Consider the following 57,192-nt stretch of genomic DNA (forward strand, 5'->3'; position numbering starts at 1 on the left):
CCCGGCGATAGTGATGGATCAGCAGGATGCGCGCGGTAAAGGCGTCGGCATCGGTCAGCTTCTCGCCTCTGACGATCCAGCCGTGCAGCGGCTCGAACGTCTTCATGAACTTCAGATAGGCGTCCGCGGTGCGATCGAGCGGCCAGCTCTCGCTGAGCAACCTGCGCCCGCTGTCATCTTCCGCCGACACTTCGAGACGGATCGCGCGCGACGCCTCGCCCGGGATCGGCGCACCCGACGGCGCAAGCCATACGCCGGGCAGCGGGCTGCCGAAGCCGGCATTCTTCAACGCCTCGCGCGCAGCGTCGCGGTCCTCGGCATTGCCGATCAACAGCAGCTCGAAGCGGCCGGTCCAGTCCGACGGCGGCGGATCGTAGATGTGCCTGGTCGCGGTGTCGAAGGTCTGCCGGCCCTTCGCATTCAAGCGATAAAAGCTGTTGCGGCCGACCTTGCTGCGCTCGAGCCAGCCGTCGGCGGCGAGCCGCGACATCGCGGTGCGCACCACATTGCCGTCGATGTCGAGCGACTTGAAAAATTCCAGCAGCGTGCCGAGCCACACCGAGCCGCCGCGCGGCACGATGGAATCGCCGAACACGGTGATGATGATCGAGCCCGTGCGCGACGGTTCGCGCTTCAGCTGATCGACGATGCGGGCAAGCGGCTGTGGCATGCCCAACGCATAGCGCGTTTTGTCGATTCACGACAATGACACCGCAAACGTAGCCCGGATGGAGCGCAGCGAAATCCGGGGTGTTTCGTGCCGAGGTCCGTCCCGGATTGCGCTACGCTCCATCCGGGCTACGCGAATGCCGTGAGAAACGACTCGTGGAGACTCCCCCTCACCCGGATCGCATTACGCTTCGCTCATGCGCTCCGGCCTCTCCCCGCAAGCGGGACGAGGCAAGAAAGAAGCGCTACCTATTGGGATTCGGATAGACGAGGCTGCGCCAGCCGCTGCGATCGAACGGCGCCCACTCGCCATCCTTCTGCGCGAGGCGATCGGCGACCGCATACACGACGGCCGGATGATGACCCATGCCGCAATGGCTGCTCTCGACCTCGATGCTGTCGGTCATCGATGAGGCCTGCTCGCGGCAACCCTGCCAGGCGCAGACGCCGTCGGTGCGGCTGAAGATCGCGGTGGTCGGCACCGGCGGTGCGCTGGCGAGCGAGCCGCCGAAACGCTGGTCCTCTTCGTCGGCCCGGCGGCCGCTGGCCATCTCGTAGACGCGCCAGGCGTTGGTCGATCTCGGGCCCGCGGCAAACGGGCTGCCGAGGGTGATCACCTGGCGCACGCGCTCAGGCATCATCTTCGCGAGCTGGCGCGCATAGAGGCCGCCGAGACTCCAGCCGATCACCGAGACCTTGCGGCCGCTGGTCTCATTCATCTCCTGCAGCAGATCGACCATCCCGTCCTGCACGCCGGCGCGAAGCCCGAGGTTGCGGCCCTGGCGCCAGCCGCTGACGGCGTAGCCCTTGCTCTTTAGGAAGTCGCGCAGCGGGCGCGTGGACATGTCGGATGCAATCAGCCCGGGCAGCACCAGCACCGGATGCCCATCACCGCGCGGCGCGAGGCTCAGCAGCGGCAATGCACCAAGAAAGGCACCGAGCTCGTGAATGGCGCGGCCTTCCAGGAACATCAGCGTCCTGGACGGCGGGCGTAGCGTCTGCGCAGCAAGGGACATTTCAACTCCTCTTCCGGCACGACGTTTCGGCGGCCGGCATTGGGATCAACAGGATGGGTCAACAGGATTGACGCAAACCCGGCGGAATCGTTCCGCAACGCAACAATCAACCTTGAAAAGCTAGGGAACCGATCACTTTGGTGCAAGCGGCCCAGGTCACACTTGCCACAACTAAAGTGACCTCCGTGCCCAATCGGTCACAGCAGCCGCAGCACGTATTCCAGCGTGTAAAGCGCCAAACCGGCAAGCCCGCCGATCAGCGAGCCGTTGAAGCGGATGTATTGCAGGTCCTTGCCGACATTGACCTCGATCAAGGAGATCAGCTGCTCCATGTCCCAGCTCTTCATCTGGTCGGCGATGAAGGTCGAGACGCCGCTCTTCTGCTCGGCAACGACCGTGCGCAGAACCGCGACCAGGCCCTGGTTGATTTCGGCGCGCAGCTCGGCGTCGCCGTCGAGCGCATCGCCGGCCTCGACGAACATTCGTGCCAGCTGATGCTGCAGCACCTGCGACTCGCCCGAGGCACTGCGTTCGATGAAATCCTTGACGTTGGCCCAGATCGTGCGCCCGAGATTGGCGAGCTCCGGCCGCGCCATCAAATCGCGCTTGAGACCGTCGATGCGATCGGCGAACGCCTTGTCGTTGCCGAGCCGGTCGACGAACGACAGCAGCATGCGGTCGAACTCGCCGCGGAACGGATGCTGCGGATCGTTGCGCACCTCCTCGAAGAATTTCGTGGCCGAGGCGATGATCCGGTTCACCACGAACTTGTCGGCACGATAGAGCCTCAACAGCGTCGGCATCTCCGCGCGAACCTTGTCGCGGATCACGGCCATGGTCTCCTGCTGCGTCAGCGTCTGGTGCAGCACGCGCAGGATGTCGTCGAGCAGGCCGCCATGCTTGCCCTCCTGCACGAATCCGCGGAGCGCGCCGGCCGCAAGCGGCGCAAGGTCGATCGAGAGCACCTGCGTCGTGACGCGGCGGCTGATGAACTGCATCAGGCCCGAGCTCTCGGTCGCCGCAAACGCTTCGGGCAGCATCCGCAGCACGAAGCGGGCGAGATCCTCCGAACGTTTGCGGTCGCGCAGCCAGTCGGCAATGAAGCTGCCGAAATCGATCTCGCGCAGCTTGGCCTCTACGGGGCCGGATTCCAGGAAATTGTTCTCGATGAACTCGCCGAGCTTCTCGGCGATGCGCTCCTGGTTGCTCTGGATGATCGCGGTGTGCGGGATCGGCAGCCCCAGCGGCCGCTTGAACAGGGCGACAACGGCATACCAGTCGGCGAGCCCGCCGATGGTCGCGGCCTCGGCAAAGGCCGCGATGAAGCCGAACACGGGATGCACTCCCAGCAGCGCCTTCGAGGCGATGAAGATGATGAGGGTGGCCGCCAGCACGCCGGTCGCCAGCCACTTCACGCGCCGCAGCTCGGCCGCGCGTTCGGCATCGACAGGCGTTGCAATGAGGGCGGCGGGAAGGGTCATGGCGGCTTTCGAACGACGCGAGCTTACATAGATGCCGCACGCACAGGCGTCATCCTGAGGTGCGCGCACTTTGCGCGCCTCGAAGGATGGCCACAAGCACCGTCGCTCGCGGCCATCCTTCGAGGCTCGCCGAAGACGGCTCGCACCTCCAGCGACAACGGCAGAGCCGTTGCGCAGGGATGACGACCGTGAGGCAAAAAAGAAGGCCCGCAAAATGGCGGGCCTTCGAAAAGGGCAGTTGGTCAGTGCAGGCGCGATCAGGCGGTCTTGCTGTAGACCTTCGAGAAGTTGTCCTGCGCGGTCTTCGCACCGTCGGTGACGAGCTTGCCGAGATATTCGGTGGTGGCCTTCGCCCGCGAGACGAACAGTTCGCCGCGCGCACGGACCAGGTCCGACTGGATCTGGGCGGCTTCGCTCAGCGACTTGGCGGAAGCGAGCTTGTCGATGCCGGCGAAGAACGCCTCGGCGTCCTGGTAGAGCGCCTGCTGGATGTTGCGGCTGATCTTGGCGGCTTCGGTCACCGAACCGGCAACAGCGGTCTCGATCACGTTGGTCACCTTCTCGGAGCCGGCATACGCATCGGCGGCGCGGGTCTTGGCGGCCTCGGCCTGCTTCTTCACGAACTCACGAGCGGCTTCCGGAACTTCCATGTTCTGGAGCTTGGTGAACGCCTCGGTGACGGGCGCGAAGGCTTCCTTGACGCTGTTCAGCACGGAATTGGTTTCGGTGGTCATTGGGGTCTCTCCATCCTCAGGTTTGAGCTATGGGCTCACCCCGTCCGGTTTGGCCCGGGGCAGGACTGTTGTGTCACAATCCATGGTGCATCGCAACATCAATGTTGCGATGCGATATCACGAACACGTGAACAGGATAAAGATCCAGCAGATTGCCCAGGGAACCGGCAGTTTACGGTTTCTAATTACCACCAACCGCTTCGGACACCCCGTATGCCTCCATCTGCGCCCGGACTTGCGCCACGTTGTGCCCGAGCACGACGATGTCGTGGGTCTTGCCTTCGACGTCGCGGACATGATCGCGCAGCAGGGCCTCCGCCTTGAAGCCGAGGCTTTCGAACAGCGCGATCGCCGCCCGCTGGTCGACTGTCATCTGCACAGAGAACTTCTCCAACCCGGCACTGAGCGCGATGGCGAAGGTCTCCTGCGACAGTGCCCTGCCGACGCCCTGACCGCGCACGTCAAGCGAGACCACCATCCGGATCTCGCCGACATGCGGCGACCAGGAATGCGGATCGCGCACCAGGGTGCCGCAGCCGACCACCTTGCCGTCCTTGATCGCGAGCAGGCTCGTGATGTCGCCGCGCTCGATCTCGTTGATCCAGGCCGACAGCACCTTCGGCTGGCTGATGTTGCGCGGCAGGAACAGCAGATCATGTGTCGGCAGTTCTTGCGCGAAGGCCAGCACGGCGGCCTCGTCGGCCCGCTTCATCAGGCGAAACTCGATGTCGCCCGCCTCGGTCTTGACGTGGCGCGGATAGGAACGTTGTTCGGTCATGTCGATCTCTCTCAAGTCGACCCTTCTTAGGTCGATCTTTTGCCCAACCAGGAGTCCAGTTTCGGCCACAGCCGCTTGATTGCATTGGCGCCGGCGACCAGCGAGACGTGACCGCCTTTCAGCATCACCTCTTCCTTGTCCTCGGAGCCGATCTTGGTGATGAGGTGCTTTGCCGCATCATACGGCACGATGTGGTCGTGCTCGGCGACCGCGTGCAGGATCGGCACCTTGATGTCGGCGAGCCTGGCGGCGCGGCCGCCGACCGTCATGGTGTCGTTGTAGAGCTTGTTGTCCCACATCAGGTCCTTGGTGATGGCGCGGAAATATTCGCCCGCGAGCGGCAGCGTGTCGGTCGCCCAGCGATCGAACATCCGGTACGACTTGACGAACTCGTCGTTCCAGATGTTGTCCCAGAGCTGGATCTGGCCGACGACGCGCGCGGCCGGCCGCAGCATGTCGAACGATTGCAGGATCAGTTCGGGCGGCATGTTGCCGGTGCTGTCGATCAGGCGGTCGACGTCGAAGTAGCGGCGGTCGGCGAAATTCGAGAACAGCTTCATCTCGCGGAAATCGATCGGCGTGGTGAAGCAGATCAAATTCTTCATCGGCCCGTCGTTGAAGATCGAGCCATAGAGCAGCGACAATACGCCGCCGAAGCAATAGCCGATCACGGAGACGTCCTTTTCACCGGAGTCCTGCTGCACGCGGCGGACCGATTCCGGGATGAAGTCGAGGACGTAGTCCTCCATGCGCAGCGATTTCTCTTCGGGCTTGGGCGCGGTCCAGTCCAGCATGTAGACGTCGAAGCCGCGCTTCAGCAGGAATTCGATGAAGCTCTGCCCCGGCACCAGATCGAGGATATAGCCGCGGTTGGTGGTCGCCATCACGATCAGGACCGGCACGCGATAGACTTCGTCGGCCTGCGGCCGGTAATGATAGAGGTTCATGGTGCCGCGCGAATACAGCACGTCCTTCGGCGTCGAACCGAGCTCGGGGCCGGAGTTCGAGAAGTACTCGACGCCCTTGATGCTGCGCTGGATCGCGCGCTGCACCTCGGACTGTACCCGCTCGGAGATCGAGGCGAAATCAAATCCGGTGGGAGCATTCATTTGCCGCCTCCCTCCGACGGCGGGCGCCTGGTGCGCGGCGGCCGCGGCGCTGCGCCGTGGCCGTCGTCCGGCGCCAGCGAATTGTGATGCACCTGCTGCAGCAGCGTCTTGATCTCGTTGAGCTGGTTCTCCATCGACTGCAGACGCTCGGCCATGCCGACGAGCTGCGCACGGCTCGGCAGGTTCATCGCCAGCAGATACTTCTCCATCAGCTCGCCGAGTTGCTTTTGCGCACCCGCCGCTGCGCTGCCGGCCTGATTCATCACCTTCGAAAATTCAGGCGAGGCCATCAACTGGTTGCCGAAGGAGTTGAACCCCTTCTCCATCTCGCCAATCATCGCCTGCCAGATCACGGCAGGGTCGTTGCCCTTGTCGGCCATGCGGCCCTCCTCCATACCAATCTCGAGCGCTTGTCGCGCTTCCACTTGTTTGTGCCATACGACACTGTTGCCGTTGATCGGTCAACTGCGCGGCGCGCCCAGCGCCGTCGAAGCTCTTCTGCGCTGCGTCAATCCATGGCAGCATGCAGCTTCCTGACCGCGAATCCAGGAGAGGACGCCCGTGACCACACTCGCCCATCAGTTGCCGCAACTAACCCGCGCCAACGGCATAGACATCTGCTACGAGACATTTGGCGATGCGAGTGCGGAGCCGCTGCTTCTGATCATGGGCCTCGGCGCCCAGATGATCCATTGGGACGACGAATTTTGTCGCCGGCTTGCCGCGCGCGGCTTTCGCGTGATCCGGTTCGACAACAGGGATATCGGCAAGTCCTCCCGGATGAGCGGCGGCAAGCGGCTGACCGCGCTCGAGCTGCTCAAGCTGCGCTTCCTGAAGATTCCGGTCGCAGCGCCCTACCGGCTTGCCGACATGGCGCGCGACACGATCGGATTGATGGATGCGCTCGGCATCCGCAAAGCGCATCTGGTCGGCGCCTCGATGGGCGGCATGATCGCGCAGGAGGTTGCCATCACCTTTCCGGAACGCGTGCTCTCGCTGACCTCGATCATGTCGACCACGGGCAATCCGAAGATACCGGGTCCGACCCGCGAGGCCACCGCGGTGCTGATGGCGCCGCCGCCGAAGAGCAAGGAGGAGTACTTCGTGCGTTTCGGCCAGACCTGGAAGGTGTTGCGCAACGGTTCGTTCCCGGAGGATGAGGCGCTGGACCCGGAACGCGCGCGGCGCACCTTTGAGCGCGGTCTCAATCCGGAGGGCGTCGGCCGCCAGCTCCGCGCCATCCTCGCCTCAGGCAGCCGCAAGGAGCGCCTGCGCAGCGTCAAGGCGCCGACACTGGTGATCCATGGCACCGTCGATCCGCTGGTGCATCCCGAAGGCGGCAAGGACACCGCGGCCTCGATCCCCGGCGCAAAGCTCCTGATGGTCGAGGGCATGGGCCATGCGCTACCGATCCCGATGTGGCCGCAGATCATCGACGCGATCGACAAGCACGCGCATGGGGCGGCAGTGAAGGCGGCGTGAGGCCCGAGCGTTTTCGAGCGAAGTGGATACCGGTTCGCGTCAAGAAAACGCGTCAAAACAAGAATCCAGAGCCCGTTCCGGTGAACGGGGCTCTAGTATCTCCCGGTAACCATGTGAGCCGGGGGTGCGTTCTTTCGGGCCCGGCATGGAGGCTGTAGAGAGCGCCATGCAGCGCGCGGGTCGCGCGCCATCAGCCTCGGGAGTCACCAGATGAAGACCATCCTCCGGCCGCGGACAGCCGTTGCCGCCTTCTTCCTCGCGCTCGCGTCCTCCGCCGCGATGGCCGCGACCAGCGAAGCGCAGCAGGAAGCCAACCGCAAGGCGGTGCTGGCCTTCTACGAGATGGGGCTGAACCAGAAGGACGCCGACGCGGCGCTCGCCTATGTCGGCAACCGCTATGTGCAGCACAATCCCGGCGCGGCCGACGGCCCCGAAGGCTTCCGCAAGTTCATCGGCTTCCTGCGCGAGAAGTTTCCGAACTCGCACAGCGAGATCAAGCGCTCGTTCGTCGACGGCGACTACGTGATCCTGCACGTCCATGCGGTGCGCGAACCCGGCACCCGCGGCAACGCGATCGTCGACATCTTCAAGCTCGAGGACGGCAAGATCGTCGAGCATTGGGACGTGGTGCAGCCCGTTCCGGAAAATCCGGCGAACAACAACACGATGTTCTGAGGCTCCAAGAGCACGGGCGATGGCGAGACAAAAGTCCGACGTCGCCCTTGCGAAATCCAAAACGACGCGTCGTCGTTAGTCCCGTCATCCTGAGGAGCGCGAAGCGCGTCTCGAAGGATCGACGGCCCGGCTGGTGGCCGTCGACCCTTCGAGACGCGCGCAAGGGCGCGCTCCTCAGGGTGACGGGTTGAGGACGTGGGTCACGTGGCCGGACCTACCGGCTGCGGCCGAGCCAGCGCTGTGTCGGGAACAGTTGCACCTGCCAGCGCCGCGCCGCCGCGCCCCACACGCCCCTCGGCATGAACAGCATGATCAGGATGGCGAGCGTGCCGAGCACGACCAGATACAGGCTGCCATACTGGGCGAGCCAGGTGACGAGCCCCCACAGCAGGAGCACGCCGACCATCGGGCCTTCGATGGTGCGCACACCGCCGATCACGACGATGAAGATGACATAGGCGGTCCAGTCGGTGACGCTGAAGGCAGCGTCCGGCGAGATGCGCGCCTTCTGCAGATAAACCACCGCGCCGACCATGCCGGTGGCGAAGGCGACCGCAATCCAAAGCAGATGGCGAATCCGCGCGGTGCGGACGCCGACGCTGCGCGCCGCCGCCGCGTTGTCGCGGCTTGCCGCCAGCGCGAGGCCATGGCGCGAACGGATGAACGCGTAGATGCCGAGCGTGACCAGCACGGCGAGCAGCAGCGCCAGCCAGTAGACCAGCACGTCGCGCGCGGCCGCCGGACGCAGGCCGAGCAGCGCCTGCACCGCCTTCAGCCCGACCATCTGCGACAATTCGCTCGGCGAGATCGACATCCCGGTGCCGCCGCCGAGCGACTTGAACTGGGCGCAGATCAGCCGCAGCGCTTCGGCAGCAACCCAGCTGCCGATCGCGAAATAAGGCCCCTCCAGCCGGAACAGCAGCGGGCCGAGCACCGCCGCGATCAGCGCCGCGAACAGCCCGGCCAGCGGGATCGCCGCAACGGGATCGAGCCCGGCCATCACGATGCCGGCGAACAGCGCATAGGCGCCGAGCCCGACAAACGCCTGCTGCCCGACCGACACCAACCCGCCCCACCCGGCCAGCACGTTCCAGAGCTGCGCCAGCGTCAGCATGGTGAAGACGAAGATCAGATCCTGAATCAGGTTACGTGATGCGATCGCCGGCAGCGCGGCGAGCACCACGACCAGCGCGATGCCGGCCACGGCCGCAACGCGCGACAACCGCGTGCCGACCCGAACTTGCCACACCGGCGCCTCTACCGCGCGCTCCTCCCGGCTTGCCGGGATATTGATGCTCTCGACGCTCATGTCCGCCTCGCCGGGAAAAGACCGCGCGGCCGCACCATCAGCACGGCAAGGAAGGTGAGATGGCCGGCCAGGATCTGCCACTCCGGATTGATCCGCCCGCCGATCGCCTGTGCGAGCCCGAGCACGATGCCGCCTGCCAGCGTCCCCCACAGGCTGCCGAGGCCGCCGATGATCACGGCCTCGAACGCATAGAGCAGCCGCGCCGGGCCGATCGACGGATCGAAGCTGGCGCGGATGCCGAACACGATAGCCGCAATCACCGACACCGCGAGCGAGAGCCCGACCGCGATCGCATAGACATTGCGCTCGTTGACGCCCATCAACTGCGCGATCGCGGGATTGTCGGCGGTGGCGCGGAAGGCGCGGCCAAGCGAGGTGCGATAGAAAATGAGCTGCAGCAGCGCGACGGCGGCGATCGCCGTCACCAGCGCGGTCAGCGGCGCCAGCCCGACGCTCAGGCCAGGAGCCAGCGTCACCGACGAGGATTCGAAGGCGCCTGCCTGCAGCCGGCGGCTATCCGCGCCGTAGCCGAGCAGCAGTCCGTTCTGGATCACGATCGACAGACCGAAGGTGACGAGCAGCGGCGGCAGGATGTCGTCGCCGAGCACCCGCTCCAGCACCAGCCGCTGCAGCACGAAGCCGAGTACGAACATCGTCACGACGACCAGCAAGGATGCAGCCGCAAGCGGCAGGCCGAGCGCCGTGGTGGCGCTGAGCACCAGATAGGCCGCGAGCAGGATCAGATCGCCATGCGCCAGATTGACGAGGCGCATGATGCCGAAGATCAGCGACAGGCCGAGCGCGAACAGCGCATAGACGCCGCCGAGCAGTACGCCCTCGATGATGGTATCGAACCCGCTCATGGCTCCCTCATGCTCCGAAATAGGCTGCGCGGATCGTGTCCTGATCCACATCCTTGGGCCGCCCGCTCAGCGTGACCCGACCTTCCTGCAGGCAATAGAACCGGTCGGCGGCCCGCAGCGCGCGGGCGATGTCCTGCTCGACCAGCACGACCGCGGTGCCGCCCGAACGGATCTGCGGCAGCATGCGGTAGATGTCCTCCACCACGATCGGCGCGAGGCCGAGGCTGATCTCGTCGCACAGCAAAACCGACGGATTGGACATCAGCGCGCGGCCGATCGCGACCATCTGCTGCTGACCGCCCGACAGCGCCGTGACGGCGCCGCGCCGCCGCTCCTTCAGCACCGGGAACATGCGATAGACCGCCGCGAGATCCCACGGCGCGCTGCGTTCGCCGCCATAAGCGCCGATCAAGAGGTTCTCCTCGACGCTGAGCGAGGGAAACAGCTGGCGGCCCTCGGGGACCAGCGCAAGCCCGAGCCGCACGATGCTGGCGGCGGATGCATTGCCGATCGCCCGCCCGCCGAGGCGGATGGCGTCGGGACGGTTCTTCACGAGCCCGGCCAGCGACTTCAGCATGGTCGATTTGCCGGCGCCGTTGGCACCGATCACCGCGACCGCCTCGCCCTCGGCCAATTCGAAATCGATGCCGAACAGCGCCTGGAAGTCGCCATAGAATGCATCGAGCGCCGTAACGTTGAGCAGCGCAGTCATGCCGGCACTCCCATGTAGATGGTCTCGACCTCGCGCGAGCGCATCACCTCGGCCGGCACGCCTTGCGCCACCACCTTGCCGAAGTTCAGCACGACCAGCCGCTGCACCACCGCGAGCAGCGCGTGCACCACATGCTCGATCCAGATGATGCCGACACCTTCGGCATGGATGATGCGGATGGTCTCGACCAGCTCATGACATTCGGCATCGGTGAGACCGCCTGCGATCTCGTCGAGCAGCAGCGTGCGCGGCCTGGTGGCCAGCGCCCGCGCCAGCTCGAGCCGCTTGCGATCGAGCAGCGGCAGGCTGCCGGCGAGCCGATTGGCCTTGGCCTCGAGGCCGGTCAGATCAAGCATGCGGCCGCAATGCTGGACCGCATCAGCCTCCGAGAGGCCGCCGCCGAATTGGGCGGCGACCGCGAGGTTCTCGAACACCGAGAGGTGATCGAACGGCTGCGGAATCTGGAACGAGCGCCCGATGCCCGCCCGGCAGCGTGCCTCAGGGGCGAGAGCCGTGACGTCGACGCCATCGAGAACGATGCGGCCGGCATCCGGCCGCAGCAGCCCGGTGATCAGGTTGAACAGCGTCGATTTGCCGGCGCCGTTCGGCCCGATCACGCCCAGCGCCTCGCCGGACGCAAGCGTCAGGTCAATCGCATCGGCAACGACTATGGCGCCGAACCTCTTCGAGACGGCATGGAGTTCGAGCATGGTCGCTCACCGCATCCATTTGCTTCGAGGAGATGCGCGCGTGGCCCGCGCATCTCCGATGAACAATTCGTCCGGAACGCGCTTGCTAGCTCAACGCCTGCATGTCGCCGCCGAGCGGAATCTGCGGCGCCAGCTTGTTGTCCGTGATCACCATGTCGTATTTGTCGCCGTTGAGCCGCCATTGGCCGCCGACCAGCGGCGTCTTGGCGATGTTCTTCGCGGCAAACGGCGGCACTGCGCTGGAGCCGAACGCGACCTGGCCCACGATCGTATCGAGCTTGGTTGCTCCGATCGCCTTCGCCAGCGCCGCACCGTCGCTCGGGTCGCTGGAGCGCTTGATGGCGTCGATCGCGACCTCGAACAGCGAATGCACGAAGCCGATCGGTTGGGTCCATTGCTTGCCGGAGGCCTGCTCATATCCCTTGGCAAGATCGGCCGCGCTGACGCCGCTGAGGCTCGACTTGTAGGGATGCGTCGGCGTCCACCAGACCTCGGTGGAGATGTTGTTGCCACCCTTGCCCAGCGCCTGCACCGACGCCGGGAACAGCAACGCCTTGGCGACCGACACGACCTTCGGCTTCAGCCCCTTCTGCCGCGCCTGGTTCCAGAACGTGGTGAAGTCGGGCGGGATGATCACGCCGGTGACGATCTCGGCATCGGCGCCGCGGAAGGCGGCGATCTGCGAGCTGAAATCGTCGGTAAGATTCTGGAAGCGGCCGGGATCGGTGAGCTTGAAACCCTGCTTGGCCATGACAGGCGGAAAGCCGATCGTCGCGTCACCCCAGGCGTTGCCATCGGCATCGTTCGGAAACAGCGCGCCGACCGATTTGTTGGTCGCGACCTGGCTCCACATGCTGGTGAAGACGCCGATCACGTCCTCTAGGCCCCAGAAATAGTGGAAGGTGTAGTCGAACGGCTTCCAGCTCTTGGGATCGCCGGGGTTGGCCTGCCGGCCGATGAAATTGGTCTGCCACGGCGCGACGGTCGAGATGCACGGCACCTGCTCGAGCTCGCATTGCGTCGCCACCGGATTGTTGGTCTCGGGCGTGGCGCCGACCACGATCAGGCTGACATTGTCGCGGGTGATCAGTTCCTTGGCGACTTCGGCGGCGCGGTTCGGATTCGACTGGCTGTCCTTGGTCACCACTTCGACCGGATAGGTCTGCGATCCGACCTTGACGCCGTCCTTGATGAATTTTCGGAATTCGCCGAGCACGAAATCGTCGGCTTCGGCGAAGGCAGCCAATGGTCCGCTCTTCGGCGAGACATAGCCGATCTTGATCGGCTTGTTGGCCGCGCGCACGGCCGGCGCGAACAATGTGGTCGTTCCCGCGGCGGCGAACCCACCGGCGATGCCCTGCAGCACGCGGCGGCGATCGAAAGACATGACGTTCAAATGGTGCTTGGTCATTTTTCCCTCCCTTGAGGCAAGCCGGTTTTCAGGCCGGCTGCCGTTTATCTGTTCTGAAAAATTACCGGCGTCGCGCCGCATCACGCCGCGGCGACGGACTTCGCCTGCGCCTTGGCGCTGCGGCCGAGGATCTGGCCAAACACATCGAGCAGCACATCGGTGGCGTCAGCCGCCGCCTCTTTGGCGCGCCAGGCGACATACATGTCGGGCCGCACCAGCACGCAGCCGTCCTCGTCGACCTCGCTCTGGCGGTACCAGTCCGCATAAATATCCAGCGCATCGCAGCCCTGCGGGCCGATGGTCACGACGTCGACCGGCAGGCCGTAGGCGTTCTCGACCGCGGCTGCGGCCGCCTTCCAGCCGTCGCCGCCGATCCCGGTGAGCAGCGTGAAGCGGCCCTTGCCGGTGAGATCGAGCGTCGACTTCCGCTCGCCCTGATGCTCGACCCAGACATGCGGCAGGTGCGCGCCGGGCCAGGTGGTGGCCTGATAGTAAAGCTCGTGATCTCGGGTGAACGCCGGCATCGGCGTGCCATCGGACACCACGGCGGTCGACCCGTAGCGCTGGTTCATCTCGACGCCGTGGCAGTTGAACTCGTAGCTCTTGTTGGCGATGGCCTCATAGAGTTTCTTGCGGCGCGCCTTGCCCTCGGCGGTCGGCGCCTTGCGCGCGGCGATCGCCTTGCGCGCCTCAGCCGGGTCGGTCGAAGCCACGAGTCCCACCGCCTCGAAGATCGGCGGGAAGTCGCCGATGCTCTTGTTGGCGCGGGTCACGATCTGCTTGCCGACCGGCTGGCGTTCGGCCGAATAGGTCTCGAGCAGCGACGGCGCTGCGTGGCCCTCGAGCACCAGCTTCAGCTTCCAGCACAGATTGAAGGAATCCTGGATCGAGGTATTGGAACCGAGGCCGTTGGTCGGCGGATGGCGGTGCACGGCGTCGCCGACGCAGAACACGCGGCCCGACGAATAGTGGCCGGCATACATCTCGTTCACGGTCCAGGTCGAGGTGGAGCGCACCTTGACCTCGAGCGTCTCGTCTCCGACGAGATTGCGCACGATCGAGATCGCTTCATCATTGGTGAGCTTGCGCTCGCCCTGCTCGATGTCGTAGCCCCAGATGATCAGCCACTCGTTCCATGGCCGCACCATGCGGATCAGGCCGGCACCAATGCCGCCGATCTCAGCGCCGGGCTGCAGCACCCAGTACAGCACGCTCGGCCGGTGCGCGACGTACTTGCTCAAATCCGCCTGCACGATGATGTTCATGCTGCCGGCGCGGCCCATCTGGCCTTCCATCGGCAGTCCGATCACTTCGGCGACCCGGCTGCGGCCGCCGTCGGCGCCGATCAGATATTTGGCGCGGATCTGATAGGTCTCGCCGGACAGGCGATCCTTCACCGTCGCCGTGACGCCGTCGGCATCCTGCACCAGGTCGACGAACTCGGTGTTGAAGCGCAGCGAGGTGCCGCGCTGGCCCGCGGCCTCGATCAGGATCGGCTCGAGGAAATTCTGCGGCAGGTCGCAGATGCGCGCGGGACTGGCGAGATCGTAGTCCGCCTTGCGCGAGGGATGATTGCCCCAGGAGTAGAGCCGGCCGAACTCCTCGCCGGCGAGGCTCTCGCAGAACACGTTGTTGGCCATCAGGTGCTGCGGCACGGCCTGCGCCACGGCTTTCTCCTCGAGGCCAAGATCGCGCAGCACCTCCATCGCACGCTGGTTGCTGATGTGGGCCCGCGGCGTGTCGGCCAGCCAGCCATATTTGGTCACCAGGATGTGCTTGATGCCGTACGTGCCGAGCAGCGCCGCCGCCGTCGCGCCGGCCGGGCCACTGCCGACGATAAGGACGTCGGTCTCGATCGGTTTGCTGGTCATGGTCCTCTCCCTGATCGTGTTGTTGGCTTTGATCGCTATTCCGCGGCCATCATCGGCTGCGGCACCAGGCCTGCGCCCGGCTTCATCTGGAAGTCGTAGGTCATCAGGTGCCATTGGCCGGAGACCGGCTCGCCGTTCGGCAGCGCGGGCTCATTGCGCGGCTCGACGCGCGCAATCAGCTCGTCCTTGACGCCGAACACCACGTCGCTGCGCAGATATTCGTCGCCATCGAGGAAGACGTGGGTGATCAGCGGCTCATAGCCCTCGGCCTTGACCAGGAAATGCACATGCGCCGGCCGCATCGGATGGCGCTGCGTGGCGGTGATGAGATCACCGACCGGACCATCGGTCGGGATCGGATAGCTGCACGGCAGGATGGTGCGGAAGGAGAAACGGCCGTCGGCATCGGTGACGAAGCGCGCGCGCAGCGATGGGCCGTGCGTCGCATAGTCCGCCTTCTGCGAATCGTAGAAGCCGTCGTCGTCGGCGTGCCAGACGTCGATCTCGGCACCGGCGAGCGGTTGACCGGCCAGGTCGGTGACGCGGCTCTGCACGAACATCACTTCACCGTCGATCCCCTCCGAGATGTTGGCGCCGTGCGGCGTGACGCGGTGCTCACCGACATAGAACGGGCCGAGCACCGTGGTCTCGGTCGCGCCCTCGCGCTCGCGGTGATTGACGGCATCGACCAGCATCGAGACGCCGAGCACGTCGGAGAGCAGGATGAACTCCTGGCGCAGCGGCGTGCAGGTCTGGCCGGTGCGGGTCAGGAATTCGATCGCCTGATTCCATTCCTCGAAGGTGAGCTCGGTGCGGCGCACCAGATCGTGCAGCGACTTGACCGTCTCCTCGATGAGGAACTTCAGCCGCTCGTTCGGCGTGTTGGCGAAGCTGCGAAGTACCTCGTCGGTGAGGTCATGCTCGTTGAAATTGGCCATCGTGTTGTCCTTTGATCTTGAGATGTCAGTGCTGCACGGGCGCATCGCCGCGCCAGGCTGCCACGATCAATTGCTCGATCGGGGCGCGGTCGATCGGTCTGGGGTTGGCATAGGGATTGCGCACCGCCATCTCCGCGGCGCGTGCGATGCCGTCCTCGGGCATTCCGATGTCGGAAAGCGCGCGCGGCAGTCCGAGTTGCCGGGCAAGATCAAACAGGCCCTGCGGTGCATTGGCGCTGTGCAACGCGCGCGCCACGCGGGTCATGGCCTCCGCCGCCGCGGCGGCGTTGTAGGCAGCGGCATGGGGCAGCACGATCGCGTGGGTTTCCGCATGCGGCAGGTTGAACATCCCGCCCAACACGTGGCAGAGCTTGTGGTGCAGCGACATCCCGACCGCGCCGAGACAGACACCGCACAGCCAGGCGCCATAGAGCGCGTCGCGGCGGGCACCGGGATCGGCCGGCGCCGCCATGATGCGCGGCAATGCGCGGGCGAGCGCGGCGATGCCCTCCTCCGCCATCAGCGACGTCAGCGGATTGGCCTCAGGCGCATAAAGCGCCTCGACGGCGTGGGCGATCGCATTCATGCCGCTGGCGGCAGAGATATGCGGCGGCAGGCTGACGGTGAGATCGACGTCGTAGATGACGGTGTCCGGCACCAGATCCTGGGAATGCTGCGTGGTCTTGATGCCGTTGCTGGTTTCGCCAAGGATCGGCGTCATCTCGGAGCCGGCATAGGTGGTCGGGACAGCGATATGCGGCAGCCCGGTGCGCAGCGACAGCGCCTTGCCGAGCCCGACGGTCGAGCCGCCGCCGATCGCGACCAGCCCGTCGATGTCGCGGGACTCGACGATGCGAAGCGCCTCGTTGGTCACCTCGACCGGCGTATGCATGCGCGCGCCGGCAAACAGCCCCGCGAGCCGGTCGCCGAGGCCGGCGCCGAGCCGGCGCCCGAGATCCTGCTGCTCGCTTGTGGTCAGCACCAGCGCCCGCTTGATGCCAAGGCGCTCGCTCTCCTCGCCAAGCCGCGCCGAGGTGCCGGCGCCGAACACCACGCGATATTGCTGCGAGCAGTATGCAAATGTGCCGCTGCCGGCATCTCCGGCCGCCACGACGGGCGGGCGTACGGCATCAGGCACTGCGATGCTCATGGCATTTCTCCCAAGCCGGCGAACCGGCAATCTCGTCTTGTTGGGAGAAAGCTAGCGGCGGGCGGCCACGGCGGGCCTGCACGAAACCGGAGAAAATCTGCACGAAACCGGAAAAATCATCCGCGGGCTCGGGCTGGCGCCGTCGGCAGCTAGTGGCTGCGCCGGTAACGCCCCGGCGTCACGCCGGTGAAGCGGCGGAACATGCGCGTAAAATGCTCCTGATGGGAGAACCCGCAGGCCAGCGCGATGTCCGCCAGGCTTTGCGTCTCGTCGGCGAGCAGCGCCCTGGCGCGCTCGATGCGCAGATTGAGCACGTATTGGTAGGGCGAGATGCCGCTGGTCGCCTTGAACAGGCGCACGAAATATTCGGTGCTGCGGCCGCACAATTCTGCCAGTTGGTCGAGCCGGATATCGGTATCGAGGTTGGTGTCGACGAACTCGCGGATGCGCGCCATCTGCCGGTTGCTGAGCAGGTTCGGATGCTTGCCGGCCTCCACGCTCGGCTTGTGGAAATTGATCGCGACGAAGCGGTTGGCGATCGCCTGCGCGATCGGATCGACGAACAGCGACGAGGCCGGCAGGCCGTTGGTGATGGTGTCGCCGATCGCCGCGGCGAGATGCTCCAGCACGGCATCCTGATCGCCGAGCATCGGCGCGAGCCCGCCGATCAGGCTCGCCGCCCCGTCCCGGCCCGCGAACAGGTCGGAGCGCAGATAGATGTGAGTGGATTCCAGCGCCTCGCGCAGCACCACGTTGCAGGTGTGCCCAGCCGGCAGGAAGAACACCCCGCCACGCGGGATCTGCCGCGCAACCGACTTGCCGTCCATCACATAGGTGATCTCGACCGGGCCACCCCGATGCAGCACCATCAGATTGTCTGACAGCGCGTGGAAGTGCCCGTCAAACGGCCGCTCGCGCTGGACCGAGGCATACGCCGTCGACCAGCCGAGCCCTTCGCTCGAGCCGCGGAATTCGGCCTGGAAACGGTCCAGGATCCCGTGCGTCTCCTGCACCCCAAAATTCGACGTCGGCTGCATCAGACAGACCAAGGACTCGAGGCTTCGGTGCTTTCGAGTGAAACCCAACGGCCTTCGATTTTCAACACAATCGAACCGAATGGCGCTCCCGGCGGCCTTGCTGCGTCGCAATAGCGGCGCCTGCTACTCCTTGGCCGCGATCCAGATCACGTGGCGCACGCCGCGGCCACGGCCCGTGGCGCGGACGGCAACCTCGTTGACGGCGAATCCGGCCCGGGACAGCGATTTCGGGAACTTGGCATTTGGCCCGGACGACCAGACGGCGAGCACGCCGCCGCGCCGCAACGCGGTGTGTGCCATCTTGAGTCCCGAGGCGTCGTACAGCGCGTCGTTGGCCTTGCGGGTCAGGCCTTCCGGACCGTTATCGACGTCAAGGAGAATGGCATCGTAGGTGCGCGGATTGCGCTCGATCACATCGGCGACATCCACCTCCTCGATGCGCACGCGCGGATCGCTCAGGCTGTCGCCGAAGATCTCCGCCATCGGGCCTCTCGCCCAGGCAACGACTGCCGGCACCAGTTCGGCCACCACGATCTGCGCCTCGCGTCCAAGCACCGCGAGCGCCGCCCGCAGCGTGAAGCCCATGCCGAGGCCGCCGATGAGAAAATGCGGCCTTGCGACCTTCTCGATCCGCTTCGCAGCGAGCGTCGCCAGCGCCGCTTCCGAGCCCGACAGGCGGCTGTTCATCAGCTCGTTGGTGCCGAGCATGATCGAGAATTCCCGGCCGCGCCGCATCAGGCGCAATTCGCCTTCGGTGCCGGGGATGCGCGCGGTATCGATCTTTTCCCAGGGAATCATGCGGCGGCTTGTAACATGGGCGGCACCTTCGCCGTAGCCCGGATGGAGCGCAGCGAAATCCGGGACCGTGTCATACGCGGGTCGACTGGCCCCGGATTGCGCTTCGCTCCATCCGGGCTACGAGGGCGCGAGGTTAGCCTCCGGCCCAGACGTCGAGCACGTAGCGGTTCCTGGTGCCCATTTCCTCGATCCAGCGCGCGGCCGCATCAGTGTCGGCACCGGTGCGCTCGCGATAGATCGATATCAGGGTCGCCTTGACGTCGGGCTCCATCCTGCCGCCATCGCCGCAGACATAGACGATCGCGCCCTTCTCGATCAGCTCCCAGACCCGATCCTTCTGCGCGGCGACGAGATGCTGCACATAGGTCTTCGGCCCATTGGCGCGCGAGAAGGCGGTGTGGAGTTCCCCGACGCCATCGGCCGCGAATGCCTTCAGCTCATCCGCATAGATGAAGTCCTGCTCCGGATGACGGCAGCCGAAGAACAGCATTGCGGGACCCAGCGTCGCGCCCTGCGCCTTGCGCGCGGCGCGCTCCTGCAGGAAGCCGCGGAACGGCGCGAGCCCGGTGCCCGGCCCGATCATGATGATCGGCAGGGCGTTGTCGTCAGGCAGGCGAAAGCCTGCCTTGGTCTCCTTGATCGTGGCGTGAACGGTGTCGCCGGCGCGGCGGCGCGCCAGATAGTTCGAGCAGACCCCCTTGTAGATGCCGCGTCCCGAACTCGCAGGCGCCTCTACGACACCGACGGTGACGCTGCAGCGCTGCGCTTCGCCCGCCGGAGACGACGAGATCGAGTAATAGCGCGGCGCCAGCAGCGACAGCATTTCGAGGTAGCGATGGAACGGCAGCTCGCAGGCCGGATGTTCCTCGAGCAGATCGAACACCGATTTGCGCCTGGCCAGCACCTCGGTGCGATAGCGCGCAGCTGAGGCCTCGTCGTCGCCGACATAGGCCAACAGCTTCGGCTTGGTCACCGGGCAGCGCGTGTGCTCGGCCATGATCTGGATCTGCTTGCGGGTCGCAACCTGCTGCAGCTCGACGAACTCGGTGAGCAGCCGCCCGACCGACACGGCATTGCCGACCGGCAGTTGCGCGCGGCGGCCTTCCGAGACCTGCAGCCGGATCTGGTCGGCCGGCAGGAAGCCGAACCGGCGCGCGACGGAATCGACCAGGGTCGGATCGTTGCGCGGCACCACGCTGAGATGATCGCCGACGCGATACTTCAGGTTTGCCGGCAGCTCGACTTCGATATGCCGGGTCGAGCGCTCCGACGGATGGGCACCTTCCTTGTTCTGCAGCTCGTTGTTGGCGAGCACCTTCATCGGCACCGCGCCGCCTTGCGTCACGATGGTGTTGACCGCGCCCTGCGCCACCGGCTCGATTGCGTAGAGCGGCTCGTCCTCGGCGGTGCGGGTGAAATTCCAGTCGATGCCGAATTCCTTGGTCGCGACCTTCGCGGCCTCCGGGAACCATTTCTGGAACTGGCCGTCGAGATCGCTGCGCGCATCGCCCTCGCCGCGCGGATGGACCGCGCGGGCGCCATGCCTGGTCAATTGCTCGTCGATGAAGCGCGGCACCGACTGGTAAGTCGCCGCCCAATCGCTGTTGCCGCAGCCGAACACCGCGTAGCGCACCTTGGCGAAGGCGTCCTCCGGCAGATCGGTCTCAAGCCATTTGACGAATTGCGTCGCATTGTCGGGCGCCGCGCCGTTGTAGGAGGCGCAGATGATCAGGACGCCGCCTTCTTCCGGCAGCTTGCCGACATAGTCGTCCAGCGGACCGAGCCGCACCGCGAAACCATTGATCTCGGACAGATCGGCCATGCGGGTCGCCAGCTCCTCGGCCGAGCCGAGGTTGGAGCCGTAGAGCACCAGCATCGGCGTGTTGTGGCCGGGACGCGTGGTCGGCGCGCGTGGTGCCTTCGGCGCGGCCGCAACCGCGCCCGTGCTGCCGGTGAACGCGCCGCGATCCCTGTCGTCGCGCGGCCGCACCTTGATCCTGAAACCGTCGGGCTTGACGGTCAGCGTCTCCTTCAGATGCATCTGGTAGCGATGTATGTCGAGCAGCTTGAAGCGTTGCAGGATCATGCCGATCGCGAGCGCCGCCTCGTGCATGGCAAAGCCGCGGCCGATGCAGGCGCGCTGGCCGTTGCCGAACGGCTTCCAGGCATTGACCGGACGCTTGGCCTCCGCCTCGCGGCTGAAATTCTCCGGATCGAACACATCGGGATTCGGGCCCCAGACCGAGGGATCGCGATGCAGCGCCATCACCAGGATGGTGATGAAGGTATTCTTCTTGAGCTTGTACTTGCCGCCGATCGTCTCGTCGTTCAGCGGCGCAATCCCGTATGCCGGCGCCGGCGGCCACAGCCGCAGCGCCTCCTTCAGGCATTGGGTGATGTAGGTGAGCTGCGTCACCTGCTGATAGGTCGGCCGCGCATCGACATCGGGACCAAGGACGCGGTCGACCTCCTCGTAGGCCTTCTTGAGCACCTCGGGGTGCTTCAACAGCGCATAGATCGTGCACGACAGCAGGCCGCTGGTGGTCTCGTGGCCGGCGATCAGAAAGGTGTTGATCTGGTAGCGGATGTTGACGTCGTCGAGCTGCTCGCCGGTGGCGCGATCGACGCCGGTCATCATCGCCGCCAGCATATCCTTCTTGTCGTCGGTTACGTGGGTGTTGCCGCGCCGTTCGGCGATGATCTCGTCGACCATCTTGTTCATGAAGGCGACGTCGTCGGTCAGCGTCTTGCGCCGCTTCTGCATCCACAGACCCTCGAGCGGCAGGCCGCGGGTCATCATGATGGTCTCGAGCGAGCGCACCAGCGATTCCACGAAAGGGTGGTAGTCGCGGCGGTAGAACGAATTGAAACGGTAGTCGAAGCCGCACAGCCCGATGGTGTCGAGGGTCAGCGCCGTCATGTCGTGGACGACCTCGATCTCCTCGTCGGCGTTGAGCCGCTCCCATTTCTTGACCAGCTGCTCGGCGATATCGACCATGCTCGGGTGATACGACTGCATGGCGCGGTTGCCGAACGGCTGCATCAGGATATTGTGCGCCTTGCTCCAGTTCGGCTCCTTGGTGTCGGCGGTGAACAACCCGTCGCCGCCGACCGCACGCACCCGGCGCAGCGAGCCGCGCACCGCCTTGTCGAAGCGTTTCTCGTCGGAGAGCTCGTCGACCAGATCGTGACCGGAGACGATCACGAGCGGCGCGCCCATCATGTCGAGCCAGAAGATCGGCCCGAGCTCCTTGGAGAGCTTCACCAGATGCTGCACCGGCGCGCTCGAATCCAGCGACAGCATGTTGCCGACCACCGGCTTCGTCGGCGGATGCGGAATCGGACTCAGTCTGTTGCCGGACGCCATCTTCGAAGTGCCCCCTCACTACGTCGTCATCCTGAGGAGCGCGCCCCGCGCGCGTCTCGAAGGATGGCCGCTTGCTTCAGTCCCTCTCATCCTTCGAGGCGCGCCGAAGCCGGCGCGCACCTCAGGATGACGCCTAGCCGAATTTTCGCTTACGCCACTCAATCAGCTTGGCGCTGACCTCGTCCGGCTTTTCCTGCTGCGTCCAATGGCCGCTGTCGCGGACCAGATGCTTTTCGAGGTCCGGCACCAGCTTCTCCATGCCGTCGGCGGCCGAGGGCGGCAGCACCGCGTCGTTCTCGGCCATGATCATCAGCGACGGCACCCGCACATTGTGGTCCAGCCCCGCCGAACGTTCCCAGTTGCGGGTGAAGTTGCGATACCAGTTGATGCCGCCGGTGAAGCCGGTCCTGGTGAAGGTGTCGACGAACACCTTCTTCTCCTCGGCCGACAGGATCGGCGTCCGCGGATCGTGCTTGGCGTCGTAATTCGCGATCATCTGCGGGAACGCCAGGTTGAGCCGCGCCGAGGCGCCGACGCCGGCGATCGGCTGCTCCTCCGGCGTGCCCGGCGGGCGCGCCGCCGGCTTGCGCATGAAGGCATCGAAGGTCTGCTCGACCCGGCTGCCGAAGATCCGGTCGGGCTCGCGCGCCGGATCCTGGAACTGGACGATGTACATCTGGTCGCCGAAGCGCTGGCGGAACAGCGCAATCGGATCCATCGGTGCGCGGTTCAAATGCGGCGTGTTGACGCCGACGACGCCGGCGACCCGCTGATGATGCCTGAGCGGCATCTGCCAGACGACAAAGCCGCCCCAGTCGTGACCGACGAAGATCGCCTTGTCGATCTTGAGATGGTCGAGCAGACCGACCAGATCGCCGGTCAGGTGCTCCATGTCGTAGGCCTCAACCGGCTCCGGCCGATCGGTCGCGCCGTAGCCGCGCTGATCCGGGGCAATTACCCGGATGCCGGCCTCACCCAGCGCCTTGATTTGATGACGCCAGGAGAACGCCAGTTCAGGCCAGCCGTGGCACAGCACCACGGGCGGCGTGTCGGTCCTGGGGCCCGCTTCGTAGAACCCCATGCGGATGCCGTTGGTCTCGGCGAACTGCAGCGGTGGCATGTCGATCATTGCAGGAATTCCTATTCGGCCGCGCCCTTGATGTTGGCAGGCGGAGGCGCGAACGCCGCCTCAAGTGCATCGAATTCGAGCGGCAGCATGTCGCACATCACCTGCACATGCGGAATGATGTTGGCACCGACGATGAAGCCGAAATCAAGCTGATCGCGGTAGCTCTGCACGGTGATGTTGAGCGCGATCCCGTGGGTCGAGATCGAGACCGGGAAGATGTGCAACAGCTCCGCGCCAGCCGCATACAGCGTCTGCCGCGGACCCGGCACGTTCGACACCGTGATGTTGGTCGCCGGCGGCAGCACGTTGGACAGATCGGAGCGGCTGTAGAGCAGCGCCATGATCTGCACCAGGATCGGCGCGCCGAGCAGCGAGATGTTGGAGACTTGCGGCACCAGGGCGCGCAACGGATGCGACATCTCCTTGGACTTGGTGGACTGCGCGATGATGGTTTCCAGCCGCTTCTTCGGATCCTCGACGTCGGTCGCGATCGAGCAGATCATGCCGAACACCTGGTTGTTGGAGTCGGCGTTGCCTTCCTCGCGCAGCGAGATCGGCACGCCGGCGGTCAGCGACTTGTTCGGCAGCGCGCCCTGGCTGATCAGATAGCGCCGCACCACGCCGGAGGCGAGCGCCAGCACGACGTCGTTGAGCTTGCCGCCCGAGGCCTTCGCCAGCGCCTTGGCGCGCGACAGCGAGATCGAGGTGCCGGCAAAGCTGCGCTCCGACGAAATCGCCTTGTTGAGGATGGTCGGCGGCGAGGACATCGCTTGCAGACTCTCGCGCGACCTCGGATCGGCGACCTTGGCGACGACGTCGGACAGGCTCTTGAGCACGGTCGGCATGGAGCCTGCGAACTTCACCGCGCTCTCGATCTGGAACATGGCGTTGTCGAACAGGATCGAGCCGAGGTCGCTCTTGCCCGAGCGCGGCAATTCCAGGCTCTTCTGCGCGGCGGCGGCCGCCTCGAACGGCTGGGTCCAGAGCTGCTGATAGGCGTCGATCAAGTTGGCCGCGATGTCACGCGGCTCCTGCGCGACCTTTTTCGCGCTCGGCGGCTCGATCTGCCGCGGCACCGGCGTCAGGTCGTAGATCATGCTGGTCAGCGCCGCGCCGGCGCCGCCGTCGATGCAGGCGTGGTGCATCTTGGAATAGAGCCCGATCTCGTTGTCCTTCATGCCCTCGAAGACGTAGAACTCCCAGAGCGGACGGGCGCGGTTCAACAGCTTGGCGTGCATCCAGCCGACGATGCGCTCCAGCGTCGCGCGATCGTGCGGCGCCGGCAGGCTGGCGCGGAAGATGTGGCGGTCGATGTCGAACTGGTCGTCCTCGACCCAGGACGGGTGATCGATGTCGAGCGGCGCCTTCTGCAGGCGCGCCTTGAGGATCGGCGCGACGTGCAGCCGCGAGGCGATCATCGCCTTGAACTCCTCGAAGAAGTCACCCTTGTAGCCGTCGGGCAGCCGGAAGATCGCCATGCTGCCGACATGCATCGGCATTTCCGGCGTTTCCAGATACAGAAACGATGCGTCCAGCGAGGACAGCTTTTTGGCGTCGCTCATGATCTCCTCCCGAGAGCCAACTCACGCGGGCGCCTTGGCGGCGCTTCTCGTCGTCTGGTTAGGATAGTGCCTGTTCTGCCGGCCCATAGGCAATGACAAAGGGGCCCGAGCGGTCAAAATGCCGGAACTCCCCCTCCGGCTGTGCCAGCCGGTCCGCGATCGCCCACAGCGCCGCGGGGTTGACGCCGAGGCCGAGATGGCTGGCGAAATGCACCTCGATGTTCTCGGCGGTCGCCGACGGCCGCACCCGCGAGGTCCGCCAGTTCACGATGCCGTCGGTGCGGGAATAGATCGAGGTTGCCGGCACCGGCATGTCGCCGGCGATCGCCGCGCGAATCTCGGGGATATCGTCCACCCCCTCGCCGGACAGCAGCTCGTACAGCCGGGTCGCATTGGTGGCGCGGATATCGTCGGCGAACGGGCTGCCCAGGGTGATGATGGAGCGCACCAGCTCAGGCATCTGCGAGGCCAGGTCGCGCGCATAGACGCCGCCGAGGCTCCAGCCGATGATCGAGACCTTGCGCCCCGACGCCTCATGGACCCGCTTCAGCAGGTCGCGCAGCGCAGTCCGCCTGCTGGAGATCCCACCGAAATTGCGGCCCATGTTCCAGGCGTAGGCGTCATAGCCCAGCTCCTTCAGATAGCGCCGCATCGGCGCCATCGAAAGGTCGCTGGCGAGGAAGCCCGGCAGCGCCAGCACCGGATGACCGTCGCCCTTCGGCGCCTGCATCAGCAGCGGCGACAGCAGCAGGCTCGAATTCAGCTCGAGCACGCCGCGCGCTTCCGCCAGCATCAGAAGCAGGCTGGGCGGGCGCAATCGGCGTTCGGTCCCGTCGACGCTCCCGTTCGCGGCCGCCACTATTTCTTGTCCTTCTTGCCCATGCCGCCGAGGCCGGCCATCGCCACGAACATGTCCTGGAAGCGCTCGGCGAGCTTGGGATCGAAGGTGAACCAGCTTTGCATCAACGCTTCCGGCGAAACCTTGTCGATGTTCGACAGCATCTGCTGCTGCAGCCTGTCCATCACCGCGTTCTGCATCGGCGCCACGTCCGGCAGGCCGAAGAACTGCCGCGCTTCAAGGGGCGTACAATCTATCTCGACGTTGACCTTCATATCCGCCTCCTCAAATGCGCCTGGCCCGCCTCAGTATCGCCGGGACGGGGTCGGTCACGCAAGCGAGCCGTACCGGCCCCGATGTATAGTCGGCCTCAATCATCCGTTATGGTCAACCAAACCGTTTGGAGCGACCGCTCCAAACCGTTTGGAACGACCGGGATCAGCCGGGCTCGCGGCGATCATTCCACGACCGGCAAGTGGCACTCCGAAAGTCGAATGTCACGCGCCCGCACCAACCGCCTAGTCTCAGATCGCGTTCATTGCGCTGCACCCGCGCGAACCGATTAACCCTTTGGGAAATCGCGCTTGCGCGGCCGGAAAACTCTGGCAACATGCATCAATAATACCAGCCGGACAAAGCAGCCGGCGGACAAAAACGGGGACGCGGGATCACATGTCGGTACGTTGGAGTTTGTTTACGGCGACTGCCGTCGCGCTGGTCGCCTTTGCCTTGCCGGCATCGGCCCAGACGCTGAAATATGCCAACCAGGGCGAGCTGAAGTCGCTGGATCCGTACACGCTGAAGGAAACCACGACGATCGCGCACCACGCGCACGTCTACGAAGGCCTCACGGCGCGCGACAAGGACCTCAAGATCATCCCGGCACTGGCGGAAAGCTGGGAGACGCTGAGCCCGACCAAATGGCGCTTCCATCTGCGCAAGGGCGTAAAATTCCACAACGGCGACCCCTTCACCGCCGACGACGTGTTGTTCTCCGCCGACCGCGTCCGCGCCAAGGGCTCCAATTTCCTCAGCAACGTCCCGGCCGACGCCAAGTTCACCAAGGTCGACGACTACACCGTCGATGTGACGCTGGACTCGCCCAATCCCATCCTGACCTCGCAATGGGATAGCTGGTACATCATGGACAAGAAGTGGTGCGAGGAGAACAACTCGGTCGCACCAACGCCGGCCTCCGCGACCACGCCGAGCTACGCGGCGCTGCACGAGAATGGCACCGGCCCCTTCACGATCGAGAGCCACCAGCCTGGCGTGAAGACCGTGTTCAAGGCGTTTCCAGGCTATTGGCGCAAGCCCGAGCATAATCTCAAGGAGATCATCTTCACCCCGATCGGCTCCGACGCCACCCGCGTCGCCGCGTTGCTCTCGGGCGAGGTCGATGTCATCGAACCGGTTCCGCTCCAGGACATCCAGCGCGTCAATTCCAGCGGCGTCGCCACCGTCATGACCGCGCCGGAGATCCGCACCATCTTCATCGGCATGGACATGGCGCGCGACGAGCTGCTGTATTCCAACGTCAAGGGCAAGAATCCCTTCAAGGACATCAAGGTCCGCGAAGCCTTCTACAAGACGATCGACGTCGACCTGATCAAGACCCGCGTCATGCGCGGCATGTCGACGCCCTCGACCCTGATGATCGCGCCCGAACTCTATCCGCTCTCGAAGGAATTCACCCGGCCGAAGCTCGATCCCGATGGCGCCAAGAAGCTGTTGGCCGAGGCGGGCTATCCGAACGGCTTCGAAGTCACGATGGATTGCCCGAACGACCGCTACGTCAACGACGCCGCGATCTGCCAGGCGGTGGTCGGCATGCTGGCCCGCATCGGCGTCAAGGTGAACCTGCTGGCGCAACCGAAGGCACAGTATTTCGCCAAGGTGCTGAAGCCCGGCGGCTACCAGACCTCGCTGTTCATGCTGGGCTGGACGCCCGCGACTTCCGACTCGCACAACGTGCTGCACGACATCCTCGGCTGCCGCGACGATCCGAAGGATGCGACCCGGGGCGAGGCCAATCTCGGCGGCTATTGCAACAAGGAAGTCGACGCGCTCACCGACAAGGTCCTGGTCGAGAGCGACACTGCCAAGCGCGACCAGTTGATCAAGCAAGCCTACGAAATCGTCATCAAGGATTACGGCTACATTCCGCTGCATCAGCAACCGCTGGTGTGGGGCGTGTCGAAGAAGGTCAAATTGACCCAGCGCGCGGACAACCAGGTGCTGCTCTACTGGGCGACCAAAGAAGGTGAATAGTGGTTGCAGCGAATTGGGTCCCGGAAGCGCAGGCTTCCGGGACCTCTCGTTTTTCGGCCGCGCAAAGCCGCGCGCGCCGGATGTCAAAAGCAGTGAAAGGTAGAGATGCTCGCTTTCACTCTTCGCCGCGTGCTGCAGGCGATCGGCGTGATGGTCGCCGTAGGCGTCATTGCGTTCGCGATGTTCCGCTTCGCCGGCGATCCGGTGAGCCAGATCGTCTCGATCGACACCTCGGCCGCGCAGCGCGCTGAAATCCGGCGCTCGCTCGGCCTGGATGATCCCGTGCTGGTGCAGTTCGGCCGCTACTTCATCAATGCGCTGCAGTTCAAGTTCGGCGTGTCCTACCAGTTCCGTCTGCCGGTCTCCTCGCTGCTGGCGGAGCGGCTGCCGGCGACGCTGGAGCTTGCGATCTGCGCGACGCTGTTCGCGATGGTCGCCGGCATCCTGATGGGGGTCTATTCGGCGCTGCGCCGCGACACCCTGCTCGCCAAATTATTCCAGGCCGTATCGCTGATCGGCATTTCGCTGCCGACCTTCCTGATCGGCATCCTGCTGATCTATCTGTTCGCCGTGACCTTGGGCTGGCTGCCCTCCTTCGGCCGCGGCGAGGTGGTGAAGCTCGGCTGGTGGACGACCGGGCTGCTCACCGTCTCCGGCCTGAAGGCGCTGATCATGCCGGCGATCACGCTCGGATTGTTCCAGATGACCCTGATCATGCGGCTGGTGCGCGCCGAGATGCTGGAAGTGTTGCGGACCGACTATATCCGCTTTGCCCGCGCCCGCGGGCTGACCACGCGCGCGATCCATTTCGGCCATGCGCTGAAGAATACGCTGGTTCCGGTGATCACGGTGGCCGGCCTGCAGTTTGGCTCGGTAATTGCTTTCTCGATCATCACCGAAACCGTGTTCCAATGGCCGGGCATGGGGCTTCTGTTCGTGCAGGCCGTGCAAAACGTCGATATCCCGATCATGGCCGCGTATCTGTTGATGGTCTCGCTGATCTTCGTCACCATCAATCTCGTGGTCGACATCCTCTACACCGTGGTCGATCCGCGCTTGCGCTCGACCATCGGCCGCGCGGCGTGAGGGGCTGACCGATGTCCGACGCCGCCGTCCCCCATCGCTCCGAAGATCGCCCGCAGGCACCTGCCGGCTGGTTCAGGCGCACGCTCGACAGCGACATCCTCTATTCGTTCCGCCGTTCCAGGCTGACGATGGTCGCCGCCGTGATCACGCTATTGTTCTTCCTGCTGGCGATCTTTGCGTCATGGCTTGCGGTGCAGAACCCGTTCGATCCGGCACAGCTGCAGCTGATCAACTCGCGGATTGCGCCGCTCTGGACCTCCGACGGCCAGAGCCCGTTCCTGCTCGGTACCGACGAGCAGGGCCGCGACGTGCTCTCGGCGATCCTCTACGGCCTGCGCATCTCGCTTGCGGTCGGCATTGCCGGCGTGGTCTTCGCCGGCGCGCTCGGGATCGCCCTCGGGCTGGTCGCCGGTTATTTCGGCGGCGTGGTCGACAGCGTGATCATGCGGATCGCCGATGTCCAGCTCACCTTCCCGGCGATCCTGATCGCGCTCCTGGTCAACGGTGTCGCCAAATCGCTGCTCGGCAACCGGCTCGACGAGATGAGCACGTTCGGCGTGCTGATCATCGCGATCGGTCTCAGTTTCTGGGTGCAATATGCCCGCACCGTGCGCGGCTCGGTCATGGTCGAGAAGAACAAGGATTATGTGGCGGCGGCGCAGCTGATCGGCCTGCCGGCACCGAAGATCATGCTGCGGCACGTGCTGCCGAACACGATGGGCCCGATCCTGGTCATCGCCACCATCAACCTCGCGCTCGCGATCATCACCGAGGCGACGCTGTCGTTCCTCGGCGCCGGCATGCCCGACACCATGCCGTCGCTCGGCACCCTGATCCGGATCGGCAACAACTATCTGTTCGCCGGCGAATGGTGGATCGTCGCCTTCCCGGGCATTGCCCTGGCCGGCCTGATCCTCTCCATCAACCTGCTCGGCGACTGGCTGCGCGACGCGCTCAACCCAAAGCTCCGATGACCCAGCCTGTTCTCTCCGTGCGCAATCTCGAGGTGGAATTCGTCACCCGCCGAGCGACGTTGCGCGCCATCAACGGCGTGTCGTTCGACATCGCCAAGGGCGAGGTGCTCGGCGTGGTCGGCGAGTCCGGCGCCGGCAAATCGGTCACCGGGCTTGCGGTGATCGGACTGATCGATCCGCCCGGCCGCATCTCCGGCGGCCAGATCGAGCTGTCGGGCACGCGGATCGACCATCTTCCGCCGGAGGAGATCCGGCGCGTCAGGGGCAAGCGGATCGGCATGATCTTCCAGGATCCGCTGACCAGCCTCAATCCGCTCTACCGGATCGGCGACCAGATCATCGAGACGATACGCACCCACACCAATCTGAGCGAAAGCGCCGCGCGCCGGCGCGCCATCGATTTATTGGCCGAGGTCGGCATCCCCGCGCCGGAGAAGCGCATCGATGGTTACCCGCACGAGTTCTCCGGCGGCATGCGCCAGCGCGTCGTGATTGCGCTTGCGATCTGTGCCGAGCCCGAGCTGATCATCGCCGATGAGCCGACCACCGCGCTCGACGTCTCGGTGCAGGCGCAGATCATCGCGCTGATCAAGCGGCTCGGCCGCGACCACGGCACCGCCGTGATGCTGGTGACCCACGACATGGGCGTGATCGCCGAGACCTGCGACCGCGTCGCGGTGATGTATTCCGGCCGCATCGCCGAGATCGGCCCGGTGCAGGAAGTGGTGCGCAATCCCCTCCATCCCTACGCCAAGGGCCTGATGGGTGCGATCCCGACGCTCGCGGGCGAGGACAAGCGCCTGGTGCAGATCCCGGGCTCGATGCCGCGGCTGTCGGCAATCCCGGCGGGCTGCCCATTCAATCCGCGCTGTGCGTTTGTCTTCGATCGCTGCCGCGTCGAACGCCCCGAGCCGATCCGGCAAGGTGACCAATCCGTCGCCTGCCATCTGTTCGAGCCGGCGAAGGAGACGGCGGCATGAGCGGGACATTGATCGAGGTCAGGAACCTGCGCCGCGTCTTCGACGTCTCGAAGCCATGGCTCAACCGCGTGATCGAAGGCGGCCATCTCGAATTCCTGAAGGCCGTCGACGGTGTCAGCTTCGACATCAAGCGCGGCGAGACGTTTGCGCTGGTCGGCGAATCCGGCTCCGGCAAGACCACGGTTGCGCGCATGGTCGTCGGCCTGTTGCCGCCGAGTTCGGGCGAAGTCGTCATCGACGGCGTCTCGATGACCGATCCGCGGCAGGCCCAGGCGCGCCGCCGGCTGCGCCGCCGCATCCAGATGGTTTTTCAGGACCCCTATGCGAGCCTCAATCCGCGCTACCGGGTCGCCGCCATCGTCGCCGAGCCGATCCGCGCCTTCGACCTGATCCAGGGCGAACGCGACATCAAGGCCCGGGTCGGCGAATTGCTCTCGCTGGTCGGCCTGCACCCCGACGACGGCCAAAAATTCCCGCACGAATTTTCCGGCGGCCAGCGCCAGCGCATCGCGATCGCCCGCGCACTGGCGTCCGAGGCCGAGTTCATCGTCTGCGACGAGCCGACCTCGGCGCTCGACGTCTCGGTGCAGGCGCAGATCCTCAATCTGATGCGCGACCTGCAGGACAAGTTCGGCCTGACCTATCTCTTCATCAGCCACAATCTCGCGGTTGTCCGCCACATGGCGAGCCGGATCGGCGTGATGTATCTCGGCCGCATCGTCGAGATCGCCGAGGGCCGGAAATTGTTCGAGAACCCGCGGATGCCGTACACCAAGATGCTGCTCGGCGCGGTTCCGGATCTTGCGATGTCCGGCCGCCAGCGCATCCCGGTCAAGGGCGAGATTCCCAACCCGATCGATCCGCCGTCGGGCTGCGCGTTCAACCCGCGCTGTCCCCTCGCCTTCGATCTCTGCCGCGAGAAGGCGCCGCAACTGATCGACGGCGTCGCCTGCCACGCCGTCAACAGCCCTGCCGCCGCCGTTCCGGCATGATCACGCGGATGGGAGCGGCCATGTCCACCAAGCGGTTGGCATACCAGCCGGCCTGTGATCAAGTGCGCGCGCCAAGAGACCCGTTGAGAGACCCAGCCGGAAGCGCAGCCCCATGAGCAACGTCAACCCCGATCCGTTCACCACAAGGCCCGAGATCGAGGGCACCTTCGGCGTCGTGACCTCGACCCACTGGATCGCGACGGCCGTCGGCATGGCGGCGTTGGAGAAGGGCGGCAACGCCTTCGACGCCGGCGTTGCCGCGGCGTTCACATTGCAGGTGGTCGAACCGCATCTGAACGGCCCCGGCGGCGACGTCCCGATCATCGTGCACGACGTCAAGCGCGGCAAAACCGAAGTGATCTGCGGCCAGGGCCCGGCGCCGGCGAAAGCGACGATCGCGCATTATCGCAGCGAAGGCCTCGAAATGGTGCCCGGCACCGGCCTGCTCGCCGCCTGCGTGCCCGGCACGTTCGAAACCTGGATGCTGTTACTGCGCGACTACGGCACGATGAAGCTGCGCGACGTGCTGGAGCCCGCGATCGCCTATGCGCGCGACGGCCATCCGCTGGTCGAGCGCGCCTCCGCCACCATCAAGACCGTCGAGCAGCTGTTCCGGAAATACTGGCCCACGTCGGCCGAGGTCTATCTGCCTGATGGCGAGGTGCCGAAACCCGGCACCATGTTCACCAACAAGAAGCTCGCGGAGACCTACGCGCGCATCCTGACCGAGGCGGAGAGCGCAGGCGGCGACCGCGTGGCGCAGATCGAGCGCGCGCGGCAGGCCTGGTCGAAGGGCTTCGTCGCCGAGGCGATCGACAAGTTCTGCCGCACCCAGGAGGTGATGGACGTCTCCGGCTCGCCGCATCGTGGCGTGCTGTCGGCCGACGATATGGCGCGCTGGCAGCCGACCATCGAGGCGCCGCTGACCTACGATTACGGCCGCTACACCGTGCAGAAGTGCGGCGTCTGGAGCCAGGGTCCGGTGATGCTGCAGCAGCTCGCGCTGCTGAAGGGCTTTGAACTCGACGGGCTCGATCCCGCAGGCCCCGATTTCATCCATTTGCAGATCGAAGCCGCCAAGCTTGCCTATGCCGATCGCGAGACGTTCTACGGCGACCCGAAGTTCGTGGACGTCCCGATCGAAACGCTGCTGTCCGATGCCTACAACAACGAACGGCGCAAGCTGATTTCAAAGGACAAGGCGTCGCTCGACTTCCGCCCCGGCTCGGTCGCAGGTTTCGGCGGCGTCGTGAAGCTGCGACACGCCGAAGGGCATCGCGAGGCGGTCGGCGCCATGGGCGCGGGCGAACCGACGGTCGGCCGGTTCGGCGAGGTGCGCGGCGACACCGTCCATTTCGACATCATCGACAAGGCCGGCAACATGATCTCGGCGACGCCATCCGGCGGCTGGCTGCAATCCTCGCCGGTGATTCCCGAGATCGGCTTCTGCCTTGGCAGCCGCGCCCAGATGTTCTGGCTGGAGGAGAACCACCCTGCCTCGCTGGCGCCGGGCAAGCGGCCGCGCACCACGCTGTCGCCGACCATGGCGTGGCGCGACGGCGAGCCGTATCTCTCCTGGGGCTCGCCGGGCGGCGACCAGCAGGATCAGTGGATCACGCAATTCTTCCTGCGCCACGTCCACGCCAGGCTGAATTTGCAGGAAGCGATCGACGCGCCGGCCTGGCACTCCGAGCATTTCCCGATCTCGTTCTGGCCGCGCACCTCGCGCCCCGGCGTGCTGGTGCTGGAAAATCGCGTGCCGAAATCGACCATCGACGAATTGAAACACCGCGGCCATGTGGTGGAGATTGGCCCCGATTGGTCGGAAGGCCGCCTCACCGCGGCCTCGAAGGTCGGCCCCCGCCGCCGCGCCGCCGCCAACCCGCGCGGCATGCAGGGTTACGCCGCAGGCCGCTAGAGGTTTCGGATGACCTGGTCGATCATCGCCCGCGACAGCGCCACCGGCCAGCTCGGCATCGCCGTCGCGACGCGGTTCTTCGCGGTCGGCGCACTCGTGCCGCACATTGCGCCCGGGATCGGCGCCATCGCGACGCAGGCGCTGGTCAATCCCTATTACGGCATCGATGGCCTCGCGCTGCTGCGCGACGGCAACAGCCCGCATGAGACGATCGCGGCGCTGCTCGCACCCGACGGCGGCCGCGAGAGCCGGCAGGTGCATGTCATGGACAGCAAGGGCCGGATCGCCGCGCATTCCGGCAAGGATTGCATCGACTGGTTCGGCCATATCGCCGGCGACGGTTTCTCGATCGCCGGCAACATGCTGGCCGGCCCTGCGGTGCTCGACGAGACCGCGCGCGTCTATGCCGCGAACGGACAGCTGCCGTTCGCGGAGCGGCTGATCAAGGCGATGTTCGCCGGCGAAGCGGCCGGCGGCGACAAGCGCGGCAAGCAATCGGCGGCCCTTCTGATCCACGGAACCGAGCAATGGCCGTTGCTCGACCTGCGGGTCGACGACCACGCCGATCCCTTGCGCGAGCTGGAACGGCTGGAAGCGGTCAGCCGCGAACACTGGGTGCCGTTCCGGGACTTCATGCCGACCCGCGACAACCCGGCCGGAACCAGCGACCGCGCCAGGATCGACGCCGGCATCGCAGCGGCAACCAAGAGCCGCGAATGAGCGCCGGCCCGCTGATCGAGATCGAGGGCCTGCGCGTCACCTTCCATGGCGACGACGGCCGCACCACGCATGCCGTCGACAGCGTCGATTTGTCCGTCGCCAACGGCGCCACGCTCGGCCTGGTCGGCGAGTCCGGCTGCGGCAAGAGCGTCACCTCGCTCGCGATCATGGGGCTGTTGCCGAAGCAGTCCGCAGCGGTCTCCGGCGCGATCCGCTTCGAAGGCTTCGACCTGCTCGACGTGCCGGATGCGACGTTGCGCGACCTGCGCGGCAATCGTCTCGCAATGATCTTCCAGGAGCCGATGACCTCGCTCAACCCGAGCTTCACCATCGGCGACCAGATCGCCGAGACCATTTTGCGCCACCGCGGCGGCTCCCGGCGCGCGGCGCGCGAGCGCACCATCGAGCTGCTGCGCCGCGTGCATATTCCCTCGCCCGAGAAGCGCATCGACGAATTTCCGCACAAGCTGTCCGGCGGCATGCGCCAGCGCGTGATGATCGCAATGGCGCTGGCCTGCGATCCGCAGCTCTTGATCGCCGATGAGCCGACCACCGCGCTCGACGTCACGTTGCAGGCACAGATTCTCGATCTGATGCGCGAGCTGAAGGCCGCGAGCGGGGCTGCGATCATCCTGATCACCCACGATCTCGGCGTCGTCGCCGAGGTCTGCGACGAAGTCGCGGTGATGTATGCGGGCGAGATCGTCGAGCGCGCGCCGGTCGACGAGCTGTTTGCCAATCCGCAGCATCCCTACACGGTCGGCCTGCTCGGCTCGATCCCGCGGCTCGACCGTCGCACCAGCCATCTCGCCACCATCGAGGGCATGGTGCCGAACATGATGAACCCGCCGGCAGGCTGCCGCTTTGCCGCGCGCTGCCCGTTCGTGGAGGATGCCTGCACCCGGTCGCCGCCGCCGCTCGCGCCGCTGAGCACGACCCATGCCTCGCGCTGCATCCGCGCGCCCTTGGAGCGGCTCGTGTCATGACCGTCGCCGCACTCACCCTTCTCGTGTCCCGGGCGCGGTGCAGCACAAGCCCAGCGCAGTGGTGCACCGCTGAACCGGGGCCAGCTGCATCTGATGGCAGACATGGGTCCCGGTTCAGCAGTGCAACACTTCGCGTTGCACTGCGCCCGGGACGCGACAGCCGGACGCCACGCCAATGACTGCGCTGCTCGAGGTCGAAGGGCTGGTGAAGCATTTCGTCGCCGAACGCTCGGTGTTCGGCCGGCCGACCGCCCATGTGAAGGCGGTCGACGGCGTCAGCTTCACGGTCGAGGCCGGCAAGACGCTGGCGCTGGTCGGCGAATCCGGCTGCGGCAAATCAACCGTCAGCCGCCTGGTGCTGCGGCTGATCGAGCCGGACGCTGGCCGCGTCACCTTCGAAGGCCGCGACCTCGGCGCGCTCAACGCCGAGCAGCTGCGCGCGTTCCGCCGCGACGCGCAGCTGATCTTCCAGGACCCCTACGCCTCGCTCAACCCGCGGATGACGGTGAGCCAGATCCTGACCGAGCCGCTGGCGCTGCACAATCTTGTCCCGCCGGCGGCCCGCCGTGAGCGGGTCGAGGAGCTGTTGCGTCTGGTCGGGCTCGAGCCGCGCTTTGCGCGCCGCTATCCCCATGAATTCTCCGGCGGCCAGCGCCAGCGCATCGCGATTGCGCGCGCCCTTGCGGTCGAGCCGAAGCTGATCATCTGCGACGAGCCGGTGTCGGCGCTCGACGTCTCGATCCGCTCGCAGATCCTGAATTTGCTGCGCGACCTGCAGGATCGCCTGAAGCTCGCCTACGTCTTCGTCTCGCACGATCTGGCCGTCGTGAAGCACATCGCCGACCGTGTCGCCGTGATGAATCTCGGCACCATCGTCGAGACGGCGGAGGCACAAGCACTGTTCGCCGCGCCGCGCCATCCCTACAGCCGTGCGCTTTTGTCGGCGATCCCAGTGCCGAAGCCGCGCGCCCGGCGCAGCCGCATCGTGCTGGAGGGCGAGCTGCCGAGTGCGCTCAATCCACCCTCGGGCTGCCGTTTCCATACCCGCTGTCCCTATGTGATCGCGCGCTGCCGCAGCGAGAGTCCACAATTGCTGGCGGACGCCACGGGCCACGCCACGGCCTGTCACCGCACGGCAGAACTGCCGCCTGCGGAGAACATCGTTCCCTCCGACGGCGCCTTCTCGCCTGCACTCGAAAAACTGGTCGCGGCCTTTAGCGGTGGCACGGAAGGGACCGGGCGCAGCGGGGTTGGTCATTTCGGGACGGCGCCGCAGGCATGATCATAGGGAGTTGCGCGATGAGGATGTTTCGTTTGGCGGCGGCCGCCGCCACCCTGCTGCTGTCGCTGGCGGCAAGCGCCCAGGTCCAGGCCGAAGCCCAGACCACGCTGCGGATCGGGCTAGCCGAAGATCCCGACGTGCTCGATCCGACCATGGCGCGGACCTATGTCGGCCGCATCGTGTTCGCTGCGCTGTGCGACAAGCTGTTCGACATCGACGAGAAGCTCAACATCGTGCCGCAGCTCGCGCTGTCGCACGAGGCCTCCGCCGACGGCAAGGAGGTCACGATCAAGCTACGGCCCGGCGTCAAGTTCCAGGACGGTGAGCCGCTCGATGCGGAGGCGGCCAAATTCTCGCTGGAGCGGCATCTGACCTTCCCCGGCTCGTTCCGCAAGCCGGAGCTTGCCAGCATCGATCACATCGACGCCGTCGATCCCCTGACCATCAAGCTGGTGCTCAAGGCGCCGTTCTCGCCCCTGATCGCGCAGCTCACCGATCGCGCCGGCATGATGGTGTCGCCCAAGGCCGCCAAAGCCGCCGGCGACAAGTTCGGCCTGCATCCGGTCTGCGCCGGCCCCTATAAATTCGTCGAGCGCGTGCAGCAGGACCGCATCGTGCTCGAAAAATTTGCCGACTACTGGAACAAGGACAACGTCTTCATCGATCGTATCGTCTACCTGCCGATCGTCGACTCCACTGTGCGGCTCGCCAATCTCAAGTCGGGCGGGCTCGACCTGATCGAGCGCGTGCTGGCGACCGACCTGAAGGATGTGCGCGCGGATGCGCGCCTGAAGGTGTCGAGCGCGATCGAGCTCGGCTATCAGGGCATCACGCTCAACATCGGCAAGGACAAGGCCAAGGGTCCCCTCAGCCAATCCGCCAAAGTCCGGCAAGCGCTGGATCTTGCGATCGACCGCGAGGCGATCAACCAGGTCGTGTTCAACGGCGAGTTCAAGCCCGGAAACCAGTGGCTGAGCCCGGATCACCCCTATTACCAGAAGGACTTTCCGATCCGGCCGCGCGATGTCGAGAAGGCCAAGGCACTGTTGAAGGAGGCCGGCGTGACGCCGCCGGTCGGCGTCGATTTCATGGTGCCGAAGGGCCCGGAGACCGAGGCCACCGCACAGGTCATCCAATCGATGGCGGCGGAAGCCGGCTTCGACATGAAGATCCGGGTCACCGAATTCGCGACATCGCTGAAGCAGGCCGAAGCCGGCGAATACCAGGCCTATATGCTGGCCTGGAGCGGCCGCATCGATCCGGACGGCAACTCCTATGTTTTCCTGCACAAGGACGCGCCGCAGAACTATAGCGCCTGGGCCAATCCCGAGGCCGACAAGGCGCTCGACGATGCCCGCCTCACCACCGACATGGCGCAGCGCAAGGCGATCTACGCCAAGCTGACCAAGCTGGAGCTCGAGGACGAGGCCATCCTCTATATCTACCACCGCCGCATCATCATCGCGCACACCACCAAGCTCGACGGCTACAAGCAGATGCCCGATGGCCTTGTGCGCGTGGTCGGGCTGAAGCTGAAATGATCGTGTCGACCCCGAGGACAAAAGCACGGCCATGCTGAACTTCCTCGCCAAGCGGCTGGTCCAGATCGTGCCGACGCTGTTCTTCGTCTCGGTGCTGATCTTCTCGCTGCAGCATTTGCTGCCGGGCGATCCGGCGCTGGTGATGGCCGGCGAGGAGCGGGATCCTGCCGTGATCGCGCAGATCCGCGCACAGTACCATCTCGATCAGCCGATCCCGGTGCAATATGTCTACTGGATCAAGGGCGTGCTGTCGGGCGATTTCGGCGAGTCCCTGCGCAACAAGATGCCGGTGCTGGAACTGATCGCGCAGAAGCTGCCGGTGACGCTGCAGCTCGCGGCCATGGCGATCGTGATCGCCTTCCTGATCGGCATTCCCGCCGGCATCGTCTCGGCGGTGAAGAAAGGCACCGCCTGGGATTACGGCGCCAATCTGTTCGCGCTGTGGGGTATCTCGACGCCGAACTTCTGGCTCGGCATCATGCTGATCTTCCTGTTCTCCATTGAACTCGGCTGGCTGCCGGCCTCTGGCTATGTGCCGCTCACCGAGAACTGGCGCGCCAGCCTTGCCGCCACCATCATGCCGGCCTTCGTGCTCGGCAACGCGATCGCGGCGATCCTGATGCGGCACACAAGAAGCGCCATGCTGCAGGTGCTCGAGAGCGACTATGTCCGCACTGCGCGCGCCAAAGGCCTGTCCGAGCGCACGGTGATCCTCAAGCATGCGATGCGCAACGCGCTGACGCCGATCATCACGCTCGGCGCGCTTGAGCTCGGCACGCTGCTGTCTGGTGCGGTGCTCACCGAGCAGATCTTCTCGATCCCGGGCTTCGGCAAGCTGATCGTCGATGCCGTGTTCAACCGCGACTATGCGGTCGTGCAGGGCGTGGTACTGACGACGGCGACGATCTACATCACGCTCAACCTGATCGCCGACATCGCCTACATCCTGGTCAACCCGCGGCTGAGGGGCTGACCGGATGACCGACGCCGCACTCGGGACATCAGCTCCGCTTGCAGTCGCCGAGACGCTGGAGAGCCCAGCACGGCGCGCCTGGCGGCGGCTGATCAGGCGCAAGGGCGCCGTGCTCGGTCTCGCCGTGATCGCGCTCTTCATTCTGCTCGCCGTCTTCGCGCCGCTGATCATGCCTTACGATCCGATCGCCACGAGCTGGTCGCTGGTCCGCAAGCCGCCGTCGATGCAGCACTGGTTCGGCACCGATGAACTCGGCCGCGACGTCCTCGCGCGCGTCGTGTTCGGCGCCCGCGCCTCACTGCTTGCCGGCGTCACCTCGGTCGGCATCGCGCTTGCGATCGGCGTGCCGCTCGGGCTGCTCGCCGGCTATCGCGGCGGCTTCATCGACGCGCTGATCAGCCGCATCACCGACGCGATGCTGGCCTGCCCGTTCCTGATCCTGGCGATCGCGCTCGCGGCGTTTCTCGGCCCGAGCCTCGGCAATGCGATGATCGCGATCGGCGTCTCGGCGACCCCGATCTTCATCCGCCTGACCCGCGGCCAGGTGATGAGCGTCAAGGTCGAGGACTATGTCGAGGCGGCGCGCGCCATGGGCAATCCGCGCTGGCGCATCGCGCTGGTCCACATCCTGCCCAACATCCTGCCGGCGCTGCTGGTGCAGGCGACGCTGTCGATCGCGGCCGCGATCATCGCCGAGGCCGCGCTGTCCTTCCTCGGCCTCGGCCAGCAGCCGCCGGCGCCGTCCTGGGGCAGCATGCTGAACGCCGCGCAACGTTTCCTGACCAGCGCACCATGGATGGCGATCTGGCCGGGGCTTGCGATCTTCCTGGTCGTGCTGTCGTTCAACCTGGTCGGCGACGGCCTCCGCGACGCGCTCGATCCGAAGGCGCGGTAAATATCTCACCGTCATGCTGAGGAGGCCGCGCAGCGGCCGTCTCGAAGCACGACGGCCCGACTGTGGCCGTGCATCCTTCGAGACGCCGCTTCGCGGCTCCTCAGGATGACGGGTCATACAGACCGCATCTCTCGATCTAGATCGCCACCTCGCGCAGCACCCTCCTGCAATCCATCTCGTATTCGAGATCGACCACCGGCGGGCGGCAGAAGTGCCAGGTCAGGCCGGAGCGCGTGGCGCCGCGGCGGACCAGCTCGTCGACGATCACGACGTGGATGTCGTGGACGGTATAAGCCTGCACCGCTGTCGTCTCCTGCCAGCCGAAGCTGAACTCGGCAAGACGGCGTTCCATCTCGCCGGTGGTGAAGCGGACCTTCTCACGCCACGCGCCGGGGCTGAGATCGCGATAGCAAACGATGCGGTCGGGGTAGCTCGCAGTGCCACTGCGGGCCTCGGCGCCGCCTGCGATGACGAAGGACGGCGACACGCTCGTGCTCGGCCGCGTGAACGAGAAGGCGTAGAACGACGGCTCGGCCGGCGGATCGATCTCGGGACAGACATTGCTGCGCGCCACCGGATTGATGGTGCCGTCGAACAGGCCCCATTCGGCCAGCGTCTTGACGTAGTGCTGGTTGAAGGCGCGGAAGCCGTCCTCGGTAAAGGCAGCCGGCGAACGCAGTTCGCAGGCGCAGAACGAGGTCAGCGGCCGGCCGGCGTCCTTGATGTACGCCGCAATCCGCGCAAAGCCTTCCGCCAGCGGCACCAGCCGATCGAAGCGCACCCGCTCGATCTCATAGCCGGCGTTCGCCTGCGCACCGCTCGAATATTGGAACACGGCCGGAATGAACCGGTAATTGCCCGCAGCAAACTCGCTCGCCATGCCTGTTTCCTCTCTTCGCGGCGAGTACTTTCTGCCGCCCTTCGGCAAAGGCTATCACGGGACAAAGAAAAGGCGGCAGTGGCTTTCGCCAGCGCCGCCTTTCCTGCGAGCATGAGCTTGGAGGGCTCAGGTCGGCTTCAGTGCGCCGTCGCGGGCATCGAGTTCGTAGTCGGCGATCTGCTTGGCGCGCTCGGACCGGGCCGCGGCCTGGTGGTCGGTCGCGATCACCGTGTAGACCATCGGCAGCACGAACAGCGTGAACAGCGTGCCGATCGTCATGCCGGTGACGACCACGAGCCCGATCGAGAAGCGGCTGGCGGCGCCGGCGCCCGAGGCGGTGAGCAGCGGCAGCAGGCCGGTGACCATGGCCGCCGTCGTCATCAGGATCGGACGCAGACGAATCCGGGCCGACATCTCGATCGCCGAACGGCGGTCCAGTCCCTCCTTGAGCTGCAGCTCGTTGGCGAACTCCACCATCAGAATGCCGTGCTTGGTGATCAGTCCGACCAGCGTCAGCAGGCCCACCTGGGTGTAGATGTTCATGGTGGCGACGCCGAAGAACAGCGGGATCAAGGCGCCGACGATCGCCATCGGCACGGAGATCATGATCACGAACGGATCGCGCAGGCTCTCGAACTGCGCCGCCAGCACCAGGAAGATGATGATGATGGCGAACGCGAAGGTGACCAGCAGCTGGTTGCCTTCATGGACGTACTGCCGGGAGTCGGCCAGGAAGTCGTAGCTGAAGCCGGACGGCAGCTTCTTGGCTTCACCCTGCAGGAACTCCACCGCCTGCCCCATCGAGACGCCGGGCATCGGCACCGCCTGGAAGGTCGACGAGTTGAGCTGGTTGTAGTGGGTCAGCGCGTTCGGATCGACGCCGGTCTCGACCGTGACCACGGTCGACAGCCGCACCAGCTGGCCGGTCGCGGTCGGGACGTAGTAGTTGTCGAACGATTCCGGCGCGAGCCGGCTGGCGCGCGGCACCTGCGGGATCACCTGGTAGGAGCGTCCTTCGAGGTTGAAGCGGTTGACGTAGTTGCCGCCGAGCAGCGTCGCCAGCGCGCCGCCGATCGACTGCATGGTGATGCCGAGGTCGCTCGCCTTGGAGCGATCGACCTTCACCCGGACCACCGGCTGGTTGAAGTCGAGGTCGCTGTCGGTGACGATGAACAGGCCGCTCTTGCGCGCGGCATCCTTCAGCTTGCTCATCTGGTCGAACACCTGCTGGAATCCGGCCGTCGATGAGATCACCATCTGCACCGGCAGACCGCCGGGTCCGCCGGGCAATGGCGGCAGGCTGAACGCGAATGCGCTGACGCCCTCGATCTTCGACAACTCGGCCTGCACCAGCGGCTGCAGCGTCTGGGCCGAGCGCTTGCGCTCATCCCACGGCTTGAGCAGCATGCCGGCGAAGCCGCCCTGCGGACCGGTGATGCCGTTCAGGATGAACCGCAGGTCGGTCTCGGGAAACTTCTGGAACTCCTTGTCCATCTTGTCGCCGTAGAAATCGATGTAGTCGATGTTGGCGTATTTCGGCGCCTTGGTCACCGCGAACACGATGCCCTGGTCCTCCTGCGGCGCCAGCTCCTTCTGGATATGCATATAAAGGAAGCCGACCAGGCCGAGGATGGTCACGGCGAACAGCGCCGTGATCGGGCGGTAGTCGAGCGAACGGTCGAGCTGGCGGCCATAGGCGCGCGTCAACGCGCCGAACACGCGATTGACCAGTTTGGCGAAACGCCCCTCCTCCGTGTTCTTCAGGAATACCGAGCACATCATCGGCGACAGTGTCAGCGCGATCACGCCCGACACGATCACCGAGCCGGCCAGCGTGAAGGCGAATTCGCGGAACAGCGTGCCGGTGACGCCACCAAGGAAGCCGATCGGCGCGTACACCGCCGCCAGCGTGATCGTCATCGAGACGACCGGGCCCACGATCTCGCGCGCACCTTTCAGCGATGCCTGCACTGGTGGCAGGCCTTCCTCGAGATGTCGATGGATGTTCTCCACCACCACGATGGCGTCGTCGACCACGAGACCGATCGCCAGCACCATCGCCAGCAGCGTCAGCAGGTTGAAGCTGAAGCCTGCGGCCAGCATCAGGATGCAGACGCCGATCAGCGACAGCGGAATGGTGACGACGGGGATGATCACCGAGCGCAGCGAGGCCAGGAACAGGAAGATGACGACGACGACGATCAGGACCGCTTCGGTCAGCGTCTTCTGGACCTCGTCAATCGACGATTGGATGAACTTGGTGGAGTCGTAGGCCACCTTCATCTTCATCGACGGCGGCAGGTTGCGCTCGAGGTCGGGGAACAGCGCGCGCACGCCCTTCACCAGGGTCAGCGGGTTGCCCTGCGGCGTCGCCTTGATGCCGATGAAGATCGCATGCTCGCCGTTGAAGGCGACGCTGGCGTCCGTGCTCTGCGCTGCAAGCTCCACCGTCGCGATGTCCTCGATGCGCACGAAGCCGCCATCCTTCGCCTTCACGATCATTCGCTTGAACTGATCGATGTTCTGAAGGTCGGTATTGGCCGAGACGTTCGAGACGATGAAGAAGCCCTTGGTCTGGCCGGCGGCCGCCTGGAAGTTGTTGGCGGCGATCGCAGCCGCAACGTCGTTGGGCGATACGCCGCGTCCGGCCATGCGGGTCGGATCGAGCCAGACGCGCATCGCGAAGGTCTGGCCACCCAGGATGTCGGCCGATGCGACGCCGTCGACCGTCGAGAGCACCGGCTGCACGACGCGGGTCAGATAGTCCGAGATCGCCGATCCGGTCAGCTCCTCGCTGGAGAATCCGAGATACATCACGGCGATGGTGTCACCGGTCGCCTTGGTCACGACGGGGTCGAAGGCTTCCTTCGGGATCAGATATTTGACCGAATTGACCTTGGCGAGCACTTCGGTCAGCGCCTGGTTCGGATCGTGATTGAGCTTGACGTAGACCTGGATCGTCGAGGTGCCGAGCACCGAGTTCGACGTCATGTAGTCGACGCCTTCGGCCGAAGCGACGGCCTGCTCGATCGGCGTGGTGATGAAGCCGTTGATCAGCTCGGGCGACGCGCCGGGATATGACGTCGTGATCGTCACGACGGTATTCGACAGGTTCGGATATTGCCGGATCGGCAGCACCATCGCCGCGCGCAAGCCGATCAACAGGATCAGCAGGCTGACGACGACCGACAGCACCGGGCGCTTGATGAAAATATCAGTGAAGGCCATCGCCAACTCGATTCGTGTTGTCTGCCGGTTGCGGCAACATGTGGCGGAGGGCCAATCGGCCCTCCGGGTTTAGATGATCGGGCTCAGTAGCGCGGCGGCTCGGCCGGAACCGGCGGCGGCGGATCGTTCGAGATCGCAACCGCCATGCCCGATTGCAGCTTGATCTGGCCGACGGCCACGACCTTGTCCCCGGCCTTCAGGCCCTTGAGGATTTCGACGCGGCCTTCGACGCGGTTGCCCGTCTTCACGAAGGTACGGTCGGCGGTCAGGGTCGTCTTGCCGTCCTCGCCCTTCTTCTCGGTGATCAGGAACACGGAGTCGCCGTACAGCGTGTAGTCGACCGCGGTTTCGGGAATGGTCACGACCGGCGGCTTCTCAGGCATCACGATCGTGGTGGTCGCGAACATGCCGGGCTTGAGGATGCTGTCCGGATTCTGGATCGTCGCCTGGACCCGGATGTTGCGGGTCTCGGTCGCGATCTGAGGCTCGACGGTCGTAATCTTGCCCTCGAAGGTGCGGCCCGGATAGGCGTCGACGGCGACCCGCACGACCTGGCCCACCTTGATCTGCGAGCTCTGCTTCTCGGTCACGGTCAGGTTGGCGTACAGCACCGACAGATCGGTCAGCGACACGATCTGCGTACCGGCCGTCAGATACTGGCCGACTTCGACCTGGCGAACGCCGAGATCGCCTTCGAACGGCGCGCGCACCAGCTTCTGCGAGATCAGCGCTTCGGTCTTGGCAATGCCCGCCTTGGCCTGGTCGTAGGTCGCCTGCGCCGTGTCGACGGTCGACTGCGGCCCGAACTGGCGCGACGCAAGCTGCTTGGCGCGATCGAGCTGCTGCTCGCCCACGGTCGCCTGCGCCTTGAAGCTGGCGAGGTCGCCCTGCTCCGGTGCATCGAACAACTGCACCAGCGGCGTGCCCGCCTTCACATGGCTACCCGCGGTGAAATGGATCTCGGTGATGCGGCCCGGCACGTCGGTCGTGACATTGACCTGGTGCACGGCGACGAGGTCGCCGACGGCGGTCAGCAGGTTCGGAATCACCTCGGTCTTCGCCTCGGCGACCGAGACGTTCGACGGCGGCGGCTTATTATTGGCGAAGAATTGCGCGATCATGTGGCTGCGGAAGGCATTGAAGCCGACCAGCGCGCCGACCAGCAGAGCCAGCAACAGTCCCACGATGATGAACCAGCGCACCAGACGGACGGGGCGCTTGGCTTGCTTTTCCTTGATCGGTTGCCCCGAGATGTGGCCTTCGGTCTGAATATTCATGTCATGCACTTTCTGCAGTTACCGACGGTCCTGCGCTCGGCGACGGCTGGCGGCCCAAATGAGTTGAAATTGCGGCTTCGGTAAGTCCGATGCCGCGAAGAATGAACTGGCAAAGCTGCTGCTCGGCCGCGGCGGCATCGCCATAGGGGAGGCACGGTGTCGCAGGCAGCTGCGTCAGCGCAGCCATAAGCACGGTGTGGTGCGCAAACCAGAACAGGTTGAGAGGCTCGTCGCCGATCCGCGTCGCCTCGCCGGCCGCGATCGCGCGCTCGAGTGAAGCGGCGAAAGTCGGGCCGATCAGCTTGCCGACCTTGTCGTAGAGCAGGCGCGCAAACTCGCCGTCGTCGAGATGGCTCGTCACCATCAGCCGCATCCGTTGCGCTTCTTCCTGGTCCGGCGCGTCGCGCAGTTGCATGAAGTGGCCGACCATGCCCTGCACCAGTTCGACCAGCGTCGCAGTGGAGGGATCCTGGCCGAGCAGATGCGCGAGATCGGGATCCGCCTCGCACTCCTCGGCAAGGATTTCGGCGTACAGCGCCGCCTTCGACGGAAAGTGCTTGAACAACAGCCCTTCCGAAATGGCAGCCGCGGCCGCCACGCTCTTTGTCGTGGTGCCGGCAAAGCCGTTGCGGGCAAAACACCGCTTGGCGGCGCTCAGGATCAACTGACGCCGCAAGTCACTCGTCATGCGTAATGTAGACATTTGGGTCGTGAGTAATCACTCACTTTACCAAAAGTCAAGGTTCTATTGCACCGCGAAAGTCACTTTATATCGGAGTGTGTCCGACCGACCCCCTGATGCGGTTGACGATGTAGGTGCCGTCGCGGCTCGACAGCACGCGTTCCAGATTAGCGCCGTCGATCTTCGCGCTGGCGAACCGCGGTCCCGCCGTAACGTCTTGCAAAGACGAAGCAAAAGCCTCGACCTCGGCCATCGTGCTGATCGCCCGGCTATCCGCGATTCCGCAGGCCTTGGCAACACCCACGAGGTCGGCGGGCCCGCCGGTATGGCTGGCCTGGCCGCCGGTCTCGCCATAGGCCTCGTTGTCGAGCACGATGATCGAGAGGTTTTTGGGCTGCTGCAACGCGACGGTCGCGAGGCTGCCTACCCCCATCAGCATTTCGCCATCGCCGGTGATCACGACGACCGGCAGCGTCGGCTGGGCCAGCGCGAGGCCGAGCCCGATCATCACCGCGCCGCCCATGCCGCCCCAGAGATAGAAGTTGCGATCGTGGTCGCCGGCGGCGGCGATGTCATAGGTCGAGGCGCCGAGGCCGCCGACGGCGAAGGCGCCCTTGCGATCTCGCAGCAGTTCGGCAACGACGGCGCGGCGGTCGAGGAGATTGGCTTTGCTCATTTGGTGAAGACCTTTGCCCCGATCAGGCGCTGCGACAGCAGGACGGCGGTTGGCGTGCAGGCGTTGTAGGCTTGCGCCGCCCCGGCCTCGACGACTTCGCGCACCTCGTCCGGACGCGAGGCGCGCAGCACTTTGATCCCCGCCAATTCGAGAATCCCTTGCGTGTTCGAGCCCATCGGCACCTGCCAGGGATTGAACTCGCCCCATTCGCCGCGCATCGTCACCAGCGTCAGGAACGGCAGGCGGAAGATCTGCACCAGCGACAGCATGTTGATGCAATTGCCGACCCCGCTCGACTGCATCAGCAGCACGCCGCGCTGGCCGCCGGCCCAGGCGCCTGCGAGCAGCGCCACGCCCTCCTCCTCGGTGGTCAGTGCAATGCCGCGCATCGAGGACGATCCCAGCACGCGCTCGATCAGCTCTGAATGCCCGGCGTCCGGCACGTAGGGCACTTGACGCACCTCGAAGCGCTGCAGAATCGAAAAAATCTCCTCGGGCCAGGAGGCCGCGGTGTCGGCTCGGGCATGCATCGGCGTTTCCGATCTTGATTGTTTGGCCGCGACTGTAGAGGGGTGCGCGCGCTTCATCAAAGTGCAAAACCGCATATGGCTCTGCGATTTGCTCGCATCGCGCGACGCGCGGCGCGCTGTTCCAGGTCGCTGTAAATGATGTTGCGCGGCCGCCGGCCGCGGCTTACGATAGTTGCAAATGAAACCAATTGGGCTGGATCGCCATGAACGGGCACGCGCGAGAGCTGGCTGACGGCTTCGACCTGGAAAAGCTGACGGCTGACTTCTACGCGAACCCCTACCCGACCTATCGCGCGCTGCGCGAGCACGCGCCGGTCAAGCGGCTGCCGAACGGCTGCTATTTCCTCACCCGCTACGACGACCTGATCGCCGCCTACAAAAACACCAAGACGTTCTCCTCCGACAAGAAGAAGGAGTTCTTGCCGAAATACGGCAACTCGCTGCTCTACGAGCACCACACGACCAGCCTCGTTTTCAACGACCCGCCGGCGCACACCCGCGTCCGGCGGTTGATCATGGGCGCATTGTCGCCGCGGGCGATTGCCGGCATGGAGCCGGACCTGATTGCGCTCGTCGACAGCCTGCTCGACCGGATCGCCACGAAAGACCGCTTCGAGCTGATCGGCGACTTTGCTTCCGCAATCCCGGTCGAGGTGATCGGCAATTTGCTCGACGTGCCGCACGACGAGCGCGAGCCGCTGCGCGACTGGTCGCTGGCGATTTTGGGCGCGCTGGAGCCCGTGATCGGCAAGGACGCGTTCGACCGAGGCAACGACGCGGTGAAGGATTTCCTCGCCTACCTCGAAACACTGGTCGAGCGCCGCCGCGCCAAACCGGGCAATCCCGAACGCGACGTGCTGACGCGGTTGATCCAGGGTGAGGACAATGGCGAACGGCTGACCGCGAAGGAATTGCTGCACAATTGCATCTTCCTGCTCAACGCTGGTCACGAGACCACGACCAACCTGATCGGCAACGGGCTGGTGACGCTCACCCAATATCCCGAGGAGAAGCGGCGGCTGATCGCGCAGCCCGAGCTGATCAAGACTGCGGTCGAGGAGATGCTGCGCTACGAGAGCTCGAACCAGCTCGGCAACCGGATGATCGTGGAGAAGACCGAGCTCGGCGGCATCAAGATGCCCCCCGGCACGCTGGTCACGCTGTGCATCGGCGCCGCCAACCGCGACCCCGCGCAATTCCCAAACCCTGAAGGCTTCGACGTCGCACGCACGCCGAACCGTCACCTCGCCTTCGGGACCGGCGCGCATCAATGCGCCGGCATGGCGCTGGCGCGCCTCGAGGGCGCCATCGCGATTTCGCGGTTCCTGGCGCGCTTCCCGAACTATGTGCTCGACGGCGAGCCGGTGCGCGGCGGCCGGGTGCGGTTCCGCGGCTTCCTCAGCGTGCCATGCCGGCGCGACGCGTGACCCGATGACGACAGAGCAACTGCGCGAGCGCTGGGGCGATTCGCTGCTGACGGTGCTGACCGGGGTGCTCCTCGTCATGATGTTCGTGGTGGCGCCACTGCAGGCACTCGGCCTGTTCGAATTCCAGGTGTTCGAGCTGCTGCTCGCCATCTTCCTGGTCGGCGGCGTGTTCGTGATGTCGGGCAGCGCCATCGCCGTCGTCACCATGCTGGTCGCGCTGGCGATGATCGTGACCGGCGCGATCCTGCGGCTGCGCTCGCCCTCGATCCTCGACCTCAATCTGTTCGCCGGCTCCTGGCTCTTGGTCGGCATCACCATGGCGGTGACGGTGGCGCGCGCGATCTTCGCGCCGGGACGCGTCACCTATCACCGGGTGATCGGTGCGGTCCTGCTCTATCTCACGGTGGCGGTGATCTTCGCGGCGCTCTACACCTTCATCGGCACGCTGGTGCCGAATGCGTTTGCCGGCATGAAGGTCGAGGACCGTCCGTCGCTCGCAAGCCAGCTCATCTATTTCTCCTTCGCTACGCTTACGACAACAGGCTATGGCGATGTCGCGCCGCTGCATCCGATTGCGCGCAGCCTGTGCAATGTCGAGGCGATCTTCGGCCAGCTCTATCCCGCGACACTGCTCGCCCGGCTCGTCACGCTCGAGATCGCGCACCGCGATCAGGATTCGTAGCACAGCGCCACCAGAATGGACCGAATTTGGTCCACAGCAATCCTTTAAGCCGCGCGGGCCGATACCCAAATCAGTGATAATGTGCAGGGACGGCACCCTTGGTGCCGTCACAACTGGAGTGACGAGACATGCGTCCGCCAGTCACCGATTTCATTGCGAGGGAAGCGCAGTTTGGCGCCCAGAACTACGCGCCGCTCGGCGTCGTGCTGTCGCGCGGCGAAGGCGTCTGGGTTTGGGATACCGATGGCAATCGCTATCTCGATTGCCTGTCCGCCTATTCGGCGGTCAATCAGGGCCACTGCCATCCAAAAATCCTCGCCGCCATGGTGGAGCAGGCCGGCCGGCTGACGCTGACCTCGCGGGCCTTCCACAACGATCAGCTCGCCCCGTTCTACGAGGAACTCGCCGAGTTGACCGGATCGCACAAGGTGCTGCCGATGAACAGCGGCGCGGAAGCGGTGGAGAGCGCGATCAAGTCGGTGCGCAAATGGGGCTATGAGGTCAAGGGCGTGCCTGACGGCGAGGCCGAGATCATCGTCTGCGCCGATAACTTCCATGGGCGCACGCTGGCGATTGTCGGCTTCAGCACCGACCCGGACACCCGCGCGCATTTCGGCCCGTTCGCGCCGGGATTCAGAATCATCCCGTTCGGCGACGCCAAGGCGCTGGCGGATGCGATCACGCCGAACACCGTTGCCTTCCTGGTCGAGCCGATCCAGGGCGAGGCCGGCGTCATCATTCCGCCTGCGGGATATTTCGCCGAAGTCCGCGCGCTCTGCACCCGCAACAACATCATGCTGGTCCTCGACGAGATCCAGACCGGGCTCGGCCGCACCGGCAAGCTGCTGGCGGAGCAGCACGAGGGCATCGAGGCCGACGTCACGCTGCTCGGCAAGGCGCTGTCCGGCGGCTTCTATCCGGTCTCGGCGGTACTCTCCAACAACGAGGTGCTCGGCACGCTGAGGCCCGGCCAGCACGGCTCGACATTCGGCGGCAATCCGCTCGCCTGCGCGGTGGCACGCGCGGCGCTGCGCGCGCTGGTCGACGAAGGCATGATCGAGAACGCGGCCATCGAAGGCGCGCGCTTCCTCGATGGCTTACGCAGCATCCGCGCCAACACGGTTCGCGAAGTGCGTGGACGCGGGCTGATGCTCGCGGTCGAGCTTCACCCCGAGGCCGGTCCTGCGCGCCGCTATTGCGAGCTGCTGCGCGAGAAAGGCATCCTTGCCAAGGACACCCACGACCACACGATCCGAATCGCACCGCCGCTGGTGATTACGCCCGATCAGGTCGACTGGGCGCTGGAGCAGATCGGCGTCGCGTTGATACAAGACCTTTCGTGACGGCCGGATAGTTACGCTGGCCGGCCGCGCGGCTATCTGAATCGCAGGTTTGCGCGGGAGAGCTGGCTGATCGAGGAACACCCCATCAGCCGCATGTCCCGCACCAGTTCCGCCTGCAGCAGTCCAAGCGCCCGCTCGACTCCGGCCTGGCCGGCCGATGCCAGCGGATAGAGATAGAAACGTCCGAGGCCGACGGCCTTGGCGCCCAGCGACAGCGCTTTCAGCACATGGCTGCCCCGCTTGATGCCGCCGTCCATCATCACATCGATCCGGTCGCCCACGGCATCGACGATCTCGGCCAGCTGATCGAACGCCGCCCGCGAGCCATCGAGCTGCCGGCCGCCGTGATTGGACAGAATGATGCCGGTGCAGCCGATCTCAACCGCGCGTTTGGCATCATCAACCGACATGACGCCCTTCAGGCAGAACTGGCCGTTCCATTGCCGGACCATTTGCGCGACGTCATCCCACCTCATCGCAGGATCGAGCATTTCCGTGAAATAGCGCCCGATCGACATCGCACCGCCGCTCATATCGACATGCTCGTCGAGTTGCGGCAGCTTGAAGCTTTCATGGGTGACATAGTTGATGGCCCACGCCGGCTTGATGGCGAATTGCAGCATGCCGCCAAGCGTCAGCTGGAAAGGAATCGAGAACCCGGTTCGCAGGTCGCGCTCGCGGTTTCCGCCGGTGATGCTGTCGACGGTCAGCATCATCACGTTGACGCCGGCCTGCTTGGCGCGCTGCATCATCGCCGTGTTCAGGCCTCGGTCCCGGTGGAAATAGAACTGATAGACCTGCGGCGTATCGTAGGCCTTGCGCAATTCCTCCAAGCTCACGGTCCCGAGCGAGGACACGCCGAACATCGTTCCGTATTTCGCCGCCGCAGCGGCGACGGCCCGTTCCCCCTGATGATGAAACAGACGCTGCAGCGCGGTTGGCGAACAATAGAACGGCGTCGCCAGCTTCTGGCCCATCACGGTGACCGAGAGATCCACGTTCTCCACGCCGCGCAAGATATTCGGCACCAGATCGCAACGCTCAAAGCTCGCGGTGTTCTGCCGAAGCGTCGTCTCATCGTCCGCCCCGCCGTCGATATAGTCGAAGATCGGCCCCGGAAGCCGCCGCCGCGCCAGTTCGCGGAAATCATGGAAATTGTGGCAATCGCTCAGGCGCATGTCGTGCTCCGAAGGTTCCGACCGCGGAGTTCAACGGCCCCAAGTGCCGTTCACACCCACAGCATTCGGAATAACGGGCACGCTTCGCCTTGTCCACCGAACCGGTGGTTGGGTCAAACCACCGTCCGATGCCGCTCGATGCAGGTCGTCAGGACCGCATCCATTGGCTTCGTCCACCAGTCATTCGAGAAGATTTCGATCTCCGAATAGCCGGCAAAGCCCTGCGCCTCGACCATTGCGCGCACCGACTTGATGTCGATGACGCCATCGCCCATCATGCCGCGGTCGTTGAGGATGTCCCTGGTCGGCACCAGCCAGTCGCAGACGTGGAACGCGAGCAGCCGATCCTTGCCGGCGCGCGCGATCTGGCTCTTGAGTTCGGGATCCCACCAGATGTGATAGACGTCGAGCGCAACGCCGATCGAACCGGTGCGGCCGGGATCGAGCGCGTCGCAGATGTCGAGCGCATGCTTCGTGGTGTTCACGCAGGCGCGGTCGGCGGCATAGGCCGGATGCAGCGGTTCGATCGCGAGCGGCAGCTTCGCCTGTTTGGCATAGTCCAGCATCTCGGCGATGCCGTCATGCACCTGGTTGCGCGCCGCCACGATGTCCTTCGAGGCCGCGCTGCCCGGCCGTGAATATTGCGGCAGGCCGCCGACCACGAGCACGATGCAGGAGGCGCCGAGCGCGGCCGCCTCGTCGATCGCGCGGCGATTGTCGTCGCGCGCCTCGCTGCGATGGGCGCCATCAGCGGTTAACATGCCGCCGCGGCAATAGCCTGAGAGATCGAGCCCGGCGTCCTTGGTCGCGCGCACCGCGCGGTCGAGGCCTACGGCTGCGACCTGGTCGCGCCAGGGATCGATGGCGCGGATGCCGTGCCGCGCGCAGGCCTCGATGATGGCGAGGAGATCGCCCTGCTTGCGGACGGTCGCGGTGTTCAGCGACAGCCAGCGGTGGTCGTTGGAAAAGTCGCGCATCAGGCGTCAACGCCCCGCGTGGCCATGATCGCCGTCATCCGGCGCGTCGCGAGTTCCGGATTGGCGAGCAGCCCCGCCTGGTCGGCGAGCCGGAACAGTTCGGCGAGATGCAGGGTCGAACGCGCGCTCTCCTGCCCGCCGACCATCGTGAAATGATCCTGGTGGCCGTTGAGATAAGCCATGAACACGATGCCGGTCTTGTAGAAGCGCGTCGGCGCCTTGAAGATGTGGCGCGACAGCGGCACGGTTGGTCCCAGCACGTCATGGAAGCCGGCCTCGTCGCCGGCAGCCAGGCGTGACAGCGCGTAGGACGCGGCGGGGGCAATCGCGTCGAAGATGCCGAGCAGCGCGTGGGAGAAGCCCTTGTCGTCGCCGGCGATCAGTTCGGCGTAGTTGAAGTCATCACCGGTATACATCTTCGCCCGCGGGTCGAGCCGCCGCCGTATGTCGATCTCGCGCTGCTTGTCGAGCAGCGAAACCTTGACGCCATCGACCTTGGCCGCGTTGGCGTTGATGATCGCAACCGCAATGTCCATCGCCTTGTCGAGATCGGCCGTGCCCCAGTAGCCTGACAGAGCCGGATCGAACATGTCGCCGAGCCAGTGGATGATCACAGGCTCACGGACCTGCGCCAGCACGCGGTCATAGACCTTCGCGTAATCGTCCGCATTCCTGCCGAGCTTTGCCAGCGCGCGCGAGGCCATCAGGATGATGCGCCCGCCGGCCTTCTCCACCGCCGCGATCTGCTCCTCATAGGCACGGATCACGTCGTCGATCGATTTGGCGTCCTCCACCGCGAGATGATCGGTGCCGGCGCCCGAGAACACCATCGCATTGCCCCTGGCCTTCGCCGCTCTCACCGAGCGCTGGATCAGTTCGAGCGACGTCGCCCAGTCCAGTCCCATGCCGCGCTGCGCGGTGTCCATCGCCTCGGCCACGCCAAGGCCGAGGTCCCAGACGTGCTCGCGGAACGCGATCGTCTTGTCCCAGTCGATCGCGGCCGTCAGCCACGGATCGACGTCGGCGCGCGGATTGGCGACCACATGGGCGGCAGAGAACGCAACACGATTAAGCGTGCCCTCGAGCCTCGCCGGAAAAGTCCGCGACGCCGCCAGGCGATAGGTTTCGAGGCCGCCTTCGGCGGTCGGCAGCTTCAGCGACAGCGACGATATCGGCAGGACCGGCTTGTTCATGACAACGTCCTTTCTCAGACTGATATCGGGGCGACGTCGATCCAGCGTCGCTCCTTCCAGCTCTTCAGCGCGCATTCGGCGAGCTGCACGCCCTTGGCGCCCTCGAGCAGCGTATATTTGTAGGGCGCATCCTCGCAGACATGGCGGATGAACATCTCCCACTGCTCCTTGAAGCCGTTGTCGTAGACGACATTCTCGGGCAGCTTCTGCCAGTCGGCGTAGAAATCGTGCAGCCGCTTCTCGTCCGGATTCCACACCGGCCGCGGCGTCGCCTGACGCGCCTGGATCACGCAGTCGGTCAGGCCCGCCACCGCCGAGCCATGGGTGCCGTCGACCTGGAAGGTGACGAGATCGTCGCGGTAGACCCGCGTCACCCAGCTCATGTTGATATGGGCGATCACGCCGCCCTTCAGCTTGAAGGTGGCGTAGGCGGAATCATCGGCGGTCGCCTGGTACTTCTTGCCCTTCTCGTCATAGCGCTCGGGGATATCGGTCGTGCCGATGCAGACCACGCTTTCGACTTCGCCGAAGAGGTTGTCGAGCACGTAGCGCCAGTGACAGACCATATCCAGAATGATGCCGCCGCCATCCTCGGCGCGGTAGTTCCAGGACGGCCGCTGCGCTTCCTGCCAGCCGCCCTCGAACACCCAGTAGCCGAACTCACCCCGCACCGAGAGCATGCGGCCGAAGAAGCCGGAGTCGCGCAGGAAGACGAGCTTCTTCAGGCCCGGCAGGAACAGCTTGTCCTGCACCGTGCCGTGCTTGAGGCCCTTAGCATTGGCGCGCTTCACGACCGCAACGGCTTCCTCGAGGTTGGTCGCGATCGGCTTCTCGCAATAGACATGCTTGCCGGCGTTGATCGCCTTGGTCAGCAGCGAGGGCCGCGCCTGCGTCGTGGCGGCATCGAAGAACACGGTGTCATTCTTGTCGGCCAGCGCGCGGTCGAGATCGGTGGTGTGGCGCTCGATGTTGTAGCGTTTGGCCAGGCTAGCGACCTTCTCGGCGTCGCGGCCGACCAGGATCGGATCAGGCATGATGCGGTCGCCGTTCGCGAGAAGCACGCCGCCCTGCTCGCGGATCGCAACGATCGAGCGGATCAGATGCTGGTTGAGACCCATCCGGCCCGTAATGCCGTTCATGATCAGGCCGAGGCGTTTGGTCGTCATACTGTCTGCTCCTGCGAAACGCGTGGTGTGGGCCGCTTCAGCGGCTGCATCGTGGACCAGTCCGGATGGATCGAACTGGCAAAGCCCGGCACGGCGGCGATCGATCCGGTCAGGAGGTCGCCGTCATGGATCGAAAGGCGAACCTTGCCGCCGGCGCGCGTGTAGAGATCGGGATGCGCGGCGAGAAAGGCATCGGCCTCATCGGCCGGGGTGTCGGCAAAGCCGTCGACGTAATGATGTCCATTTCGTTCTGCATGGGGGACACCGATCAGCGCCCCGAGCGCGAGGTCCTGCTGCACGCCGAGCCCGGCCTGGCAGGTCAGGTCCTCGCCGCTGATGAAATAGCGGTCACCATCCGCGCTCCATGCTGCCGCACGCGTCGCATTGATGATCGACTTGTAGATGCCCTTGCACGATTTCGAGGAGATGCCGCGATAGCCGAGCGCCCGCGCCTGCGGGAACGTATCGTAGGAATCGTCGGCCTCGTCGATGATGAAGCTGCGCGCGGCGAGTCCCCCGAGCGGCGAAGCTTTCGTGATATCGCGCGGCATCGGCTGCTCGATATAGAGCAGGTTTGCCGCGATCGGCTTAAGCGCCGCGTCATGGTCGAGCCGGTCGACCAGCGCATTCAGCGCGGCAAGGTCGGCATACTGCTCGTTGGCGTCGAGCGTGACCCTGGCGGCGTAGGGCAGCCTTGCAAGCTCGCTGCCGATCCGCGCCAGCCGCGCCGCGTCATGAGTAGGATCGCCGTTCAGCTTGAGCTTGAAATAGCGCGCACCGGCATTCTCGACTGCGTCGGCGACACCGCCTTCGCCTTCAATCGTGTCGTCCATCCCAACCGTATGCCTGACGGCCACACGATCAAGCCGCTTACGTGTCGAAAGAAACCACGCGATGGCCGCGTCGTCGACATCCGGCGTCAGCCGCGCGTCGATATCAGCGATATTGCCGGTCATGCCATCGAAGAAGTTGACACCCACTACACGCAGCAAGCCGTCCAGGATCGCCTTGTCGATCTCCGCCGGGCCGAAAGCAGCGGCAAGCGGCGGAATGTCTTCCTTCGCGCAAGCCTCGACCTGAGCACCAATACAAGCCGCATGCAGGCCGAACGCGGTGTCGAAGCCGTTGTTCGCCAGATAGAGCTCGCGCGCGATCGCGAGTGAACGGCGGAGCTCGTCGACCGTCTGCTCGGCCGTCAGATGCGGCCGCTTGTCGAACCATTTCGGCGCCAGCATTTCGGCGCTGGCGCCGGTCGCGCGGCCTTTGCCCTCCACCTCGATCCCGACCCGCACGAAAACTTGCGTCGACGCGGTGATCGTCACCGCGCCGAAACGGAACGGCCGGGCGAAGGCCAGCGGCCGTTCGAAGAAGGCGATATCGTTGACTTTGAGGCGAAGCGGCATTGACGGCTCGGGTGTTAGTCCAACGATCCCTGCGTGAAGAAATGCTTCCGAATCCGCTGCACCAGCTCGGTGAAGACCGGATCGGACATGGTTTCGAGCGAGCGCGGCCGCGGCATCGGCACGTCGTAGATCGCGGCGATCGCGCCGGGCCGCTCGGTCATCACGAGCACGCGGTCGGCGAGGAACACGGCTTCGGGGATCGAGTGCGTGATCAACAGGACCGTCTTGCCGGTCTCGCGCTGGATCCGCATCAGCTCGACATTCATCCGCTCGCGCGTCATGGCGTCGAGCGC

The 57,192-nt window shown here is 65.3% G+C and carries 51 protein-coding genes (2 of these 51 cut by a window edge); 17 read left to right on the plus strand and 34 right to left on the minus strand.

Annotated elements, in window-relative coordinates; genetic code table 11:
- The 7 genes from paaX to ACE10Z_RS31335 form a co-directional block, all read right to left on the minus strand.
- Positions 1 to 670, minus strand: the 5' portion of a protein-coding gene (paaX, locus tag ACE10Z_RS31305; protein ID WP_375784208.1) for a phenylacetic acid degradation operon negative regulatory protein PaaX. The gene continues 200 nt to the left of window position 1, outside the view; 670 of the gene's 870 nt are visible here — the first part of the coding sequence; its start codon is at positions 668 to 670; its stop codon lies beyond the left edge, outside the window.
- Between the two features lie 244 nt (positions 671 to 914).
- Entirely contained in the window at positions 915 to 1,685 is a 771-nt protein-coding gene (locus ACE10Z_RS31310) for an esterase/lipase family protein (protein ID WP_375784209.1), read from the minus strand.
- 197 nt (positions 1,686 to 1,882) lie between these two features.
- The gene (locus ACE10Z_RS31315) at positions 1,883 to 3,166 is read right to left on the minus strand and encodes a DUF445 domain-containing protein (protein WP_375784210.1); all 1,284 of its coding nucleotides are present in this window, start codon (positions 3,164 to 3,166) and stop codon (positions 1,883 to 1,885) included.
- Between the two features lie 257 nt (positions 3,167 to 3,423).
- The gene (locus tag ACE10Z_RS31320; RefSeq protein ID WP_375784212.1) at positions 3,424 to 3,900 is read right to left on the minus strand and encodes a phasin; all 477 of its coding nucleotides are present in this window, start codon (positions 3,898 to 3,900) and stop codon (positions 3,424 to 3,426) included.
- Between the two features lie 181 nt (positions 3,901 to 4,081).
- Positions 4,082 to 4,678, minus strand: coding sequence for a GNAT family N-acetyltransferase (locus tag ACE10Z_RS31325; RefSeq protein WP_375784213.1), 597 nt, complete (start codon positions 4,676 to 4,678; stop codon positions 4,082 to 4,084).
- A 26-nt stretch (positions 4,679 to 4,704) separates the two neighbouring features.
- Positions 4,705 to 5,787, minus strand: a complete 1,083-nt coding sequence (locus ACE10Z_RS31330) for a PHA/PHB synthase family protein (protein WP_375784214.1) — start codon at positions 5,785 to 5,787, stop codon at positions 4,705 to 4,707.
- A complete protein-coding gene (locus tag ACE10Z_RS31335; protein ID WP_375784215.1) occupies positions 5,784 to 6,167 on the minus strand; it encodes a hypothetical protein in 384 nt (127 codons plus the stop codon). Before ACE10Z_RS31335 ends, ACE10Z_RS31330 begins: the two co-directional genes overlap by 4 nt.
- 181 nt (positions 6,168 to 6,348) lie before the next feature.
- Between ACE10Z_RS31335 and ACE10Z_RS31340 the strand changes: the two genes are divergently transcribed.
- A complete protein-coding gene (locus tag ACE10Z_RS31340; protein ID WP_375784216.1) occupies positions 6,349 to 7,269 on the plus strand; it encodes an alpha/beta fold hydrolase in 921 nt (306 codons plus the stop codon).
- Positions 7,270 to 7,548: 279 nt separating this feature from the next.
- Positions 7,549 to 7,944 (plus strand): nuclear transport factor 2 family protein, encoded by a 396-nt coding sequence (locus tag ACE10Z_RS31345; RefSeq protein WP_375789965.1) that lies wholly within the window; start codon positions 7,549 to 7,551, stop codon positions 7,942 to 7,944.
- Positions 7,945 to 8,158: 214 nt separating this feature from the next.
- Here ACE10Z_RS31345 and ACE10Z_RS31350 read toward each other — a convergent pair whose 3' ends face one another.
- From ACE10Z_RS31350 to ACE10Z_RS31420, 15 genes are all read right to left on the minus strand, one after another.
- Positions 8,159 to 9,253 (minus strand): branched-chain amino acid ABC transporter permease, encoded by a 1,095-nt coding sequence (locus ACE10Z_RS31350; protein ID WP_375784217.1) that lies wholly within the window; start codon positions 9,251 to 9,253, stop codon positions 8,159 to 8,161.
- Positions 9,250 to 10,116 carry a branched-chain amino acid ABC transporter permease gene (locus tag ACE10Z_RS31355; RefSeq protein WP_375784218.1) on the minus strand — a complete coding sequence of 289 codons (867 nt, stop codon included), beginning with the start codon at positions 10,114 to 10,116 and terminating at the stop codon, positions 9,250 to 9,252. The genes ACE10Z_RS31350 and ACE10Z_RS31355 overlap by 4 nt, the downstream gene beginning before the upstream one ends.
- A 7-nt stretch (positions 10,117 to 10,123) precedes the next feature.
- A complete protein-coding gene (locus ACE10Z_RS31360; RefSeq protein WP_375784219.1) occupies positions 10,124 to 10,828 on the minus strand; it encodes an ABC transporter ATP-binding protein in 705 nt (234 codons plus the stop codon).
- Positions 10,825 to 11,538 (minus strand): ABC transporter ATP-binding protein, encoded by a 714-nt coding sequence (locus ACE10Z_RS31365; RefSeq protein ID WP_375784220.1) that lies wholly within the window; start codon positions 11,536 to 11,538, stop codon positions 10,825 to 10,827. The genes ACE10Z_RS31360 and ACE10Z_RS31365 overlap by 4 nt, the downstream gene beginning before the upstream one ends.
- A gap of 85 nt (positions 11,539 to 11,623) precedes the next feature.
- Positions 11,624 to 12,949 carry an ABC transporter substrate-binding protein gene (locus ACE10Z_RS31370; RefSeq protein ID WP_375784221.1) on the minus strand — a complete coding sequence of 442 codons (1,326 nt, stop codon included), beginning with the start codon at positions 12,947 to 12,949 and terminating at the stop codon, positions 11,624 to 11,626.
- An 80-nt stretch (positions 12,950 to 13,029) separates the two neighbouring features.
- Positions 13,030 to 14,820, minus strand: coding sequence for an FAD-dependent oxidoreductase (locus ACE10Z_RS31375; RefSeq protein WP_375784222.1), 1,791 nt, complete (start codon positions 14,818 to 14,820; stop codon positions 13,030 to 13,032).
- 35 nt (positions 14,821 to 14,855) lie between these two features.
- Positions 14,856 to 15,758, minus strand: a complete 903-nt coding sequence (locus tag ACE10Z_RS31380) for an intradiol ring-cleavage dioxygenase (RefSeq protein WP_375784223.1) — start codon at positions 15,756 to 15,758, stop codon at positions 14,856 to 14,858.
- Between the two features lie 25 nt (positions 15,759 to 15,783).
- Positions 15,784 to 16,908, minus strand: a complete 1,125-nt coding sequence (locus ACE10Z_RS31385; RefSeq protein WP_375784224.1) for a maleylacetate reductase — start codon at positions 16,906 to 16,908, stop codon at positions 15,784 to 15,786.
- Between the two features lie 149 nt (positions 16,909 to 17,057).
- Positions 17,058 to 17,945, minus strand: coding sequence for a helix-turn-helix domain-containing protein (locus ACE10Z_RS31390; protein ID WP_375784225.1), 888 nt, complete (start codon positions 17,943 to 17,945; stop codon positions 17,058 to 17,060).
- A 123-nt stretch (positions 17,946 to 18,068) separates the two neighbouring features.
- Positions 18,069 to 18,743: a spermidine synthase gene (locus ACE10Z_RS31395; protein ID WP_375784226.1), complete on the minus strand. Its 675-nt coding sequence runs from the start codon at positions 18,741 to 18,743 to the stop codon at positions 18,069 to 18,071.
- 133 nt (positions 18,744 to 18,876) lie between these two features.
- The gene (locus tag ACE10Z_RS31400) at positions 18,877 to 22,110 is read right to left on the minus strand and encodes a bifunctional cytochrome P450/NADPH--P450 reductase (RefSeq protein ID WP_375784227.1); all 3,234 of its coding nucleotides are present in this window, start codon (positions 22,108 to 22,110) and stop codon (positions 18,877 to 18,879) included.
- A 133-nt stretch (positions 22,111 to 22,243) separates the two neighbouring features.
- A complete protein-coding gene (locus ACE10Z_RS31405; RefSeq protein ID WP_375784228.1) occupies positions 22,244 to 23,239 on the minus strand; it encodes an alpha/beta fold hydrolase in 996 nt (331 codons plus the stop codon).
- Positions 23,240 to 23,250: 11 nt separating this feature from the next.
- Positions 23,251 to 24,801 (minus strand): wax ester/triacylglycerol synthase family O-acyltransferase, encoded by a 1,551-nt coding sequence (locus tag ACE10Z_RS31410; protein WP_375784229.1) that lies wholly within the window; start codon positions 24,799 to 24,801, stop codon positions 23,251 to 23,253.
- A 58-nt stretch (positions 24,802 to 24,859) separates the two neighbouring features.
- Complete coding sequence (locus tag ACE10Z_RS31415; protein ID WP_375789966.1) at positions 24,860 to 25,594, minus strand: esterase/lipase family protein; 735 nt, start codon at positions 25,592 to 25,594, stop codon at positions 24,860 to 24,862.
- 65 nt (positions 25,595 to 25,659) lie between these two features.
- Positions 25,660 to 25,914: a DUF6489 family protein gene (locus tag ACE10Z_RS31420; protein WP_375784230.1), complete on the minus strand. Its 255-nt coding sequence runs from the start codon at positions 25,912 to 25,914 to the stop codon at positions 25,660 to 25,662.
- A gap of 397 nt (positions 25,915 to 26,311) precedes the next feature.
- Between ACE10Z_RS31420 and ACE10Z_RS31425 the strand changes: the two genes are divergently transcribed.
- The 12 genes from ACE10Z_RS31425 to ACE10Z_RS31480 all read left to right on the plus strand — a co-directional run bounded on the left by ACE10Z_RS31425 (position 26,312) and on the right by ACE10Z_RS31480 (position 40,257).
- Entirely contained in the window at positions 26,312 to 27,910 is a 1,599-nt protein-coding gene (locus ACE10Z_RS31425) for an ABC transporter substrate-binding protein (RefSeq protein ID WP_375784231.1), read from the plus strand.
- A 105-nt stretch (positions 27,911 to 28,015) separates the two neighbouring features.
- Positions 28,016 to 28,996 carry an ABC transporter permease gene (locus tag ACE10Z_RS31430; protein ID WP_375784232.1) on the plus strand — a complete coding sequence of 327 codons (981 nt, stop codon included), beginning with the start codon at positions 28,016 to 28,018 and terminating at the stop codon, positions 28,994 to 28,996.
- 11 nt (positions 28,997 to 29,007) lie between these two features.
- Positions 29,008 to 29,970 (plus strand): ABC transporter permease, encoded by a 963-nt coding sequence (locus tag ACE10Z_RS31435; protein ID WP_375784233.1) that lies wholly within the window; start codon positions 29,008 to 29,010, stop codon positions 29,968 to 29,970.
- The gene (locus ACE10Z_RS31440; RefSeq protein WP_375784234.1) at positions 29,967 to 30,950 is read left to right on the plus strand and encodes an ABC transporter ATP-binding protein; all 984 of its coding nucleotides are present in this window, start codon (positions 29,967 to 29,969) and stop codon (positions 30,948 to 30,950) included. The genes ACE10Z_RS31435 and ACE10Z_RS31440 overlap by 4 nt, the downstream gene beginning before the upstream one ends.
- On the plus strand, positions 30,947 to 31,942 hold the full coding sequence (locus ACE10Z_RS31445) for an ABC transporter ATP-binding protein (RefSeq protein WP_375784235.1): 996 nt from the start codon (positions 30,947 to 30,949) through the stop codon (positions 31,940 to 31,942). Before ACE10Z_RS31440 ends, ACE10Z_RS31445 begins: the two co-directional genes overlap by 4 nt.
- A 112-nt stretch (positions 31,943 to 32,054) precedes the next feature.
- Positions 32,055 to 33,860 carry a gamma-glutamyltransferase family protein gene (locus ACE10Z_RS31450; protein ID WP_375784236.1) on the plus strand — a complete coding sequence of 602 codons (1,806 nt, stop codon included), beginning with the start codon at positions 32,055 to 32,057 and terminating at the stop codon, positions 33,858 to 33,860.
- Positions 33,861 to 33,869: 9 nt separating this feature from the next.
- Complete coding sequence (locus ACE10Z_RS31455; protein WP_375784237.1) at positions 33,870 to 34,580, plus strand: DUF1028 domain-containing protein; 711 nt, start codon at positions 33,870 to 33,872, stop codon at positions 34,578 to 34,580.
- Entirely contained in the window at positions 34,577 to 35,566 is a 990-nt protein-coding gene (locus ACE10Z_RS31460; RefSeq protein WP_375784238.1) for an ABC transporter ATP-binding protein, read from the plus strand. Before ACE10Z_RS31455 ends, ACE10Z_RS31460 begins: the two co-directional genes overlap by 4 nt.
- Positions 35,567 to 35,741: 175 nt before the next feature.
- Positions 35,742 to 36,848 carry an ABC transporter ATP-binding protein gene (locus ACE10Z_RS31465; protein WP_375784239.1) on the plus strand — a complete coding sequence of 369 codons (1,107 nt, stop codon included), beginning with the start codon at positions 35,742 to 35,744 and terminating at the stop codon, positions 36,846 to 36,848.
- A gap of 17 nt (positions 36,849 to 36,865) precedes the next feature.
- The gene (locus tag ACE10Z_RS31470; protein ID WP_375784240.1) at positions 36,866 to 38,389 is read left to right on the plus strand and encodes an ABC transporter substrate-binding protein; all 1,524 of its coding nucleotides are present in this window, start codon (positions 36,866 to 36,868) and stop codon (positions 38,387 to 38,389) included.
- Between the two features lie 31 nt (positions 38,390 to 38,420).
- A complete protein-coding gene (locus ACE10Z_RS31475; protein ID WP_375784241.1) occupies positions 38,421 to 39,362 on the plus strand; it encodes an ABC transporter permease in 942 nt (313 codons plus the stop codon).
- Between the two features lie 4 nt (positions 39,363 to 39,366).
- Entirely contained in the window at positions 39,367 to 40,257 is an 891-nt protein-coding gene (locus tag ACE10Z_RS31480) for an ABC transporter permease (RefSeq protein ID WP_375784242.1), read from the plus strand.
- A gap of 136 nt (positions 40,258 to 40,393) precedes the next feature.
- On the opposite strand, the gene ACE10Z_RS31485 is transcribed toward ACE10Z_RS31480, so the two are convergent.
- The 6 genes from ACE10Z_RS31485 to ACE10Z_RS31510 form a co-directional block, all read right to left on the minus strand.
- Positions 40,394 to 41,137: a hypothetical protein gene (locus ACE10Z_RS31485; protein ID WP_375784243.1), complete on the minus strand. Its 744-nt coding sequence runs from the start codon at positions 41,135 to 41,137 to the stop codon at positions 40,394 to 40,396.
- A 126-nt stretch (positions 41,138 to 41,263) separates the two neighbouring features.
- On the minus strand, positions 41,264 to 44,365 hold the full coding sequence (locus tag ACE10Z_RS31490; RefSeq protein WP_375784244.1) for a multidrug efflux RND transporter permease subunit: 3,102 nt from the start codon (positions 44,363 to 44,365) through the stop codon (positions 41,264 to 41,266).
- A gap of 83 nt (positions 44,366 to 44,448) precedes the next feature.
- Positions 44,449 to 45,642, minus strand: a complete 1,194-nt coding sequence (locus tag ACE10Z_RS31495; RefSeq protein WP_375784245.1) for an efflux RND transporter periplasmic adaptor subunit — start codon at positions 45,640 to 45,642, stop codon at positions 44,449 to 44,451.
- Between the two features lies 1 nt (position 45,643).
- Entirely contained in the window at positions 45,644 to 46,345 is a 702-nt protein-coding gene (locus ACE10Z_RS31500; protein ID WP_375784246.1) for a TetR/AcrR family transcriptional regulator, read from the minus strand.
- A gap of 64 nt (positions 46,346 to 46,409) precedes the next feature.
- Positions 46,410 to 47,000, minus strand: a complete 591-nt coding sequence (locus ACE10Z_RS31505; protein ID WP_375784247.1) for a thiamine pyrophosphate-dependent enzyme — start codon at positions 46,998 to 47,000, stop codon at positions 46,410 to 46,412.
- Positions 46,997 to 47,530, minus strand: coding sequence for a thiamine pyrophosphate-binding protein (locus ACE10Z_RS31510; RefSeq protein ID WP_092124983.1), 534 nt, complete (start codon positions 47,528 to 47,530; stop codon positions 46,997 to 46,999). Before ACE10Z_RS31510 ends, ACE10Z_RS31505 begins: the two co-directional genes overlap by 4 nt.
- 203 nt (positions 47,531 to 47,733) lie before the next feature.
- On the opposite strand from ACE10Z_RS31510, the gene ACE10Z_RS31515 reads away from it, so the two are divergent.
- From ACE10Z_RS31515 to rocD, 3 genes are all read left to right on the plus strand, one after another.
- A complete protein-coding gene (locus ACE10Z_RS31515; RefSeq protein ID WP_375784248.1) occupies positions 47,734 to 48,957 on the plus strand; it encodes a cytochrome P450 in 1,224 nt (407 codons plus the stop codon).
- Between the two features lie 4 nt (positions 48,958 to 48,961).
- Positions 48,962 to 49,639 (plus strand): ion channel, encoded by a 678-nt coding sequence (locus tag ACE10Z_RS31520; RefSeq protein ID WP_375784249.1) that lies wholly within the window; start codon positions 48,962 to 48,964, stop codon positions 49,637 to 49,639.
- A 128-nt stretch (positions 49,640 to 49,767) separates the two neighbouring features.
- Positions 49,768 to 50,982: an ornithine--oxo-acid transaminase gene (rocD, locus tag ACE10Z_RS31525; RefSeq protein WP_375784250.1), complete on the plus strand. Its 1,215-nt coding sequence runs from the start codon at positions 49,768 to 49,770 to the stop codon at positions 50,980 to 50,982.
- Positions 50,983 to 51,014: 32 nt separating this feature from the next.
- On the opposite strand, the gene ACE10Z_RS31530 is transcribed toward rocD, so the two are convergent.
- The 6 genes from ACE10Z_RS31530 to ACE10Z_RS31555 form a co-directional block, all read right to left on the minus strand.
- Entirely contained in the window at positions 51,015 to 52,160 is a 1,146-nt protein-coding gene (locus ACE10Z_RS31530; RefSeq protein ID WP_375784251.1) for an alpha-hydroxy acid oxidase, read from the minus strand.
- Positions 52,161 to 52,273: 113 nt separating this feature from the next.
- On the minus strand, positions 52,274 to 53,137 hold the full coding sequence (locus tag ACE10Z_RS31535) for a sugar phosphate isomerase/epimerase family protein (protein ID WP_375784252.1): 864 nt from the start codon (positions 53,135 to 53,137) through the stop codon (positions 52,274 to 52,276).
- Positions 53,137 to 54,330, minus strand: coding sequence for a dihydrodipicolinate synthase family protein (locus tag ACE10Z_RS31540; RefSeq protein WP_375784253.1), 1,194 nt, complete (start codon positions 54,328 to 54,330; stop codon positions 53,137 to 53,139). Before ACE10Z_RS31540 ends, ACE10Z_RS31535 begins: the two co-directional genes overlap by 1 nt.
- 14 nt (positions 54,331 to 54,344) lie before the next feature.
- Complete coding sequence (locus tag ACE10Z_RS31545; protein WP_375784254.1) at positions 54,345 to 55,496, minus strand: Gfo/Idh/MocA family protein; 1,152 nt, start codon at positions 55,494 to 55,496, stop codon at positions 54,345 to 54,347.
- Entirely contained in the window at positions 55,493 to 56,899 is a 1,407-nt protein-coding gene (locus tag ACE10Z_RS31550; protein WP_375784255.1) for a hypothetical protein, read from the minus strand. Before ACE10Z_RS31550 ends, ACE10Z_RS31545 begins: the two co-directional genes overlap by 4 nt.
- Positions 56,900 to 56,913: 14 nt before the next feature.
- Positions 56,914 to 57,192 carry the final stretch of an ABC transporter ATP-binding protein gene (locus ACE10Z_RS31555; protein ID WP_375784256.1) on the minus strand. The gene runs 570 nt beyond the window's last position, so the window shows 279 of its 849 coding nt (coding positions 571-849); the start codon falls outside the window, past its right edge; it ends in the stop codon at positions 56,914 to 56,916.

The sequence above is a fragment of the Bradyrhizobium sp. Pha-3 genome (genome assembly GCF_042258615.1).
Taxonomy (GTDB): Bacteria; Pseudomonadota; Alphaproteobacteria; order Rhizobiales; family Xanthobacteraceae; genus Bradyrhizobium.

Coding starts and splice junctions, on each gene's coding strand:
- ACE10Z_RS31440 (WP_375784234.1), top strand. CDS start 29,967: ATGACCCAGCCTGTTCTCTCCGTGCGCAATCTCGAGGTGGAATTCGTC.
- ACE10Z_RS31400 (WP_375784227.1), bottom strand. CDS start 22,110: ATGGCGTCCGGCAACAGACTGAGTCCGATTCCGCATCCGCCGACGAAG.
- ACE10Z_RS31355 (WP_375784218.1), bottom strand. CDS start 10,116: ATGAGCGGGTTCGATACCATCATCGAGGGCGTACTGCTCGGCGGCGTC.
- ACE10Z_RS31330 (WP_375784214.1), bottom strand. CDS start 5,787: ATGAATGCTCCCACCGGATTTGATTTCGCCTCGATCTCCGAGCGGGTA.
- ACE10Z_RS31375 (WP_375784222.1), bottom strand. CDS start 14,820: ATGACCAGCAAACCGATCGAGACCGACGTCCTTATCGTCGGCAGTGGC.
- ACE10Z_RS31435 (WP_375784233.1), top strand. CDS start 29,008: ATGTCCGACGCCGCCGTCCCCCATCGCTCCGAAGATCGCCCGCAGGCA.
- ACE10Z_RS31535 (WP_375784252.1), bottom strand. CDS start 53,137: ATGCGCGACTTTTCCAACGACCACCGCTGGCTGTCGCTGAACACCGCG.
- ACE10Z_RS31410 (WP_375784229.1), bottom strand. CDS start 24,801: ATGAGCGACGCCAAAAAGCTGTCCTCGCTGGACGCATCGTTTCTGTAT.
- ACE10Z_RS31465 (WP_375784239.1), top strand. CDS start 35,742: ATGACTGCGCTGCTCGAGGTCGAAGGGCTGGTGAAGCATTTCGTCGCC.
- ACE10Z_RS31515 (WP_375784248.1), top strand. CDS start 47,734: ATGAACGGGCACGCGCGAGAGCTGGCTGACGGCTTCGACCTGGAAAAG.
- ACE10Z_RS31495 (WP_375784245.1), bottom strand. CDS start 45,642: ATGAATATTCAGACCGAAGGCCACATCTCGGGGCAACCGATCAAGGAA.
- ACE10Z_RS31320 (WP_375784212.1), bottom strand. CDS start 3,900: ATGACCACCGAAACCAATTCCGTGCTGAACAGCGTCAAGGAAGCCTTC.
- ACE10Z_RS31520 (WP_375784249.1), top strand. CDS start 48,962: ATGACGACAGAGCAACTGCGCGAGCGCTGGGGCGATTCGCTGCTGACG.
- ACE10Z_RS31500 (WP_375784246.1), bottom strand. CDS start 46,345: ATGTCTACATTACGCATGACGAGTGACTTGCGGCGTCAGTTGATCCTG.
- ACE10Z_RS31505 (WP_375784247.1), bottom strand. CDS start 47,000: ATGAGCAAAGCCAATCTCCTCGACCGCCGCGCCGTCGTTGCCGAACTG.
- ACE10Z_RS31490 (WP_375784244.1), bottom strand. CDS start 44,365: ATGGCCTTCACTGATATTTTCATCAAGCGCCCGGTGCTGTCGGTCGTC.
- ACE10Z_RS31365 (WP_375784220.1), bottom strand. CDS start 11,538: ATGCTCGAACTCCATGCCGTCTCGAAGAGGTTCGGCGCCATAGTCGTT.
- ACE10Z_RS31530 (WP_375784251.1), bottom strand. CDS start 52,160: ATGCGCCTGAGCGATTGCCACAATTTCCATGATTTCCGCGAACTGGCG.
- ACE10Z_RS31380 (WP_375784223.1), bottom strand. CDS start 15,758: ATGGCCAATTTCAACGAGCATGACCTCACCGACGAGGTACTTCGCAGC.
- ACE10Z_RS31470 (WP_375784240.1), top strand. CDS start 36,866: ATGAGGATGTTTCGTTTGGCGGCGGCCGCCGCCACCCTGCTGCTGTCG.
- ACE10Z_RS31455 (WP_375784237.1), top strand. CDS start 33,870: ATGACCTGGTCGATCATCGCCCGCGACAGCGCCACCGGCCAGCTCGGC.
- ACE10Z_RS31480 (WP_375784242.1), top strand. CDS start 39,367: ATGACCGACGCCGCACTCGGGACATCAGCTCCGCTTGCAGTCGCCGAG.
- ACE10Z_RS31385 (WP_375784224.1), bottom strand. CDS start 16,908: ATGAGCATCGCAGTGCCTGATGCCGTACGCCCGCCCGTCGTGGCGGCC.
- rocD (WP_375784250.1), top strand. CDS start 49,768: ATGCGTCCGCCAGTCACCGATTTCATTGCGAGGGAAGCGCAGTTTGGC.
- ACE10Z_RS31475 (WP_375784241.1), top strand. CDS start 38,421: ATGCTGAACTTCCTCGCCAAGCGGCTGGTCCAGATCGTGCCGACGCTG.
- ACE10Z_RS31395 (WP_375784226.1), bottom strand. CDS start 18,743: ATGATTCCCTGGGAAAAGATCGATACCGCGCGCATCCCCGGCACCGAA.
- ACE10Z_RS31425 (WP_375784231.1), top strand. CDS start 26,312: ATGTCGGTACGTTGGAGTTTGTTTACGGCGACTGCCGTCGCGCTGGTC.
- ACE10Z_RS31550 (WP_375784255.1), bottom strand. CDS start 56,899: ATGCCGCTTCGCCTCAAAGTCAACGATATCGCCTTCTTCGAACGGCCG.
- ACE10Z_RS31415 (WP_375789966.1), bottom strand. CDS start 25,594: ATGCTGGCGGAAGCGCGCGGCGTGCTCGAGCTGAATTCGAGCCTGCTG.
- ACE10Z_RS31545 (WP_375784254.1), bottom strand. CDS start 55,496: ATGACGACCAAACGCCTCGGCCTGATCATGAACGGCATTACGGGCCGG.
- ACE10Z_RS31345 (WP_375789965.1), top strand. CDS start 7,549: ATGGCCGCGACCAGCGAAGCGCAGCAGGAAGCCAACCGCAAGGCGGTG.
- ACE10Z_RS31450 (WP_375784236.1), top strand. CDS start 32,055: ATGAGCAACGTCAACCCCGATCCGTTCACCACAAGGCCCGAGATCGAG.
- ACE10Z_RS31335 (WP_375784215.1), bottom strand. CDS start 6,167: ATGGCCGACAAGGGCAACGACCCTGCCGTGATCTGGCAGGCGATGATT.
- ACE10Z_RS31310 (WP_375784209.1), bottom strand. CDS start 1,685: ATGTCCCTTGCTGCGCAGACGCTACGCCCGCCGTCCAGGACGCTGATG.
- ACE10Z_RS31540 (WP_375784253.1), bottom strand. CDS start 54,330: ATGAACAAGCCGGTCCTGCCGATATCGTCGCTGTCGCTGAAGCTGCCG.
- ACE10Z_RS31315 (WP_375784210.1), bottom strand. CDS start 3,166: ATGACCCTTCCCGCCGCCCTCATTGCAACGCCTGTCGATGCCGAACGC.
- ACE10Z_RS31350 (WP_375784217.1), bottom strand. CDS start 9,253: ATGAGCGTCGAGAGCATCAATATCCCGGCAAGCCGGGAGGAGCGCGCG.
- ACE10Z_RS31510 (WP_092124983.1), bottom strand. CDS start 47,530: ATGCATGCCCGAGCCGACACCGCGGCCTCCTGGCCCGAGGAGATTTTT.
- ACE10Z_RS31485 (WP_375784243.1), bottom strand. CDS start 41,137: ATGGCGAGCGAGTTTGCTGCGGGCAATTACCGGTTCATTCCGGCCGTG.
- ACE10Z_RS31445 (WP_375784235.1), top strand. CDS start 30,947: ATGAGCGGGACATTGATCGAGGTCAGGAACCTGCGCCGCGTCTTCGAC.
- ACE10Z_RS31370 (WP_375784221.1), bottom strand. CDS start 12,949: ATGACCAAGCACCATTTGAACGTCATGTCTTTCGATCGCCGCCGCGTG.
- ACE10Z_RS31460 (WP_375784238.1), top strand. CDS start 34,577: ATGAGCGCCGGCCCGCTGATCGAGATCGAGGGCCTGCGCGTCACCTTC.
- ACE10Z_RS31325 (WP_375784213.1), bottom strand. CDS start 4,678: ATGACCGAACAACGTTCCTATCCGCGCCACGTCAAGACCGAGGCGGGC.
- ACE10Z_RS31390 (WP_375784225.1), bottom strand. CDS start 17,945: ATGCAGCCGACGTCGAATTTTGGGGTGCAGGAGACGCACGGGATCCTG.
- ACE10Z_RS31405 (WP_375784228.1), bottom strand. CDS start 23,239: ATGATCGACATGCCACCGCTGCAGTTCGCCGAGACCAACGGCATCCGC.
- ACE10Z_RS31430 (WP_375784232.1), top strand. CDS start 28,016: ATGCTCGCTTTCACTCTTCGCCGCGTGCTGCAGGCGATCGGCGTGATG.
- ACE10Z_RS31360 (WP_375784219.1), bottom strand. CDS start 10,828: ATGACTGCGCTGCTCAACGTTACGGCGCTCGATGCATTCTATGGCGAC.
- ACE10Z_RS31420 (WP_375784230.1), bottom strand. CDS start 25,914: ATGAAGGTCAACGTCGAGATAGATTGTACGCCCCTTGAAGCGCGGCAG.